At 34.7% G+C, this 57,671-nt stretch carries 58 protein-coding genes, 3 pseudogenes and 1 riboswitch (1 of these 62 running past the window's edge); of the genes and pseudogenes, 58 read left to right on the plus strand and 3 right to left on the minus strand.

What is annotated here, in order from left to right:
• A partial coding sequence (locus tag LN736_RS14190; protein ID WP_229981789.1) for a transposase occupies positions 1-322 on the minus strand: 322 nt, incomplete at its 3' end.
• 425 nt (positions 323-747) lie between these two features.
• On the opposite strand from LN736_RS14190, the gene LN736_RS14195 reads away from it, so the two are divergent.
• The 45 genes and pseudogenes from LN736_RS14195 to LN736_RS14420 form a co-directional block, all read left to right on the plus strand.
• Positions 748-1,965 (plus strand): RNA-guided endonuclease InsQ/TnpB family protein, encoded by a 1,218-nt coding sequence (locus LN736_RS14195; RefSeq protein ID WP_378062163.1) that lies wholly within the window; start codon positions 748-750, stop codon positions 1,963-1,965.
• A gap of 540 nt (positions 1,966-2,505) precedes the next feature.
• Positions 2,506-3,165, plus strand: coding sequence for a sigma-70 family RNA polymerase sigma factor (locus LN736_RS14200; protein ID WP_150356833.1), 660 nt, complete (start codon positions 2,506-2,508; stop codon positions 3,163-3,165).
• Positions 3,166-3,170: 5 nt separating this feature from the next.
• Complete coding sequence (locus LN736_RS14205; protein WP_150356834.1) at positions 3,171-3,506, plus strand: hypothetical protein; 336 nt, start codon at positions 3,171-3,173, stop codon at positions 3,504-3,506.
• Positions 3,507-3,544: 38 nt separating this feature from the next.
• Positions 3,545-3,925: a hypothetical protein gene (locus LN736_RS14210; protein WP_179977683.1), complete on the plus strand. Its 381-nt coding sequence runs from the start codon at positions 3,545-3,547 to the stop codon at positions 3,923-3,925.
• 65 nt (positions 3,926-3,990) lie between these two features.
• Positions 3,991-4,326 (plus strand): PrgI family protein, encoded by a 336-nt coding sequence (locus LN736_RS14215; protein ID WP_179977682.1) that lies wholly within the window; start codon positions 3,991-3,993, stop codon positions 4,324-4,326.
• Positions 4,327-4,361: 35 nt separating this feature from the next.
• Positions 4,362-5,198 (plus strand): hypothetical protein, encoded by an 837-nt coding sequence (locus LN736_RS14220; protein ID WP_150356837.1) that lies wholly within the window; start codon positions 4,362-4,364, stop codon positions 5,196-5,198.
• Positions 5,146-7,011 (plus strand): VirB4 family type IV secretion system protein, encoded by a 1,866-nt coding sequence (locus tag LN736_RS14225; protein WP_229981790.1) that lies wholly within the window; start codon positions 5,146-5,148, stop codon positions 7,009-7,011. Before LN736_RS14220 ends, LN736_RS14225 begins: the two co-directional genes overlap by 53 nt.
• 25 nt (positions 7,012-7,036) lie before the next feature.
• The gene (locus LN736_RS14230; RefSeq protein WP_179977680.1) at positions 7,037-9,370 is read left to right on the plus strand and encodes a hypothetical protein; all 2,334 of its coding nucleotides are present in this window, start codon (positions 7,037-7,039) and stop codon (positions 9,368-9,370) included.
• A 15-nt stretch (positions 9,371-9,385) separates the two neighbouring features.
• Positions 9,386-11,830, plus strand: coding sequence for an NlpC/P60 family protein (locus tag LN736_RS19235; protein ID WP_407647176.1), 2,445 nt, complete (start codon positions 9,386-9,388; stop codon positions 11,828-11,830).
• 15 nt (positions 11,831-11,845) lie between these two features.
• The gene (locus tag LN736_RS14245) at positions 11,846-12,520 is read left to right on the plus strand and encodes a hypothetical protein (RefSeq protein ID WP_229981791.1); all 675 of its coding nucleotides are present in this window, start codon (positions 11,846-11,848) and stop codon (positions 12,518-12,520) included.
• Between the two features lie 183 nt (positions 12,521-12,703).
• A complete protein-coding gene (locus LN736_RS14250) occupies positions 12,704-17,437 on the plus strand; it encodes an OmpL47-type beta-barrel domain-containing protein (RefSeq protein ID WP_229981792.1) in 4,734 nt (1,577 codons plus the stop codon).
• 343 nt (positions 17,438-17,780) lie between these two features.
• A complete protein-coding gene (locus LN736_RS14255; RefSeq protein ID WP_229981793.1) occupies positions 17,781-21,335 on the plus strand; it encodes a cell wall-binding repeat-containing protein in 3,555 nt (1,184 codons plus the stop codon).
• A 203-nt stretch (positions 21,336-21,538) separates the two neighbouring features.
• Complete coding sequence (locus LN736_RS14260; RefSeq protein ID WP_179977676.1) at positions 21,539-22,990, plus strand: P-loop NTPase family protein; 1,452 nt, start codon at positions 21,539-21,541, stop codon at positions 22,988-22,990.
• A 6-nt stretch (positions 22,991-22,996) separates the two neighbouring features.
• Entirely contained in the window at positions 22,997-24,325 is a 1,329-nt protein-coding gene (locus tag LN736_RS14265; RefSeq protein WP_179977675.1) for an ATPase, T2SS/T4P/T4SS family, read from the plus strand.
• Positions 24,318-25,265 carry a type II secretion system F family protein gene (locus tag LN736_RS14270; RefSeq protein WP_179977674.1) on the plus strand — a complete coding sequence of 316 codons (948 nt, stop codon included), beginning with the start codon at positions 24,318-24,320 and terminating at the stop codon, positions 25,263-25,265. Before LN736_RS14265 ends, LN736_RS14270 begins: the two co-directional genes overlap by 8 nt.
• Positions 25,266-25,276: 11 nt before the next feature.
• Entirely contained in the window at positions 25,277-26,125 is an 849-nt protein-coding gene (locus LN736_RS14275) for a hypothetical protein (RefSeq protein WP_179977673.1), read from the plus strand.
• 270 nt (positions 26,126-26,395) lie between these two features.
• Complete coding sequence (locus tag LN736_RS14280; RefSeq protein ID WP_150358898.1) at positions 26,396-26,605, plus strand: hypothetical protein; 210 nt, start codon at positions 26,396-26,398, stop codon at positions 26,603-26,605.
• A gap of 22 nt (positions 26,606-26,627) precedes the next feature.
• Positions 26,628-27,116 carry a hypothetical protein gene (locus LN736_RS14285; protein ID WP_179977671.1) on the plus strand — a complete coding sequence of 163 codons (489 nt, stop codon included), beginning with the start codon at positions 26,628-26,630 and terminating at the stop codon, positions 27,114-27,116.
• 18 nt (positions 27,117-27,134) lie between these two features.
• Positions 27,135-27,722: a hypothetical protein gene (locus LN736_RS14290; protein ID WP_229981794.1), complete on the plus strand. Its 588-nt coding sequence runs from the start codon at positions 27,135-27,137 to the stop codon at positions 27,720-27,722.
• A gap of 78 nt (positions 27,723-27,800) precedes the next feature.
• Positions 27,801-28,457 carry an SAF domain-containing protein gene (locus tag LN736_RS14295; protein WP_229981795.1) on the plus strand — a complete coding sequence of 219 codons (657 nt, stop codon included), beginning with the start codon at positions 27,801-27,803 and terminating at the stop codon, positions 28,455-28,457.
• Positions 28,458-28,497: 40 nt separating this feature from the next.
• Positions 28,498-29,085, plus strand: coding sequence for a metal-dependent hydrolase (locus LN736_RS14300; RefSeq protein ID WP_229981796.1), 588 nt, complete (start codon positions 28,498-28,500; stop codon positions 29,083-29,085).
• Positions 29,086-29,128: 43 nt separating this feature from the next.
• Positions 29,129-29,974: a S1 RNA-binding domain-containing protein gene (locus LN736_RS14305; protein ID WP_229981797.1), complete on the plus strand. Its 846-nt coding sequence runs from the start codon at positions 29,129-29,131 to the stop codon at positions 29,972-29,974.
• A 61-nt stretch (positions 29,975-30,035) separates the two neighbouring features.
• On the plus strand, positions 30,036-31,475 hold the full coding sequence (locus LN736_RS14310) for an ATPase, T2SS/T4P/T4SS family (RefSeq protein ID WP_179977666.1): 1,440 nt from the start codon (positions 30,036-30,038) through the stop codon (positions 31,473-31,475).
• A 97-nt stretch (positions 31,476-31,572) separates the two neighbouring features.
• Positions 31,573-32,574: a C40 family peptidase gene (locus tag LN736_RS14315; RefSeq protein ID WP_179977665.1), complete on the plus strand. Its 1,002-nt coding sequence runs from the start codon at positions 31,573-31,575 to the stop codon at positions 32,572-32,574.
• Positions 32,575-32,592: 18 nt separating this feature from the next.
• A complete protein-coding gene (locus LN736_RS14320; RefSeq protein ID WP_150358961.1) occupies positions 32,593-33,012 on the plus strand; it encodes a single-stranded DNA-binding protein in 420 nt (139 codons plus the stop codon).
• Positions 33,013-33,176: 164 nt separating this feature from the next.
• The gene (locus tag LN736_RS14325) at positions 33,177-33,881 is read left to right on the plus strand and encodes a hypothetical protein (RefSeq protein WP_229981798.1); all 705 of its coding nucleotides are present in this window, start codon (positions 33,177-33,179) and stop codon (positions 33,879-33,881) included.
• 122 nt (positions 33,882-34,003) lie between these two features.
• Entirely contained in the window at positions 34,004-34,429 is a 426-nt protein-coding gene (locus tag LN736_RS14330) for a VOC family protein (RefSeq protein WP_179977664.1), read from the plus strand.
• Between the two features lie 286 nt (positions 34,430-34,715).
• Complete coding sequence (locus LN736_RS14335; RefSeq protein ID WP_179977663.1) at positions 34,716-34,985, plus strand: hypothetical protein; 270 nt, start codon at positions 34,716-34,718, stop codon at positions 34,983-34,985.
• Between the two features lie 23 nt (positions 34,986-35,008).
• Positions 35,009-35,257, plus strand: coding sequence for a hypothetical protein (locus LN736_RS14340; RefSeq protein ID WP_229981799.1), 249 nt, complete (start codon positions 35,009-35,011; stop codon positions 35,255-35,257).
• Positions 35,258-35,368: 111 nt separating this feature from the next.
• Positions 35,369-36,949: an LPD1 domain-containing protein gene (locus LN736_RS14345; RefSeq protein ID WP_179977661.1), complete on the plus strand. Its 1,581-nt coding sequence runs from the start codon at positions 35,369-35,371 to the stop codon at positions 36,947-36,949.
• A gap of 140 nt (positions 36,950-37,089) precedes the next feature.
• Entirely contained in the window at positions 37,090-37,494 is a 405-nt protein-coding gene (locus LN736_RS14350; protein ID WP_179977660.1) for a hypothetical protein, read from the plus strand.
• A 132-nt stretch (positions 37,495-37,626) separates the two neighbouring features.
• On the plus strand, positions 37,627-37,992 hold the full coding sequence (locus LN736_RS14355; protein WP_179977659.1) for a DUF3232 domain-containing protein: 366 nt from the start codon (positions 37,627-37,629) through the stop codon (positions 37,990-37,992).
• A 2-nt stretch (positions 37,993-37,994) separates the two neighbouring features.
• Positions 37,995-38,156, plus strand: a complete 162-nt coding sequence (locus tag LN736_RS14360) for a hypothetical protein (RefSeq protein WP_179977658.1) — start codon at positions 37,995-37,997, stop codon at positions 38,154-38,156.
• A 17-nt stretch (positions 38,157-38,173) separates the two neighbouring features.
• Entirely contained in the window at positions 38,174-38,569 is a 396-nt protein-coding gene (locus LN736_RS14365; protein ID WP_150358384.1) for a single-stranded DNA-binding protein, read from the plus strand.
• A 40-nt stretch (positions 38,570-38,609) separates the two neighbouring features.
• Positions 38,610-38,774: a hypothetical protein gene (locus LN736_RS14370; RefSeq protein ID WP_179977656.1), complete on the plus strand. Its 165-nt coding sequence runs from the start codon at positions 38,610-38,612 to the stop codon at positions 38,772-38,774.
• Positions 38,775-38,855: 81 nt separating this feature from the next.
• Positions 38,856-39,953 carry a DUF3854 domain-containing protein gene (locus LN736_RS14375; protein WP_179977655.1) on the plus strand — a complete coding sequence of 366 codons (1,098 nt, stop codon included), beginning with the start codon at positions 38,856-38,858 and terminating at the stop codon, positions 39,951-39,953.
• 193 nt (positions 39,954-40,146) lie between these two features.
• Positions 40,147-40,410, plus strand: a complete 264-nt coding sequence (locus LN736_RS14380) for a hypothetical protein (RefSeq protein WP_150358386.1) — start codon at positions 40,147-40,149, stop codon at positions 40,408-40,410.
• 74 nt (positions 40,411-40,484) lie between these two features.
• Positions 40,485-41,603, plus strand: a complete 1,119-nt coding sequence (gene dnaN, locus LN736_RS14385) for a DNA polymerase III subunit beta (protein WP_179977654.1) — start codon at positions 40,485-40,487, stop codon at positions 41,601-41,603.
• 167 nt (positions 41,604-41,770) lie between these two features.
• Complete coding sequence (locus LN736_RS14390) at positions 41,771-42,118, plus strand: type II toxin-antitoxin system RelE/ParE family toxin (RefSeq protein ID WP_179977653.1); 348 nt, start codon at positions 41,771-41,773, stop codon at positions 42,116-42,118.
• A gap of 15 nt (positions 42,119-42,133) precedes the next feature.
• The gene (locus LN736_RS14395; RefSeq protein WP_179977652.1) at positions 42,134-42,457 is read left to right on the plus strand and encodes a helix-turn-helix domain-containing protein; all 324 of its coding nucleotides are present in this window, start codon (positions 42,134-42,136) and stop codon (positions 42,455-42,457) included.
• 213 nt (positions 42,458-42,670) lie between these two features.
• The gene (locus LN736_RS14400; protein WP_179977651.1) at positions 42,671-42,934 is read left to right on the plus strand and encodes a hypothetical protein; all 264 of its coding nucleotides are present in this window, start codon (positions 42,671-42,673) and stop codon (positions 42,932-42,934) included.
• A 73-nt stretch (positions 42,935-43,007) separates the two neighbouring features.
• Entirely contained in the window at positions 43,008-44,387 is a 1,380-nt protein-coding gene (gene dnaX, locus LN736_RS14405; protein ID WP_179977650.1) for a DNA polymerase III subunit gamma/tau, read from the plus strand.
• The gene (gene holA / locus LN736_RS14410; protein WP_179977649.1) at positions 44,387-45,331 is read left to right on the plus strand and encodes a DNA polymerase III subunit delta; all 945 of its coding nucleotides are present in this window, start codon (positions 44,387-44,389) and stop codon (positions 45,329-45,331) included. The genes dnaX and holA overlap by 1 nt, the downstream gene beginning before the upstream one ends.
• Positions 45,332-45,785: 454 nt before the next feature.
• Positions 45,786-46,535 carry a hypothetical protein gene (locus LN736_RS14415; RefSeq protein ID WP_229981800.1) on the plus strand — a complete coding sequence of 250 codons (750 nt, stop codon included), beginning with the start codon at positions 45,786-45,788 and terminating at the stop codon, positions 46,533-46,535.
• Positions 46,528-46,716: pseudogene (locus LN736_RS14420) on the plus strand (QueT transporter family protein); the annotation flags it as partial. The gene LN736_RS14415 and the pseudogene LN736_RS14420, both read left to right, overlap by 8 nt.
• Positions 46,717-46,725: 9 nt before the next feature.
• Here the strand turns inward: LN736_RS14420 and LN736_RS14425 are convergent.
• Positions 46,726-46,953, minus strand: a pseudogene (locus tag LN736_RS14425) (CrcB family protein); the annotation flags it as partial.
• Between the two features lie 140 nt (positions 46,954-47,093).
• Positions 47,094-47,417 carry a fluoride efflux transporter FluC gene (locus LN736_RS14430; RefSeq protein ID WP_229981801.1) on the minus strand — a complete coding sequence of 108 codons (324 nt, stop codon included), beginning with the start codon at positions 47,415-47,417 and terminating at the stop codon, positions 47,094-47,096.
• Between the two features lie 89 nt (positions 47,418-47,506).
• Positions 47,507-47,566: riboswitch (Fluoride riboswitch) on the minus strand.
• Positions 47,567-47,729: 163 nt separating this feature from the next.
• Here LN736_RS14430 and LN736_RS14435 point away from each other — a divergent pair.
• From LN736_RS14435 to preA, 13 genes and pseudogenes are all read left to right on the plus strand, one after another.
• On the plus strand, positions 47,730-48,596 hold the full coding sequence (locus tag LN736_RS14435; protein ID WP_119972337.1) for a DMT family transporter: 867 nt from the start codon (positions 47,730-47,732) through the stop codon (positions 48,594-48,596).
• A gap of 247 nt (positions 48,597-48,843) precedes the next feature.
• Positions 48,844-49,983 carry an acyl-CoA dehydrogenase family protein gene (locus tag LN736_RS14440; RefSeq protein WP_119972334.1) on the plus strand — a complete coding sequence of 380 codons (1,140 nt, stop codon included), beginning with the start codon at positions 48,844-48,846 and terminating at the stop codon, positions 49,981-49,983.
• Between the two features lie 25 nt (positions 49,984-50,008).
• Positions 50,009-50,431, plus strand: coding sequence for a hotdog fold domain-containing protein (locus LN736_RS14445; protein ID WP_119972331.1), 423 nt, complete (start codon positions 50,009-50,011; stop codon positions 50,429-50,431).
• A 218-nt stretch (positions 50,432-50,649) separates the two neighbouring features.
• The gene (locus LN736_RS14450) at positions 50,650-51,099 is read left to right on the plus strand and encodes a beta-alanyl-CoA:ammonia lyase (protein ID WP_229981802.1); all 450 of its coding nucleotides are present in this window, start codon (positions 50,650-50,652) and stop codon (positions 51,097-51,099) included.
• A gap of 36 nt (positions 51,100-51,135) precedes the next feature.
• Complete coding sequence (locus tag LN736_RS14455; RefSeq protein ID WP_229981803.1) at positions 51,136-51,516, plus strand: acyl-CoA hydrolase; 381 nt, start codon at positions 51,136-51,138, stop codon at positions 51,514-51,516.
• A gap of 25 nt (positions 51,517-51,541) precedes the next feature.
• Entirely contained in the window at positions 51,542-51,712 is a 171-nt protein-coding gene (locus LN736_RS14460; RefSeq protein ID WP_162920280.1) for a hypothetical protein, read from the plus strand.
• Between the two features lie 182 nt (positions 51,713-51,894).
• A pseudogene (locus LN736_RS14465) lies at positions 51,895-52,327 on the plus strand (sigma 54-interacting transcriptional regulator).
• 13 nt (positions 52,328-52,340) lie between these two features.
• Positions 52,341-52,553, plus strand: a complete 213-nt coding sequence (locus tag LN736_RS19295; RefSeq protein WP_456064440.1) for an AAA-type ATPase lid domain-containing protein — start codon at positions 52,341-52,343, stop codon at positions 52,551-52,553.
• 34 nt (positions 52,554-52,587) lie between these two features.
• A complete protein-coding gene (locus tag LN736_RS19240) occupies positions 52,588-52,728 on the plus strand; it encodes a helix-turn-helix domain-containing protein (RefSeq protein WP_407647181.1) in 141 nt (46 codons plus the stop codon).
• 40 nt (positions 52,729-52,768) lie between these two features.
• Positions 52,769-53,989 carry a Zn-dependent hydrolase gene (locus tag LN736_RS14470; RefSeq protein WP_119972313.1) on the plus strand — a complete coding sequence of 407 codons (1,221 nt, stop codon included), beginning with the start codon at positions 52,769-52,771 and terminating at the stop codon, positions 53,987-53,989.
• A gap of 27 nt (positions 53,990-54,016) precedes the next feature.
• Positions 54,017-55,402, plus strand: coding sequence for a dihydropyrimidinase (gene hydA, locus LN736_RS14475; RefSeq protein WP_229981804.1), 1,386 nt, complete (start codon positions 54,017-54,019; stop codon positions 55,400-55,402).
• 33 nt (positions 55,403-55,435) lie between these two features.
• Entirely contained in the window at positions 55,436-56,668 is a 1,233-nt protein-coding gene (locus LN736_RS14480) for an FAD-dependent oxidoreductase (protein ID WP_229981805.1), read from the plus strand.
• A protein-coding gene (preA, locus tag LN736_RS14485) for an NAD-dependent dihydropyrimidine dehydrogenase subunit PreA (protein WP_407647182.1) crosses the window boundary here: on the plus strand, positions 56,668-57,671 show its 5' portion. Its footprint extends 244 nt past the window's final position; 1,004 of the gene's 1,248 nt are visible here — the first part of the coding sequence; it begins with the start codon at positions 56,668-56,670; its stop codon lies off the right edge, out of view. Before LN736_RS14480 ends, preA begins: the two co-directional genes overlap by 1 nt.

Raw genomic sequence — 57,671 nt, forward strand, 5'->3', positions numbered from 1 at the left:
AGTCGATGATTGCCACCAGGTAAAGCCAGCTTTTGTGTATTGGAACGTAGGTAATATCAATGCTCCACACTTGATCAGGATACATTATTACAAGGTTTTTGAGCAGGTAAGGATAAATAGTATTGGCTGGTTCTGGCTGCTTTGTTTTAGATGCTTCTTTTTCAAAAAGCTGTGAAAAATTCTTTACAGCTTCTGTTTTCCATCTTGTGAGCATATTGGGATGGACTTGATTTTCAGAAGCTATTTCGCTTAAAGTACGTTCTCCACGAAGTACTTCCAGTACTAATCTTGCTTTGAATTCGGAGCTGTAAATTTTCCTCATGTGATTCACCATCCTTAATAAAAATATTATGGAGAACCTAACTAAAAAGCAAGCATTTTTTTGTCTGAATTCTTGGGTCCATTATAATCTACAGCTAAAGATTTTTCAAAAGGATGTATAGAAACTGCTGATCAGCTGATTAATAATCGTAAATTTGACTTATTTAGTTTAGTTAACTTTGAAAAATTTTGTAATATGCTAGGTGTGGTAAAAAAAGATTCATTTAAGCCATGGATAAAGCTTGTTAAAGAAAAATAAAGGCTTAATAATACGGCATTATTCAGAGATAGATTTGTGATATTTCTATATTTAAAATACTATGTAATACAAGGGTATGGAGAAAAGATACGTCAAAGATAGTATAATAACCTCAGAAAGCGAGGTGAAATACCATGTACTTAACAGTCAAACAACAGGTAAAACATTTGTCCAGGGAAGAATACCTGAATATCCGTAAGCTGGCCCATGCGGCAAAGAATCTTACCAATGAAGCCATCTACAATATACGCCAGTATTATTTCCGTGAGGGTGAGTACCTGAACTACCAGAAGAACTATACCCTTTTGAAGGACAGCCCTAACTATAAGACACTTAACTCAAATATGGCACAGCAGATCCTTAGGGAAGTGGACGGCTCGTTTAAATCATTCTTCGGTCTCATCAAACTGGCCGGACAGGGGCGATATAATTTCCGGGACGTTGTACTCCCGCACTACTTACCGAAACATGGATTCACCACACTTGTCATCGGTTTTGTCCGCCTGAAAGGCAATAAACTTGTATTGCCATACTCAAACCAGTTCAAGAAAAAACACGCCAAAGTTGAGATTGCAATCCCGCCTATTCTCCTGGACAAGAAGATTAAGGAGATACGCATAATACCTAAGGCAAAAGCCAGGTTCTTTGAAATTCAGTACACTTATGAAGTGAAAGAAGAACAAAGAAACTTAGATAAAAACAAAGCACTGGCAGTTGACTTTGGAATTAACAACCTGGCTACCTGTGTGACTTCTGCCGGCGAGAGTTTCATCATAGACGGACGCAGGCTCAAATCTGTCAACCAGTGGTACAACAAGCAGAATGCACGGCTGCAGAGCATCAAGGACAAGCAGAAATTTGGAAAATGCACCACAAATCGCCAGAAGTCAATAGCCCGCAGACGCAACAACAAAGTTAACGACTATATGGCGAAGACTGCCCGTATCATCATAAATTACTGTCTGAAAAGTAAAATTGGTACACTTGTAGTAGGATACAATAAGACATTCCAGACAAGCAGCAGAATAGGGAAAGCCAACAACCAAAACTTCGTGAACATTCCATTTGGCAAGCTGCGGGACAAACTTGAATATCTCTGCCAGCTTTACGGCATCAAATACCTGAAACAGGAGGAAAGCTACACATCAAAAGCGAGCTTTTTTGACAGGGATATTGTTCCTGTCTACAATGCTGACAATCCGGACGTGTACAAGTTCTCGGGCAGGCGTGTAAAGCGCGGACTGTACCGGACAAAGGCAGGTTCTTACATCAATGCAGACGTAAACGGTGCATTGAACATCCTCAGTAAAAGTAGCGTTGTGTCCCTTGAGGGGCTATACAATAGGGGCGAAGTGGACACGCCCGTAAGAATAAGGGTTGCCTAGCAGCCAAACTTCTTAAATTGAGTCGTTAGACTCATCAAAGCTTCCATTTCAACCGTTAACAGCCGTAAGGCTCAGGTAAGTGGTGAGTAGTTCACTTTACGGAATGTATCAGCATTGATACTTATGACAGAATAAAGGAAGCAGAAAAATGGCTATATAATTATAGAGTATAAAGGACAGTATTATAAATAGGATAATTCAGCTAAAGTAGGGAAGTCTCTTATTTCAACAAGTGGGATATGAACATCCTTTATTTTTTTGTGTTAATATCAAAAATTTTAAATTTATATACCAATTATTACTCCAAAAACGGATAAGAAATGGCCAAATTTATAATTAAAAATATGTTGTACCATTTAATTAAGGTCGATTTAACTTTAAAATCCAAGTAAACTTACCCTGACAATTCTAATGTAAGGTAGTTTACTAGGAGGGAAAAACAGAATTGATGAACATCATGATTAAATTGAAGGATGCCAGCTATAAGGCAGTAAAAAAGAAAGTAGCAACATTAGGAAAAACAAATATAGAAGAGTCTCCATGGATAATACACTCATAAAAAAAGCCCAGCAAGGGGATAAAAAAGCTGTTTCAACTCTTTTAAATAAAAATATAAATTACATTTACTGGATAGCACATAAATTAAGCATTTCAAATACAAATTTCGAGGACCTGGTATCTGAGGGCAAAATAGGCTTTTTGAAAGCGCTTGGAAACTATAATCTTGAAAGCAATTCCGAATTTCTAGCTTACGCTTATCCATATATCAAAGGGGAAATATGGAAATATATGAGCAATAATACGTTTTATGTACATCTTCCGGATTATAAAATCAGAAGTTATATGAGATCGAAAAGGCAATCCAAAGATCCAGAAAAGTTTAAAAAATTCAAATCTGAAAGTTTGTTATCACTGGATGAAATAACGAATTTACATGCCAAAAGTGAATTCAATGAGTTCAAAAATGTAGAAAATCATATATTCTTAACCCAGCTTTTCAGATATTGTAAATTATCCAAATTGGAAATATTTATATTGAAAAGATTTTATTTTGATCAGATGCAGCTCAAGGAAATCTCAGCTCTTTTAAATTTAGAGAAATCTCAGGTCTATAAAATCAAAAAAAATTCCATTAGAAAATTACGATTTGAGCTGTTCAACCAGGATGATGAAAAAATCTGTGCTACAGATGGGAGGTGATTTACTTGAATCTAATGTTTTTTACTGTCCTTGCAGCAGAAAATATAGACTCAGGAGCCGTTCAGGCCGTGTCTTCTTCCGATTTTTCACACAGTATAAATGCTGTAATACAGTTTATCTACAATTCCTTGGATCCAATTGTATTTCCAATCGCAAAACTTGTACTTTTGATATCTGCGCTGGTTTTACTCCTTGGAGGAATATTAATGTCAAAAAATATTAAAAAAGCTGGATGGTGTGGTATTGCTACTACCATTGCAGTTTTGTTTTTGTTTTATCTTGCCCCGCTCATTCTGGGTCTTATAATCACAGCGGCAAAAACCGCGGGTGCAGGTAAGTAAAGAGAAATGAGATGCAGAAGAAAGGAGGTGGTGTATTCATGCTGAAAAAATTGAGAAACCTTTTAACAAATGGCAGGAAAGTTGTTATGGATGCCTTTTTTACATTATCTGCAATCATTGTGGTAAACTGCCCGGTACTTGCAGACAGCATAGATCAGGCTATCAGCACTCAATCATCAAAAGCTGTGGAAAGCAGATTGTTTGGTTCTACAAAGACAGTACTTATGGCTGTAGGTGGTGGAGCCATAGCTATAGCCATGGGAATTGTCGGACTTACAATGATACTCGCACATAAAAGACAGGAAACCCGTACTGAAGCCCTTGCATCAATTGGATGGATAGTTGGTGGGGCTGTATTAATTGGTGCTATTGCAATTTTCGTAGGTTTCTTTTGGGGTACTTTTGGGCTCAAAGGATAGGAACAAAAACAAATGCAGCAGTGGATCTTCTGCTGCTGTTTATATAAAAAAGAGGGGTGATATATGTGACATATTTTACTGTACCTTACAACATAGACAGTGAAGACAAGATTATTGGCGGGTACCTTTCACTTAGACAGTTTGCATGGATTGTGCTTGCAGTTTTTATCATATTGCTACTTTTCATATTGAACACAGGCTATATGTCAAGGACAACCGTAGGTGGTGCTATTTCATTTAATTTTTTGTCTTTCGCAGTTAGAATTGTAGTTTCATTACCGTTTTCAATATTTTGTATTATTATGGCTTTCATTAAGAAAGACGGTATAAATATTGATAAATATTTATTTAAATGCGTCATGTACAAGTTGAGAAATCATGTTATAAAAAACCAACCATAGTTGTGTTATGGCTTGTCTGGAAAGAAGGGATTTATTTGCTTATAGCAGTTGTTCTTGTACTTATAGGGCTTTCATTTCCAATTGGGGCCTATATCTATACAAGAATAGATGATGAGAATAAAAAGAGTGGTAAGTATTTAGATAAGGACATTAAAACTTCCAATAAAAATAAAGATGTCAAAACAAAGTCTCTGCCTGAAATAAAGAAACTGATAGGTATGAATGACATAAAAAACAATAAAATTCAGCTCCTAAGTGGTAAAAGGAGAATCATACTCAGCGTATCCTCACCTGATATTCCGCTTCTTACTGATGATGAAATAGAAGTTATGGAATTGAAACTTCTCCAGTTTGCACTTTCTCTAAATGATTCAATTCAATTTTTTACAACACCAACAAGAATAGAAACAAAAGAGCCGGCAGAACTTGTTTTAAAAACAGTAGAATCTGCTGATGAAAATATCCCGGAGGGGCTAAGGCAGTATTCTGACAAACTGTATAACTCATATAAGGAAATTGAAAACAGCAGGGGAGTATATGTACTTAGAAGTTTCTGCATTATTGGCACTGATATAAAAGATGAGGAAAGGGCAAAAAATGACCTCAGGTATAAATGCAACCTGGTAATGTCCAAGCTTATTGGGGCAAAAATGAGGGTATCCATACTGAATTCATACCAAATTGCCCAGCTTTTTGCTGATATATTGCAGCGTGGTGACAACATACTGATAGAAAAACTTATCAAAAATGGTGCAATGGAGCTTTATACAGAGGGTATAGGCCAGGAGATCTATTCGGGAAAGGAGGACAAAAAAGAAGATGAATATGATATTGAAAGGGAAGAAATTCAAAAAGAAACCAGGCAAAAGTAATAAAAAAACAGGTGATATATTTGATAAAACATCAAATATCATGGATTTAATTTACCCCGATGTTTTCAGTGAAAACAATGATTATATATACCTGGGACCGAATAAATATGTTCGTGTTTATGCTATAACAAATTACCCGAGGCAGATGTATATAGGTTTTCTAAATGATCTGTTTACGTTGGGAAACATAGATATTTCAACTTATGTAGAGCCAATTCCTGATGCTGAGATAATAAATCGGCTCACCTCCAAATATTCTGAGCTTAAGTCTAATCTGAACCTTCAGGTAAAGCATGGATATGCTGTGGATTATGGAGTGGCACATGCGGCGGATGATCTTGATGCACTGCGAGAACTCATCCAGACAAACAAAGAAAGGATGTTCTTTGCACAGCCAATTATTTTTATATGGGGCAGAGATACCAGGGATCTTGATGATAGATCCAATTCTTTGAATGATTTATGCAGTAGAAAAGCTGTAAAGATCAGGTGTCTTACTTATGATCAAAGCAAAAGTTTTATTTCAGGACTTCCGACGCTCAATCTATCATACTCTTCCTATCTTAGAAATATGACAACAGGGGCTATAGCAAGTCTTATTCCATTGGGAAATACACAGCTTTCACACAGGGGAGGGATACTGCTTGGGAGAAACCTGAATACGAAGTCCTATATATTTTACAACAATTTTATAGGTGCTCCGGAACTTACCAATCCACATACTTTTATCTGTGGAACAACAGGTGCCGGAAAATCCGTTTTAATGCATGTAAAATCTGCCAGAGGAACTGCAGCTGGCAGATGGTCGGTAATAATGGATCCCAAAGGTGAATATCGCAAGCAGGCTGAAATTCTTGGAGGACAATTTATAGAACTCAAACCTGGAGTCAAAAGCGGTATAAACCCTTTTGATCTTGAGATAGAGGAAGACGAACATGGAAAGAGAAAAATCAATCTCTACGGAAAAAGAACTGAAATAGTGAATATGATTTCTATTTTTGCTGAAAGGTTCAGGGGGAAACCGCTTAGAGGACAGGAGATTACAGCTGTTGACGGTGTGGTAAGTAAATTGTACTCCGATTGCAAGATAACGGAAAATGCAGACAGCCTTTATATAGAAGCTGAAAAAGCAGTAGAGGGTAAGTTTTATACCGGCAAGGTAAAAAAGAGACTTCCTACACTTTCAAATTTGAGGGACGGTCTTGTGGAATACAACAGGAGCGCCCAGCTTGCAAATCTCACTGAACTTACTGAAATTATGAAGATGATAACTGGAGATGGTCCAATGGCCATTTTTGACTGCCAAAGTACTGTGGATTTGAAAAGCAGGCTTATTGTTATAAGTTTCAAAAACCTGGCCGATGATTTTTCTAAGTTTTTTGCAACTATAAACACCATGTCATGGATATGGGCCAAATTTTCAAACTGGAAACTTAAAAATATATTGAAGGATGTATATGTAGACGAGGGATCGCTGTTTACCAAGTTCGAAAGAGCACTTGATTTTATAGACAATATAGCAAGGTTTGGAAGGGCTTTCAACATAGCACTTACACTTGCTACACAATTTATTGAGGATTTTATAGCTACCCAGCAGGGAAGGGCTATAGTATCACTCTGTGCTACCAAAATAATACTTAAACTTGAACCTAGTGTAGCCAGGGAAACAGCAAAGTATTTCAATCTGTCGGCAAATTGTCGTGAGTATATTTCAAGCTTCTCGAGCGGACAAGCTATCCTGCGTACAGAGCAGGATCTTGTGCTTATGGAAGTCGTACCCAAGGAATTTGAATGGGAATTTGCAGAACCGTGATAAAGGCTAGAAAGGAGTTGGTTTTATGTCTAAAAAGCATAGATATCTGTTAGATTTTTTTGTATTACTGGTGTTTTTCCTGGCATTTTCCTTTTCAGTAACTAAACCTATAAAAGCAGCACCATCTTACGAAAGCTACGGAAAAGAATTTGCTGTTACTGCTACTACTACAAAAACTGTAAGTTTTGACATGAATGGTGCAGATACTAAAAAAGCCCAGCACACTATTTCATATTATATCTACTTGTTTGGAGGCACTATTGTAGCTTTTTCCATGGGACTTGCAGCTATGAGAATGATACTTGTAAAAAACAGCCAAACCAAAAGAGAAGAGACCATGACGGCTTTCGGAAAGATAATTCTCGGGTGCAGTATTTTGGGATCCTGTATTTTACTCAGTGGTTTTCTAATAGGGGTGGCCAACCATCTAGGATCTGCAATTACAGATGGGAATTCCAGTTTGATAAATGTGCCGACCACAACCATAACTGATGATGACGGTAATTTCGTAGTTAAAGCCTTTGGAAATATTTTTCTTTCCGTTGAAAAATGTATATTTAATTTGTTTGACAAGTATTTCGGATTTTTACCTTTGGATAAACTCATATTCAATTCCAGTGCCAATGCCTTCGGTGTAACTGGAACCATAACAGTTCCACCATTTACTAATGCAGAATGGTCAAATCTAAACTATATGTATTTGCTTGTCTCTTCTATATGTGCACCACTTGTACTTTTGATGGTGGCCAAGACTGGAATTTCTCTCATAATGTCTGCGAACAGACCTGCCCAGAGATCGCAGCTACAGGAGGATGTCTGCAGATGGCTGTTCTCATTGGCACTTATAGCTTTAGGGCCACTTCTTCTTAAAGGGTTATTCCTTCTGTCAAGTGATATGACAAATGCCGTTGTATCCATATTCAATGCATCGCTTGGAAAAGACAACTATGTGACTGATATTTCCATGGTAGACAGCATCAAAACCGGATCTTTTCTTACAAGTGCCATTGTAAAGTGTCTGTTTGCATGGAAGTTTTTCCAGATAAACATGCTGTTCATGGTAAGAAAAATAATACTTACTGCCATGTATGCATTTACACCGCTTGCTGCACTTTTCTGGGGTATAGACAACAGGACACAGGCCATACAGATATGGTTTGGTGAGATGATAACCAATGCGACTATGCAGTTCTTTTATGCATTTACCTTTAGCATAATGATTATAAGTCTCTCCGGATCTTCATGGAAAAATTGGTTTTATGCCCTTGTCTGGGTATTTGCTCTTGTCAAACTGGCAGAAGTTTTCAGAAATTCACTTCAGGGATTGTTTACCAAGCTTGCAGGTGTTGATGAAATGTCCATAGCAGGCAGATCTTTTGGCCCTGTATCGAAGCTTGCTATAGGTGCTGCTGGTGCCATGGCAAGAACGTTTAAGGTAGGAAATCCCTCAAAACTTTCAAATGGGCTAAATATAGGTGGGTTAAGGAATTCCGCTCTTGGCTCGGCTGTATTTGGAGCTGGTGGTAAAAAGCCGCAGGGAAGTTCTCAAGGTGCAAAAGATGCCGCAGGAAAGACAGCGGCAGCTGCCAGTGCAACTGAAAATTTCAGACAGTCCAGCAGTACTGATCAAGGTGAAATGTCAAGTAATCCCCAGGCGGCACAAAATAGAGGTAATCAAAATCATAATAAAAAGCCAAATGAATATGAAGAAAGCCTTTTAAATTATATGGATAGTGAAAACGGAACAGGTGCTGGCGGTTATGCGTCAGATAATGTAAAAAATTCAGAGACAGATCCTATAATAAACCCTGAAAATTTTAATGGATTAGACTCGCTAAAGCCAATAACCGATTCAGAAGGAAATGTGAATATGAACAATTTAAAAGCGGCAGGTTCGAGGCATATGCTGTATTCATCAATGCTGAATGACAACTTGAAAAAATTTGCAGCAGAAAAGCCTATGGGTGCCAAAGTACTTGGCGGGGTTTCAAGGGCAATGAATCATAAAAATACTGGAATGGCAAACAGGGTAATAGCCGGCAAGGCCATAAACGCCACAATAGAACAGATGCAGTCCCTTGCAGGTGGAGAAAACAAACTTAGTAAACAGGATGCACTTACACAGCTCTTTGGCGGTGAAACTAAAAGCATAAATAAAAATGTAGATGGCCATAAATTTGAGATTACTCACAATAGGAATGCACAGAAATTCAAATCAGCTTTGGAACATGGTGATATAGGAAGAGCTTCTCAAGTAATAACAAATGCCAATCCAATAAATGGTCTTTCTCTTAAACAGCAAAGCGCAGTTATCGCCAGAACAAGTCCATACACGAATATTGACGGATTCAGGTGGTAAGGTGGTGATGGTACTGTGAATAACAACAATAGGGAGAATTTCTTTAAAAGATTTGCTAAGAATAAATTTAAGTCATTTGCCAGACAGTTTGTTTTAAAGAACCCTCTTGTAATAGGAGTAATAATACTTCTTGTCATTGCCTTTGTAATTTTTGGAGCACTTGCAGCCGACATAGGAGACATGGGGGACAATACTGTAAGTTCATCACTTTCAACTAATGACAACAAAGATATACTGGAAGACCTGCAAGAGTATCTGGATGATAAAATAAATGTTGGGGTACCTGATTATGTGAAATATGGAGATAATTATTCAGGTAGTGGAGGTGACTCAGTAAGTATACCTGAAGATTTCAAGAGCACAAGCGACGTTGTAAATTACGCATTGAAGTTTTTAGGTGTTCCCTATTTATGGGGAGGTACAAGCCCGAAGGGTTTTGACTGTTCGGGACTTGTACAGTATTGTTACGGGCATTTCAATATAAATCTTCCAAGAACATCCCAGGAACAGTTCAAAGTTGGAACTTCTGTAGACAGGTCAGCTCTGAAACCCGGGGATTTAGTATTCTTTGAAGGTAATCAACCGGCACATGTAGGTATGTATATAGGTGAAGGGAAATACATTCAAGCTCCAAGGACAGGTGATGTAGTAAAGGTTTCTCTGCTTAGTGCAAGAAATGACTATGCAGGTGCAAGGAGAATAGCCGATGTTTCAGGGGATTCTGGCAGCAGTTCAGATAATAGTGATACTACATCCGATAGTATATCTGAAAATGAAATTGACTATACAGATGCTTACAATATAATAAGAAAGTTTTATTTAAGTCCCGGGAATGTATTTGGATATATGAAATACATGGAAATGTCACTGGGTATAAAACCGGAGGATTTCTTTAGCGGCAGTTTCGGAAATGATACAGAAGATAATGGTGATTCAGATTCTCAGGGCAATCCCGTAACCGATATTATCAACCAGAAAATCATAAAAGAGAAGATAGAAAAAAATGATCATAAAATAGCGGATGAACTGAAACCGGAATTTACAATTTCAAATGAAACTACTACTGATGTTGTAACTTACGAAAAAGAAGAAACTATTCTTGGAATTGATACAGGTAAGAAAGTCACTGTAACTAAAAAACATACAGGTTCCATAGCAGTTGTGACACATATAAGCAGCATATGGGGAGAAGTGGATTTGCAGTACAATCAGGTTACTTCATCTTATACTGATTCCGAGGGTACTCACACTGTAACAAAACCTGTGTATGATGGGTACAAGCTTCAGGGTGAATTGTTCTCCAGGTTAAGGTCTATAATAAAGCACGATTTTCCTGAAGAAAAGGATGTGGATGATGCAATATACTTCATAATAGAATCCGGGTTTAACTTTGACAGGAAGGAGCAAAATGGTGACTGGATAAACGGCAAACTTAGTGATCTGACACTGGATTCGCTTCTGGCGGATCTTGGAGGTTCAAACACCGGAATTTCTGCAGGAATGATTCCCACTTTTTATCAATGGGACAGCAGATGGGGAAGTAATTCATATGCAGGATCCACAATAGATAAATTGGGATCTGCGCCTGCGAGTCTTGCCATGGTAGTCAGCGGCCTTGAAGGGAAGCTTGGCGGATATGATAAAAACAGCGACGGTATTCTGGAGCCCAATGAAGCGGCGAATTATTTGAATGATATCGGAGTTCACAAAGATACTGATGTAAATGATGATTTTTCCAAGGCAGCATCATTTTTCGGACTTACGATGAAACATTATGGGAGATCCGATTATATGAGCATTGCAAATGAACTTAAACAGGGACATCCTGTCATAGCAAATGTACATGGTACTGATGGAATAGCATATGGAAGCCCGGGTTCGACTTTTACCCAGGGAAATCACTACATTGTGCTTGTAGATATAGACAGTAATAACAAAGTAATCGTTCATGATCCTTATAATAAGAAGAATCAAAACAGCCGCACATGGGATTTGTCAAGTATAATAGCTGCAGAAAGTTCTGACTATTACGCATTTAATAATCCAAATATAGTTTATAAAAGCGGTGTTGCAACAGCTTATACGGGAGATAATATAGGATTAAATGGCGGCACTCATGCAGCCTGGAACGGTATGGACGTGTCAAATAAAAACTTAGGTAACCATCTTATAGCTGCAGATAAGAGCATACCTTTTGGTACACTTGTAATTGTCAAAGTTCCAGAAAGCAAAAGGTACTGGAAAATGGCAAATGGGCAGAAAGTTGATGCCAATGGTGCCTATGTGGTTGTAGACAGGGGCGGTGCCATAACAGGCACACATATAGATGTTTATTTTGGGAGTGGAGCATATTACAATACCGGTTCCGGAGGCGGAATAGCCAACCAATTTGGAAGAGTCAATATAAAGCTCAGGGTAACCAAGAGCAAAATCAGCTATAATGATGCACTGAAGCATTGAATGGGGGAATAAAATGTGGATTCAACTAAAAAGAAGATGATATTGCTTGCTTCGGCTACAATAGCTATAGTTTTTATAAGTTGTGCATTGATTTATGAAATCAACTCAAGGCATTTCAATACCTCAAATGAATATCTGAAACAAGGCCACAGTTTGTCCGAAAAGAAGAGATTTGATGAAAATATGGAATATGCGGACAAATACAATACACGTATAAAAAATATGGATGAACTTGCTACACCAGCTGAAGGTTCAAGTGTCCCCGATGTTTCAAAAGTGTCAGGGGCGGAAAAATCAAATTCTACTGTATCTCTCTATTTTTTATTTAGCAAGAAGCTATTGAATACGGATCAGTATATAAATGCTGAAGACAAGTTGAATGCCGGTATAAAAGAGATAGCAAATATAGAAAACAGCAGGGATTTGAATGAGTATTTCAATACAAATAAAGACAACCTGAAAAATGTATATGGGATATCAAATTATAATGAGCTTGCAAGTCTTAAAAGTAAATTCCAGAAGTTAAATGGCAGTACGGTAAGTATAACTGTGGATCAGAATTTTACTAAAACAGAGGACGGTAAAATATCTTTTAATGTGATATTTAGAGGTAGCGGAAATGCTGTAAACCAAAATGTTATGCTGAGCTATGCAAGTGATGTTGAAATGAATGTATTATGGGAAATGTGATTTATGATTTGGCAAAAAAGGCTTTGTCCATAAAGGATACAGTCTTTTTCATTTTATCCAAATTTATACCCGAATTTTCACCATGAAAATAGACAAGAAATAAATAAGTTTTGAGGACGGGAACGTGCTGTACCATTAAATCGAGGTTGATCTGACCTCTAATTAAAAAATGGAGGTAATGCAATGAATTTAAAAGAGTTAAACTTTCTAAATCCAAAAACTCGAAGAAAAATTGCAGCTGGTGCAATTAGTGTCGCAATGGGATTTTCTATAGTTGCACCAAACATAGCTACTGTTGCCAATGTTGCTGGTATTCAAGTTTCTACTGTTAAAGCTTTTGCCGACGAGGTTAGTCAACAGGGTATTAAGAAAACTGTTTCAGGTGATGATGCGATGTTCTTTGTACTAAATGATGATTCTGTTATGGTATTAGGATCTAATAAATACGGCCAGATTGGCATTGGAGATACGACCTACACAAATACTGCTATAAAATTAGGGCTATCGGATGTAGAAACTGTTACTTCAAAATATTATGCAACATATTTTGTAACAAAAGATGGCTCGATATACGTTTGTGGAAAAAATGATTATGGGCAACTTGGAACAGGAGATACTAAAAATGTAAGTACACCTGTAAAAATCGGGTTAAGTGGTGTAAAGGATGTTTTTACTAATGGATACTCTACATTTTTTACAATGAAAGACGGTTCTACTTATGCGTGTGGCTTAAATGCTAAAGGGCAACTTGGTATTGGTGATACGACAAATAGAACTACACCAGTAGAAATTAATATAAGAAACGTTAAAAATGTGGTATTGAGTTCGTCATTTCCAAATTATAGGTTAGTACCTAGTACATCAGTATTCTTTCAGACTGAGGATGGATCTGTATATGTATGTGGATGCAATAATGATGGTCAACTTGGAATAGGTGATAAAGTCGATAAAAGTATACCTGTTAAATTAGATATGACAGGTATTAAAGATATTATTTCAACAAGAGACGGTAGTTATTCGTATTTTACTATGCAAGATGGAACTGTTATGCAGACTTCAGCAACATCTTCACCGGTTAAATTAGATATCAATAATGTGAAAAAGCTTGTGTATAGTAATATAGTTTATAAAACCAGTTCTAATCAGGGCTTTACGTATGATCTAGTTGTTAATTCACGTATATATGCAATACTTAATGATGGTTCTGTATATGCGATTGGCTTCGGTGGATTAGGTACCGGCGATGGAAAGAGTAAATCAATATTTACAAAAATCAATTTAAGCAATGTTAAAGATGTTATTTCATGCGATATCTATTCTGATACATTCTTTTTAACTGAAGATGGCACTGTTTATAAATTAGTTGGAGATGTACCTACAGAGTACGTAACTGGTATTAAAAGTTTAGTCCCTGGATACAAGGTACAAGATCTTTATTATCAACATAATACTAGCTCTGGTAAAATATATTATACTGCATACTCGTATATTCCATATTTTGTAGACAATAATGGAAATATTATTACTGAAAATGGTAACATTCCAAATGAAGAAAAAACTTCAGTTAGTACTCTTTTTTCTGCAACTTCTGTTATTATGAATGCCTCTACTTATACCATAGACAAAATATATAATGCAGATGATCAATCCAAGTATGGTTCCTGGTTTACGGGCTTTTATTCGAAATCGCTATATGATAATAATGACCTCATGCAGTTTATATTGAACAATACTGATGGCACTGCAACTTTAAGTAATGGTGGAATTATTCAGGATGAAAGCCAGATAAAAAACAAATACTTCCTTTCAGACGGATCCATGATACTTGTGGACAACTATGGTATGGTTCAATACTATAAAGGTTTAACCACAACATCTCCTTCTACACTTCCTATCGACGGCAGCGGCATTATCGGGGCTGATACCCTGGTATTTGGCACTGGCACTTCAGCTGTAAAGCATCCGGTATTATATTTTGGAAGTTCATCAAAATATATAGATACCGACGGAAGCCTCAAGACATTTACCCTGAAGAACACTGATATTAAAAAGATGTTTGCATACAAGTATGCAAAAGGTGTATCCCAATATATGCTGATTCAGAAATCAGATGGTTCTTTAGTTTATTTGGATGCAGATGGACATCAGCAGGATTTCGGCCTGAACATGAATGATGTTTCTTATATCATGCCGGCAACAGGTGTAAACAAAGATATCTTTGTCATGAAAGACGGTACTTTAAGGGACGACCAAGGAGTTATAGTGGTTCCTGATGGTGTGACATTGAGTAAAATATGGTCAAACAGGATTTTTGAGATGTCGGACGGTTTTCTTTACACCTTCCAGAATGGTACATTCAAAAATACCAATACCCTTGATTCTTTTGCAAAACTTGCCCAGAACAATGCGCTTTTACTTAAGAATGGGAACTTCCAGCTTGCAGATACTTCAGGTAACCTAACCAATGACCTTGATGTAAGCGGGAATGATGTGAAATACATGTCACAGCTAGATTCAACGAATATGTATCTTATCTTAAATGACGGCACAACCTATGGCGTGGGAGACAAAGTACAGGGTGACAGTCTTGAAAATCATGGTATAAATATAAATGACGTGTCAGCTTTCCTTTCAAATGGTTCCGACAATGTAGTAAGGGCACTTGTTACAAAGGACGGTACCGTGTATACCAATCCCGGCTCATGGGCAAAAAATACCCTTGTACATTTTTCATCTGATGCTGTAAATTCAGCACATGATACCAATCCGGTCTACACCAACCCGGGAGATGCAGCTGGATCAGGTGATCCAAACAAGCTTCCTGGTGGTACAGATGAGAAAGGCAACGGTATAAATCCTATTATCGCGGAAGATACTACAGGTCCTACAATCAATATCACTGGAAGCCCAACTGACTGGACCAATGGAGATGTAACACTATCCTACAGTGCTTCAGATGAAGAAGGCGGCAGTGGATTCTCAAAAGTAGTACTCCCGGATAATACCGAAGTAACCAGCACGACAGGAACTTTCAAGGTAACGGAGAATGGTACTTATATGTTCAAAGCTGTGGATAATGACGGGAATGAAACTACCCAAACCGTGACAGTAAGCAAAATAGACAAGATAGCTCCCACAGTCCCGTCAATCAGCAATGATAATGGTACTGTGACGATAGCTGCAGGTACAGACGAAGATAGTGGTGTAAAAGAAACGGACTATAGTATAGATGGCGGCGCATACCAGAAGTATGGTTCGGCATTTACATTAGAACCAGGAATCCATACTGTGAAAGCTAAAGATATAGACAATGCAGGGAACGAAAGCAGCGAAGTAACCCAGAATGTAACGGTGGAAGATACTGCATTTGAAAATGCAACACAGGCTGTAGAAAATGCGGAGAGCACAAAAAGCCAGGGAGATGTTGATACCGCAAGAGACCTCGTGGATGCACTTCCAGAGAGTCCGGAAAAGCAGGCACTTGAAGACAGGCTGGATACCGTACAGGATGAAATAGACCAGGCAAAACAGGATGAGCAGAATCTTAAGGATGCATCTGACGCGGTAGACCATGCTGAAGATACAGAGAACCAGGATGATCTGGATCATGCAAAGGATCTGGTGGACAACCTTCCTGACGGGCCGGGCAAGGACAACCTCGAGGACAGGATAGATGATATACAGGACGAAATAGACCAGAACAGCCAGGAAGCGCAGGATCTGGCTGATGCAACTGCAGCAGTGGAGAAAGCAGAACAGACAAAGACAAAAGGTGATTATGATACAGCTTTAAGCAAAGTATCCGCTCTTAAAGACGGTGCTGACAAAACTGGCTTACAGGGAAGGCTCGACAATGTAAAATCAGATGTAGATGAACTCATAGCCGATGCAGACAGCAAGGTTACCAATGCTGAAAACTCAAAGACACAGGAAGATATAGATACTGCCCAGGCTGCCATAGACAAAGTACCTGACGGATGGGATGTATCAGACCTTCAGGAAAGACTCGACAATATAAAGAAAGAAGTTGGAGATCAAAACCTCGCAGCAGCAGAGGCGGCCGTAGAGAAGGCAGAAAGTACCCAGCTGCAGGAAGATGTTTACAGTGCAAGAGTGCTTGTAAATAAACTCCCTTCTAGCCAGGACAAAACGGATTTAAACAGGAGGCTTGATGCAGTGCAGAATATTATAGACCTCTACAAGAATGTAGAGCAGAGAGTACAGACAGCCGAAAAGCTGAAGACACAATCATCAGTTTCCAGTGCAAGATCCTTAGTTTCGACACTGCCCGCAGGAGATAAGAAAGACAGCTTCAACAGCAGGCTTGATGCAGTGGAAGCAGAGATAGCACTTAGCAATACGATAAAGGCCATAGACAGGGACATAACCGCTCTTGAGAAAGACGTGGACAGCCACATAAAGTACAATTCAAATATAGATATAGACAGCTATAAGAACAAAGTTACGGCACTCAGAGACAGGGTAAATGCCCTTCCTGACAGTGTATCTGGTACCAAGTTAGCGTTTAATGAAAGGCTGGATACAGTAGATTCAAAACTTACGAAACAAAAAGGTGTCCAGGATGCGGTAAGCAAAGTAGTTGATGCAATTGACAAAGCCGGGCAGACACTTGATAACAAAGACATACAGGATGCCCAGGATGCCATAGACAACCTGCCCGATGGAGTAGATAGGTCTCAGTATCAGAGTGAACTCAATACGATAAAGCAGAAGAAACAGGCGAAGGTGGCAAAGGACACGACAGATGCAAACAAGGCAGTAACCACAGCTTCAAGGACAAGGCTCCAGTCTGATATAGATGCAGCCAGGGTACTTGTAAATGCACTCCCTGATGGAAACAATAAGACACAGTTATCCAAGCAGCTTGATTTGATTCAGAAATATGTAAAAAAGTAAAAATGAATATAAAAATAAGGAATTGCTTAGAAGAGAGTAGTTCCTTATTTTTGTGTTTTAGAATACCACATATTAAATATGAGAAATATTTTAGTAAATGTCCCTTATGGGGGCGACAATTGGTTTCGGTCGTGAGACTAACAAATAATGAAAGGTGGGAGGAATATGAAAAATATTAAGAACAGAAAGATTAAGAAGTCTATAATAACCTGACACATATAAAGTTTGTGAAAAATACCACGAGTAATGATATTAGAAAAAATATATAAGAGAGGATAATATATCCAAAATATTGTAAATTTTGTGTGAATAATTTAAATATATAAAAATGGAGATGAATGTGGTGAATATCAAGAATTTATTTGCAAGTGCGGGGCTTATATCATTAGTTATCATTACAGCACTTATTACGGATTCAGCAAAAGTATCCGCAAGCTCCATAACAAGAGTAGGGGGAGAAAACAGATACGCAACAGCCTCCCAGGTTGCCAAAACAAATTGGACAAGTGGAAGTGAGAATGCAGTTCTGGTATCAGGTGAAGGTTATGCAGATTCAGTTAGTGCTTCTGTATTAGCCAAGAAATTGGGTGCACCAATACTTTTGACTCAATCAGCTTCACTTAGTGCAGATGCAAAGAGTGCACTTGAAACATTGAAACCAAAGAATGTATATGTTATTGGTGGAACTGCATCAATATCAAGTTCAATTGAAAGTGCATTAAAATTAGACTACAATGTTACAAGACTTGGTGGAAATGACAGATATGCTACGAATCTGGCAGTAGTAAACAAGCTTGTAGATTTGGGAGTAAGCAAGGACAACATAATAGTAGTAGCAGGAACTGGATTCTCAGATGCATTGTCTGTAGCACCAGTTGCAGCAGCTAAAGATGAAATATTGATTCTTACAGATAATAATGTAGATTCTATAAAATCAACTATTAATTTTGCAAAGGATTCGAATGTTACTGTAGTCGGAACTACAAACGTAGTAAGCGATGCAGTATACAAAGCATTAAAAGCAGACAATAGAATAAATGGTGGAGCAGACAGGTTTGCTACAAACCTTGCTGTATTGAAAGCATTTGATGGAGATTTTAATGCAGGCAAGATTTATGTGGCAAATGCTACAGGGCAGGGCTATGCAGATGCGTTGGTTGCTTCTGCATTAGCAGGTAAGTATTCAGTTCCATTGATACTTACAGATACTGAAGAATCTACTGCAACCAATAAAGCGGTAGATTATATCAAGATAAAAATTAAAAAAAATACTGACCTGCAGGTAGTTGGTGGTACCGGAGTTGTTCCTCAATCTGTTGAAGATAAAATAAATTCTTTATTTGAAAATAATAAAGACAGTAACTCAAATGATAATGATGATAATGATTCGTCGGACAGCAGCGATAAGTCATCAAATAAATTAACAAATGCAACAAATGCAGTCGTTAAGGCTGAAAACTCAAAATTACAGGCAGATGTAGATAGTGCAAAAGCGTTGGTAGATGCTTTGGAAGGCAGTTCGGACAAGACTTCTTTACTTAACAGATTACAAACTGTTCAGGATGAAATAAATCAAGCTAATGCAGGGAAAGAAGCGTTGGATAAAGCCACTGCCGCAGTAACTAAAGCCGAAAGCTCAAAACTGCAGGCTGACGTAAGTAGTGCAAAGATATTAGTTGATGCTTTGGAAGACGGTTCAGACAAAACTTCTTTGATTAACAGGTTAAAAGTTGTTCAAAATGAAATAGATCAGTTGATTTCTCAAGGACAGAAACAGGAACTAAAGGATGCAATTTCAGCAGTGTCAAAGGCAGAAAGCAGTAAGCTTCAAAATGATGTAAATTTTGCCAAAACGTTGGTAGATGCCTTGTCTGATGAAGATACTAAGACTAGTCTTGAAAATAGACTAGAAATTGTACAAAATGAGATAAATCAAATTAATAATCAACAGCAGGCTCTAACAAAGGCTAATGATGCAATAAGCAAAGCAGAGAGCTCTAAGTCACAAGTAGATGTTGACTCAGCTAAAGCTCTGATAATGGCATTGCCAGATAGCACATATAAGACAAGTTTGCAAAACAGGTTAAATGTAGTACAAAATGTAATAGATGCAACATTAGCAGTACAGGAAGCAGAACAGAATAATGGTAATTATGCCCCCTACAATACAGCAAAAGAACTGGTAGATGCATTGCCGGATAGTTTGGATAAAACAGCACTAGAAACACGTTTGTCTAACTTGAAGATACTTATAGATGCAGTTGATGCAGTATTTAATGCAGAGGGTTCATCTACTACGGAAGACTATAATAAAGCTAAAGTATTAGTTGATGCACTACCTAGTAGTTCAGATAAAACATCTCTTGAAAATAGATTGAATACTGTAGATATAATAATAAAATCGAAGGAATACTTAGCTACTGCCCAATCTACATTAATTCAGGAAGATTTGGATAAAGCAATACAGGAGATTGATAAGCTTGACGATAATGTAATTCGAGATGGTTTATTGGAGCAAGCAGAAGATATTCAGAATCAAATTGACACTATGGATGATGAGCAAAAGTTACAGCAGGCAACAGATGCCGTTACACATGTAGAGAGCACTATGACACAGGAAGATTACACTACTGCAATAACGTTAGTGACAGCACTCCCTGATAGTCCAGACAAAAATGGTTTATTAAGCAGGCTAGATGAAGTTCAGTATGAGATAAGCCAAATTAGTATTAATAAGCAAAAATTAGACACTGCCACGGCAGCGGTTATTGAGGCAGAAAATTCCAAGGTGCAAGCGGATGTAGATAATGCAAAGTCACTGGTAGCTGTTCTCAAGGACAGCACGGATAAGGAAGCTCTGCAAGCAAGGTTGCAGGCTGTTCAGGATGAGATAAACCAGGCTGGCACAGGTCAGGAAGCATTAGACACGGCTACTCAGGCCGTCGTAAAGGCTGAAAGTACAGAATTTAAAGTTGATGTTGATAGTGCTAAAGCTCTAGTTACTGCATTGCCAGACAATGGAGATAAGACCTCATTATTAAATAGGCTTCAAGTCATACAGCCAATATTAACAACCCATCAAGAATTTTACGACACAATAAAGAACTCACTACAAAATTTTGATGAGTTACTGGACATATATGTAGATGAAGATGATGCTTACGAGTCTTCAGATAAATATTATTTCTTAACGACAATAGATGAAATTAAAAGGGATAATCCAGATTTGAATGCAGAACTTTTAAGGTATTCCTATCCAACGTCATCGTTGCCAAAAATAACTCAACTAAATGGAATAACAAAATATAAACTTAATATAACTTTCAATTATACTGGCACCAAGGAAAATATGATATCAAAAAGGGAAACTGTAGCATCAAAAGTAAATGAAATAGTCAATTCTGTAACTAATGCAACTATGACAGATTATCAAAAAGAGCTTGCCCTCCATGATTACTTGGTCAATAATTGTCATTACAATTATGACGTTGCTGAAGGAATTGATGTAAAAAAGGAAAATAATCCTGATATCTATACTGCTTACGGTGTCTTGATAAATGGGGATGCCGTTTGTGAGGGATATGCAGACGCAATGTACAGGTTGTTGAAGGCTGTAGGAATTGATAGTATGATGGTAGTAGGAACTGTTTCAAGTGATGGCGGGGTAAGTTATGGAGACCACGCATGGAATATAGTTAAGATAGGTGGTCAGTATTATCAAATGGATCCTACCTGGGATGATCCTACTTATTTTTCCGGACCTAATGAACCAATTCCTGGTTATAATGATCCGACACATGATTACTTCAATGTAACAGATGATTTTCTATCCCGGGATCATACATGGGACAAAAGTAAATATCCTGTATGCAATAGCATAGAGTATTCATACAAATAAAAGATACAAGCAAAAAAATAATTTGTAATGGACAGAGAAGGTTCCTTGATTGTGGGGGCCTTCTTTTTTTTATCCCCAATTTTTGCTGGAGAAAATATTAAATTTTAGCCCAATTATAAGCAAGAAATCGCCATAATTTCTTATCATCGTATTCATTTATACTGAGTGTATACTGAATTTCTACAGAAAGGAGATATAGGCTTTTGATATTGATAGCGACGGGAATAAGTGATTTTGATGAGCAGATAAAAGAAGCAATTGATAGAGAAAATACCCACGGTACAAAAATTGTAGGGTATAGAGAATATCTTACGGGCGATAATGTAAGTTCGGATATTATAATTCTATCTAAAAGACTTCCTGGGGATATACCATTAAGACAGCTTCTGTTTGAACTTAAAAGAGGGAGCAAAACTCAAAGAATTATTTATCTTACAAATCAGGAAGACATAAAAGGTATAGAAGCATGTTTTGAATTTGCCATATATGATTTTCTATTTGATCCAGTAACAGTAGATAATATATTGGATTGTATAAAAAATCCCAGGACATTTACAGATGTGAGTTCCATCTATTTGAATTTTCAAGAAAAAATAGCCAAACATCCCGAAAATGATATTGATAAACCTCTTGTTGATACCAAAAAAAATACCAAAGTAGAAAAACCTATAAGGACAAAAGAAAAAATAAAAGAGGTTGAAAAAATAAGGGTAATCGAGAAAAAAGTGGTAGAAACAAGATTATACAAGCAAAATGTCATATCATTTTATTCTGCTGACAATAATATTCTTGCCAGCTTTGTTCTGGCTAATTCGGCTGTAGCTTTCAGCAGAAAATCCGAAAACAGGATACTTGTTATAGATAATAATACTGTACCCTGCCTTGATCATATGTTTGGAGTAAACAAAGAAATTATGGTAAAGGACAATTTTAATTCTAATTCAATTGATACAGGACTTTCAGCCTGCTATACATCCATAGAAAACTTTACTTTCAATGCGGAATTACTTAAAAAATTTGTTATACCGATCAAATACAGTAAAATAGACGTTCTGACAGGTATATATGACAATAGTGTTTTAAAACAGATGGAAGGCAAGCATTACAAAAGCATTATTGATACGGCCAGGGAAATATATGATGTGATCCTAATATCGGTCAACCCTTTCAAGGCAGCGGCAGGAACAATATATTCCCTGCTAAACAGCGACAAAATAGTGACCGTGGTGGAAGCAAATTATCTTTCGGCAAGAAATACGGTGAATGCTCTTAAAACTCTTGAAGGTACTGGAATTTATAAAGATAAATTTGGAATAGCAGTTGTGGAGGATAATGGAGCTCTGGATATTGGAGTCATGGATAAGATTTTCGAGAGTTATAAGGTTATATCTCAGATACCATTAAGCAAAAATTACAACAAGTCCATAAATACTAAAAAACCTTTGATTGGTTCACTGTATTCTTCAAGAACTGATAAAAATTCCTATGGCAGAATAGTTACTTTTATAGGTCTTTCAAATTCAATTGTGGTAAAGAACAAAACTGAAAATAAAGAGTATGAAAATGATAAAAAAACGAATGTATCTCCCACAAAAGGCATCGGTTTCTGGCTCCTAGGGGATATGAAGAAATTAGCGAGAAGGGGAAGGAGGTAATATACTTTGCCTTTAATAGTAGATTTGGATGATCTTAACTATTTACACCAGGTTTCAAATATGCCGAAGAAAAATTTAAATGAGACTATAGATAATATAGTAGACTATCTTGTTAAAAACTGTGCACTTCTTATAAATGACATAGAAAAAAATAAGAAACCTGTAACCTTAATAAATGATGAAATCCTAAAATATATAAAAAGCAATAAAATTTCAGTAGTATCCCAAAACAATCTTAATATGCTGCTGACATCCATAAACAATTATATCTGGGGATATGGCCCAATTCAATCATTTATCAACGATAGAGATATTTCAGATGTTTATATTTTCAACAAAAATTGTGTGGCCATAAAAAAATATGGGAAACTGCAATTTACAGATATAAAGTTTCCAACTGACAAGTCACTTCTGAATTTCTGCTATAACCTCGCCATAAAAAATGGGGGAAGCCTTTCAGATATAAATGCAAAACAAATTTTATCCGATTCAAAATCACAGAAAGATGCAATCCTTAGAATTGACATAGTTATAGATCCAATTACTTATACAGGCTCGCAGGTTGAAATAAGGAGACTTCCGAAAAAGAAAAAGTCATTTAATGATCTTATAAAAGAGGGAATGCTAAATGCAGAGATACAGAAATATTTAATAACTGCTGTTAAATCGGGACTTAATATAGTTTGGACAGGCCGTGGCGGTAGCGGTAAAACCACACTTATAAATGCATGTCTCGATTATGTTCCGAAACAGGATGTACAGCTTATAATGCAGGAATCCGAGGAACTTTTTACCTCACATAAGGCTACCTTCATGCAAAAAGTTAAAAAGAAACAGGGTGAAAGTGATGTGGAATATACCCTAAAGGATCTCACTATAAATGCACTTCTCATGAGCCTTGACAGGATGGTAATAGGCGAGATCAAAGATGAGGAAGCCATGGAATTTTTTAATGCCGTATACAGCGGCCACATAGGCTGGACCAGTGTCCATTCCCCATCGTCTGAAGAGTGTATGAATAAAATCGTACACCTCATGAAGTATTCAAAGACCGACCTTCCCAGAGAAGATCTTATGGAAATGCTCACGGAGATAGACCTCATCATATACATGGAAGACTACAAATGCTGTGAACTGACTGAAGTTGCAGGGTGGAACGAAGCTAAAAAGAAGCCTCTATTCAACCCGGTTTTCAAATATACCGTAAAAGATAAATCTGATGGCAGCTACAGGGGCGAATTCATAAGGATTGGCGACAGTTGTGAAAAAGTAATGAAAAAAGTAAAAAAGGCCGTTGTTTCAGGAAAACTGAAGGGAGATGGTGACATTGTATAACTGGCTTATTGTTATACTTGAAATTGTAACGATGGTTTTACTGTACAACCTCATTTATATCACTATTTCACATGTCAGAGATGTTAAATTCAGAAAAAAAGTAGAAAATGGATTAAACAGACTTAATTCCAGTGACCTTAGAAAAGACATCCAATATGTATCCAAGAAGAAAAGGTCCCGATACTTACAGGACTTGTCACTATTAATACAGCAGTCAGGATTAAACATCAAGTACAAATTTATAACTCCGGTTTTCGTGATAGTCATATCTTGTGCCATATCAATAATATTTTTCATATTGTCTCAGAAATTTATAAATATACTGGTACCTTCAATTTTCATGGCGCTGATAGGATATAAAGTGCCTTCTGTTTTACTCAATATACTGGTGGGAATAAACTCAAATAAAATAACAAAGAGGATTATAGATTTTATAAACCTTCTTAAAAATTTCTGCATGGTGAAAAATAATATTTCATATGCTATTGCTTCAACAGGAAAGTATATGAAGGAGCCTCTGCAAAGTATATGTGAAAGTTTTAAATATGAGGTCAAGCATGGGATTCCACCTTATACAGCACTTGAAAATATAAAATATAGAGTTGATAGTAATCAATACAGCCTTCTTATAAAGAACCTGCAGATATGTTCAAAGCACTCGAACCAATATCTTGAAGTTCTTAAAAAATCAGAGAAACTTATGATGAGTTTCGCAAAAGAGCAAACTTTGAGAAAAAAAGAGATAAGTCGTGGTGTAATTGGCGTAGCCGCTCTGGTGGGGATGTCAGCTCTTATATTTTTAATGCTTATTTATATGAACCCAGGTTTAATCGAGCAGCTTCAGACTTCTACAATAGGACAAATTATTGTTTCAATCAATGTTTTTGCATATCTGGTAGGAATACTTGTAGTAGAAAAACTTGCCAGGTTTGATTTCTAGGAGGTGCTAATTTGCTTTTTATATTGAAATTGATTTTTTTGGTGGCTTTGTTTTTCATAATATATTTTGAAGCCGATTATCTGTATTTTAAAAACAATAAAAGTGTATTGGAGGCAAAAGGTGAATACAAGAAAAAGTATTACGCCTTCCAGGGGCTGAAGGCAGGCATTGAAAAAAATGAAAGGTTGAAGAACATTATTGAGAAGAAAGATGAAAAGCTTAAGAAAATGGGTAATCCCTTAAAAGTAAACGGGTTTACTTATTATTTGTACAAGTTTGTAATTCTTATCCTGTTTACAATACTTCTCTTGATGAAGGATATGAATAGTTCACTGGTATTTGCACTAGTGCTTGCGGCATTTCTTCCCGATTTTATGATCAATTCTGTGTACAAAAAAGAGAAGTTTCAGATACTTGGAGATTTGCCAAACATAAATGATGTTCTGAACATACAATCGGGGGCGGCAGGAATGGATCTGGGAAGTGCACTTGTTGAAGTATTTGATGTGGCGAAATGCAAAAGACTTAAAAATAAGCTCATAGAACTTTCCATTGAAATATCACTTACAAAAAATATACCAGACGCACTAGACAAGTTTGCAAAAAACTTTGATATAACTGAAATAGACAGCTTTATACTGGCTCTAAAACAAGCCATCACGACAGGACGTTCCAAAGAACTGCTTGACAGCCAGAGTGAACTTTTGAAAGATGCTTCAATTGCCAGAATATCTGCCAAAACCAAAGAAATAAGCATGTGGGTCGGTTTGGTAGGAGGATTTATTTTTATAGGACTTGCCAGCATTATACTTTATAGCTTCGGGGTACAGATTTTCTCAAGCTTTAAAGATATATTTTAATGTAACTGGCAAGAAATCACCCACCTCTCTACATGTGGTGTGATGAATAATAGTCTTTTGGTTTGATTTATACTTATAATCATTCTACGACGGGAACCGCAGGAACTGCGGGATAGCATGAAAAATAAGAGAAACCGCTGTTAGTAAAGAAATATGCTAATAAGTATGCTCTTTTCCCATTAAGCTCTGACTTCAAGCGAAGCTAAGTTGGGGTAGTTCACAGATATATTTTAATAAAAATATTTTTATAAAAAAGGAGGAAATAATCGGATGATTATGCTAAAGGAATTGGTGAAAACACCACTAAGAAAAAGGAAGAAGGGTGATATAACTCATGTACTTGGAATTGTTGCTGTTACTGTTATTATGATTGCAATAGTTATGGCTGTCAAGGGACTTACATGGGCTGACTTGGTAACGCTTATAGATGATTTTGTAACCGGGCCATTATGGAAACATGTTACTGATCCATTCAACTAAATTTATGGAAGGGGGAAGATAAATGTTAAGAAAAGTATTCCCCAAAAGGAAAAAGGGATTTGTAGAAACTATGCTCGGTTCCCTGATAGCTATCTTTGTACTGCTGGTAGTAACATTTACAGCAATAGTCGATATCAAGCCTTTTTATATAAACCTGCAGCTTCACCAGGTGGACAGGCAGGTATCCTTACGTATGGAAACAGATGGAGGGCTGACCGATGATACCAGACAGTACATTGTTGATTCCCTGAGCAAAATGAATGGGTTTGATGCCAGTAAGTTGGAAATCAAGGCTTCAAATACGGCTGAAAACCATTCTCCTAATCCAACCGATGATACCAATTTTGCAAATTATGGCGAGCCTATAAGTCTCACTTTAACTTATAACTATACTCCCAAAAAGCATCATCTGGTAGGATGGACACAGGTAACTACAGAAAATGGCAATGTTATACCCATAACTGTTCACTGGGACACGACAAGTAAAAGAATAAGAACAATAACCCATTAAAAGGAGGGACTAAAAATAATGATAAAAATAGCCAAAAAAAAAGGATCTGTCCAATTAGTCCCTTTATTCTTTATATTACTTATGCTTGTAGGAATATTTTCCTTATTCTTATATGAAAATGTAATTGCAAATGACAAATATTCCAGATTCAAAAACCAGCTAGAAGCTTCAAACCTTGCTGTTGTCAGGAACATAAATCAAAGGCAGCTCAAAGAAACTGGTAAAATAACTTTTAAAGAAACAGATCTAGTTCCGGCTTTTAACACTTTTAAAGAATATCTAATTAAAAATTATAGCCTTGGTTCAAATCTCAATAGCCTTCCTGGAAATACATCGGTTATAGGAAAAGTTTCCATAAAGGATTTAAGAATATACAGTGTTGAAAATGGGGAGCTCAATGAATGGGATTATACAGGCGAGGTATTTAACCATATATCAAATCCTACAGGTAAAACTCCAAATGGCAAACCAGTGGAGCAAACATCGATCTATTCAAAAATAAACTTAAACACATATACAGTACTTAGAGCCGAAAATTCAGGAACCAGCAATTTAAAAAGCTTGGATATAGAAGCATATGATGATTTTGTAACACCTAAAGAATAAGAAGATGGTTGTATGATATTTACAATCATATGTATTTTTTCATTGTTGAATTGTAAAAGGAAAGGATGTGTTTTACAGTTGAAAGACAAAAAAATAGTGGCAATAAGTATAATAGCTGCTGCAGTTATAGGGATCTCTATCTTTTATATTGAAAAGAAAGCCGTACAATATAAACCTACTACTAATGTTTATATAGCAACAAAGAAGATAAATGCAGGCAGTCCGCTTGACAAATCTAATTGTAAGGTCGAAGCCATACAGGTGTCCATGATATCAGCAGGAAGTAATCTAACTCCTAAAGATAATGCTTTAGATGGTAAAAAAATTGCAAAAGAAAATATATATAAAGGTGAAATAGTTAATAAAAACAGAGTGATAAATAAAGAAGATCCACAGGCGGCAGCAATAACATTGAAAAAAGGTGAAGTTGAATTTTCAATCAATGCACAGCTGCTTGACAATTACGCTGGAACTTATAGGGAAGGTGATATGGTAACTATAATTTATACGCCAAATGCAACCAATAAAAATCCAAATCCCAAGTCAAAAGTTTTAATTCCCAAAATAAAGGTTTTAGGCGCAATAGATAGTCAAGGAAAGTTCTTAAAGCCGGGTGATAAGGATGCTCTTGCTGCAGGGCTTAGTTTTTCTGGGACTAATCAAGATATGAAAGCTGTTGCACAAGCTCAATCTTCAGGGATTTTTAAAATAGGAAGATTGAATCCTAATAACTAAAAAATTTTGTCATAAAGTTTGTAAAGGGGTGGTGCCGTGCGTGACAGGTAGAACTCATGCGGCAGTGGGAATTGCTTCTGCTGCCGCTTTAAGTTTAATCTTAAATGTAAAATGTAGTTATGTGTTTTTTATCGGAGCCGCTATTGGCTCATTGACCCCGGATATAGATCTTAATAATAGTACAATCTCAAAATATTTAAATAAAGTAATTATAGCCATGTCTGTTATTTTATCTATTGTCCTATGTGTACACCTTAAACCTGGTATTTATAATCTACAAAATCATTTCATTTCTTCAGGCCTTTTTATAATTTCTATGGCGTCTTTAATTTCAAGACTTACCGGACATAGAATGTTCTCACATAGTTTACTTGGGTTTGGTGCATTTTCTTATGGAATATATATTTTGTACAGACCGATATTTGCAGGTTTTGTTGTTGGATATGCAAGTCATATTCTAATTGATCTTTTAAATTATCAAGGGGAAGCACTCGTCTTTCCATTCAAGGGAAGTTACTCATTTAGGTTATGCAAGGCAGGTGGAATCATGGATAAAAGTATGCTTGTTATAAGTATAGTTGTTCTTATTACTCTTATGGAGAAAGCAAAATGGTCTTTACAGTGGTGATAAATTACGGGAAATAAAAATTATAAGAGAAAGGGTGATTTACATGGTGGATCAGTTTTTACAGGATGTATATGCAAGCCGTCAGAGTAATAAAATCCTGACGGGAGAATTATCTGCTATTGAAATTATAAAGAAGAAAAAAGTTACAGAAGATGGTGAAAAGATAATAGAAATTCCATGTGGAGTTGTTTTCTATGGAAATTTCAAAGTTCTCATACCTTCCAGAGAAATGAATATCAAGCGTGAAGATCAGATGGAAATTTATAATATAATGAAAACTATGATAGGAGCTCCAATTGATTTCATAGTGGTCGAGCTTGATGCCGAAAGAAAAATTGCCGTTGCATCGAGAAAGAAAGCAATGGATTTGAGGTCAAAGCTGGAATTTCCCAAACATGCTGAGGGAGATAAAATTCCAGTCAGAATTGTGGGTATAGGCCGTACTACGGCATATGTCGAAGCTTACGGGGTGGAAGTCAGAATACCAAAAGAGGAAATAGACTGGGGCTATATATCAGATCTTAGAAATGTTATCCAGATAGGAGATGTAAAGACGGCTGTTATCCAGGAAATTGACATGGAAAAAGGCATTTTAAAACTTTCCATAAAGAGAGCTACAGATGATCCGTATTTTGAAAATATCAAGAAAGTTACCAAGAACAGCTGCTATGAAGCTGTGGTAACAGGAGTAGAGTCTTTTGGAATATTTTTTGAGCTGAAACATTTAAAACACGTGAGTGCACTTTGTCCATACCCTCACTGGGAAGGTTTCAATCCAGAGCCGGGTGACACATGCGTCATAAAAATAAAAAGGATTTTCCAATCTGAAGAGCTTAAAATGCGGAAAATAGATGCCAATCTTGTGAGACTTATAAGAAGGGTAAGGTAGGAAATTTTGTAGGGTGGTTAAAAACTAACTGCCCTACAAATATATATGGGAGTGATGATAGATGGCACTTTATAAAATAGATACTCTTGATAGATTGTTAAGATTTATCAGTGATATGGTAGATGATAACCGTCAAAATGTTAAAAATTTGAGTTCATTAAAGGAGATGGCGGGTTTTGGCGATCCCAACAGTAAAGATATTTTAAAAGGTGTAATTATAAATTATATAAACAAGTCGGTGGATACTCAAAATATAAACTTACTTATAGAACAATACCATGTAAATTATTTCGAAAAAGTATATACAGGGGACAATAAAGATTTTGGCATGATAATAAACAGTTTGTGTATTCACAGGGATGACAACCTCAACGTAAAGATTGGGCTTCTGGCACAGATAATATTTCAGGAGCTGTATGGACTTTCAGTGATAGATATATACAGTTACAATGATGTAGATGGTCTGAATGAAATAAACTTAAATACCAAGGATTTCGTGAGCTTTCAGATAAAAGGAAGAAAAGAAAGGGTAAAAAAACTGTATTTTAAGGATGAAGTTTCCTATGAAGATACAATAAGAAGAAGTGTGTCATTTTCCAAACTGGACAATTTTCATCCTCTTGACTTTAATAATCCGGAAGTGAAATGTGAAAGAATTTGTGGTGCCAGGGTAACTGCAGTAATGCCGCCGTACAGCAGGTATTATTCACTCAACTTGAGGTATACGGGGGCCACTTTCTTTTCAAAAGAGTTTTTCATAGCTTCCAGGACTTCAAATTTATATATGGAGGACTTCATAGATCTCATAATGAAAGGCAGGCCTAATATTTTTGTACTTGGCGGACAGGGTACGGGCAAAACAACATATCTTCTAAGGCTCATATCTTCTATTGCAGAGAATGTATCAATTCTTACAATAGAATCCACATTGGAACTTAATATACTTAAATATTTCCCGGATAAGGATGTCAAAAACTTAAAATTCTTCAAGTTGAAATCTCCAGAAGATTGTTTTAAGACAGGCCTTAGGATGAACCGTGATATAATCATAGACGGTGAAGTACTGACCCCTGAAGAGGCCTATATAACCCTGGAGGCAATGACAAGGCAGAATAGGGGAAGTATGGGAAGTTTCCACACTTCCTCTAACCAGGATTTCATATATGACTACAAAAATATGCTTTTACGCGGAGGAATATATAAGACTGAGGAATCCGCACTATATGACATAGCAAGGGCGGTTAATATTCTTATATTCATTTCGATAAACAGGCAGACAGGTAAGAGATATATAAAGGAAGTATCGGAAATGATATTCAAGCCTGAAGATTATCACAGGCCATATGAATTAAGCACATTATTTAAGTATGATAGGAAAAAGGATGAACTTTTTCCGGCAAATCGAATATCCGAAGCTTTTCTTGACAGGGCTATGGATTATGAGTTTACAGAGAGTGATCGCGTTAAATTATATAATTTATATAAAAAAATAAAAATATAAAAAGTAACCCAATTTTAACCGAATTATAAACAAATTTTCAAGTCTGATTTCTGCTGTATAATTGTTACGAAAATATATGAGAAAGAGGTGTGATTTTTTGTTTAGGAAAAGTATATTGGCTACGGCCGTAATGTTAAGTTTAAGTATGCCTTTTCAAGTTTGTGCAAGCCCTTCAAGTCTTTCCTCCGGCATATCTTCAGATACAAACACCCAAGAGTATAAAAATTGGAACGACAATGTGGAAAAACAGATAGAAATTATGGATAACCAAATAGAAGGGAATATTGCTGCTTTGGAAAAATACAATCAAACTCTTAAAAATCTAAACGATGGCATTTCAAAGAATGCAAAGGAGCTGTCCTCTATAAACAAAAGCATAAAAGACACCAGTGATATTGCTCAAAAAAGAATCAGGGAAATGTACGTCACAGGTTTAAGACAAAACTACATTAATATCCTTTTGTCTTCTAAAAATTTCAATGATCTGATTTCAAAATCAATAATTATAAAAACACTAATGGATTTTGATGACCATAATATAAAAAAGCTTGAAAACGACAAAAAATCAAGGGAAAGCATTGTGAAAAAATTGAAACAGAATAAGGATAAAACTGAAAAATTGAAAAGTGATATTTTAAGGAAAATAGATATACTGAATAAACAAAAACAAAACCAGAAAAAGCTTTTGTCAGTTTTAAACAGCAGCGATCCATCAGAATGTGCTGATTTTGAGAATTCACTGTCAAGAGGAAGCTTTACTTCTACAAATGATGTGGTAAATTATGCACTGTCTTTTCTGGGCGTTCCTTATGTATGGGGAGGTACAAGCCCTGAAGGATTTGACTGCTCGGGATTCGTACAATATGTATATGCACATTTTGGTGTTAATATTCCGAGGGTTTCACAGGAACAGCAGAATTTCGGCATACCCGTACAAAGAGGTGAACTCCAACCTGGAGATTTAGTATTTTTTGGTACACCTGCATATCATGTTGGAATGTATATAGGAAACGGTAAATTCATAGAAGCGCCGCATACCGGAGATGTAGTAAAAATAGCAAATTTGGGAAACTACACATCTGCAATGAGGGTTAGATAAAAAATAGGGGTGATATAGATGAATAAAGTTGTTTTGATCGGGAGATTGACCAAGGATCCTGAGCTAAAATTTATACAAAATACTGGTACTGCTGTTGCAACGTTCAATCTGGCCGTAAATAGAAGATTTAAAAAAGAAGGTCAGCAGGAAGCAGATTTTATTCCAATTGTTGTATGGGGAAAACAGGGTGAATCTGTAGCAAACTATATGAACAAGGGAAAGCTTATAGGTGTCAGTGGCAGAATCCAGACAAGGAGTTATGAAGCCAAGGACGGCAGTAGGAGATTTGTAACTGAAGTTGTTTCAGAGGAAATTCAGTTTCTAGAATGGGGAGACAAAAATAAGGCAAAATCAAATACAGGTACAAGTAATGATTTGGCAGATGATTATGACTACTCGGGTATAACACCAGTCGACGATGGAGATATCCCATTTTGATTTTCAGAAAATCAATTGATTATCTGCAGAGGTGATGATATTATGTAAGTACATAATACATTTCAACTTTTTGGTTTTCCAGGATACCTACCACCTTTGGCATCCTGGAATTTTATTTTTTGTGAGTTTCAAATTCCATATCAAAGAAAGGTTCTGAAATAAAAATGAATAAAATTTTGAAAAGCAGGTTGCTTTTAATCATCCTGTTTATACTGGTCAAATCTTTGAATTTCATGCTTGTTGTTATAGATAAATATTGTTTTCCCATTATAGTTACAAGCCTTGTTTTATATAAAATCCCTATATCCTTTTATATATTTCTTGTAACTGCAGTCATGAAAATAGTAATTAAATCAGAAAACCCTGTCAACAATGTCCTGTGTATCAACAATTTCACCCATTCTATAAATATGAATACTGCTGTAAATATAAAAAATATGAAAAACCATAGTACTATGTATGTGCTGAACAAAATTGTAGATGGATTTATAGAAGGATTTGAAATAGCAGCTCTTGATACAAGAAAATTTAAAATTAAAGAGGGGATAGTTTATAAGTTCAGAACCCATGGTGCCGTATATATGCTATTTCAAAAAAAGATGATAAGATCACATGATGAAATTATTGATTGCGGCATGGATTCAATATCTGTGAGAAAGGTCATTGAAGATACCAGGCTAAAAGCATTTAAATCTACCAAGCTGAGTTTTAGTGATAAAATTACGTTTTTAGTTGAACGAATGCTGGTACAATACTCTTTTACAGAGATGTTGAAATTTTTTGAACGTATATACTTTGAGGATATACAGGTGCATGATTTTGAAGCGGTATTCACAGATAAAAAGGTATATATAAAAATAAAAGATTAAGCATAATTGCTTTCCCATATGATATGTTATAATAATTGTTAAGATTTAATTTGAAGGCAAATAGTAATTTGTGGGGCTGTTTTGAACTGCGGATTATTTATATTATTGGAGGTGCTAGTATTATGAGTGATGAACTAAAAATCAAAATGTACGCATTAACGTTGGACTGTAAAGATCCGCATAAATTAGCAAAATTCTATGCAGCGCTGCTCAAATGGGAGATAGCATTTCATGATGAAGAATATACATGCATAGGCGCTCCAGGGACAAATCAGGGAGAGTACCCTGGTATAACGTTTCAGCGGAACCCTGAGTATAAACCGCCTGTGTGGCCGGAAGATCCTGAAGCTCAGCAGCAAATGGCGCATATCGACTTCGCAGTTAATGATTTGGAAAAAGCGGTTCAATACGCAATCCATTGTGGGGCAACAATCGCAGATAAACAATTTTCTGACAGTTGGACCGTTATGTTTGACCCCGCCGGACACCCTTTTTGCTTATGTCAAATAAAACATATTTTTGAAAGTCCCCATTTTACGTTGCTATAGAAAGTTACGAGACTGAATAGTATGAGCAGAATGGGAAGTTGACAAATTTCAAATTTATAGAGATGAAGTCAAAAATAACTTCATAGAAAAACTCAAAAACTAAAATATTAAAAATGGATCATTAATAAGGTCTGTCTAGTGTGGCAGACCTTATTTTTTATTTTATATTTTTTATACTTTAAAATACCACATATTAAATATATAAAGGAAATTGGTAAATGCCTTATATAAGGTAACAATTGGCTTCAGCTATAAAGCTAACAAATAAATGGAGTGTGAAATGTGTATGGGTGTAATTTGCAAAGCAGATTATGTAATCAAAAATAGTAGTAAAAATTATTATGTCAAAAGAGGCTCAAAAGGTATTGTAAGTATAGTAAATGGAAAAATATATGTAAAGTTGCTTAAAACTGAAAAGGGTATAGAAATTAATAAAAGCTCATTTGTTCAAAGAGATTTTCTAGATATTAAAGATTTCAGAGCTAAATGGAAAATTGTTAAAAAAAATAGTATAGTTATATTGATTTACAATCAAACATTAAGAAAGTCAAATTAGTGAAGCAAGGAGGGTTTTATTAAATGGTAGGAGAGAAATTAGAAGAGTATGTGTTAGCAGCAAATAAAGAATTTAGTAAGGATACTATAGAAATGTGTAAAACTCTATTTAATGAATTACCAGAAAAAATTAAAAATGATATTATTGTTGAAGGAGTAATAAACACTTTGAATTTTAATTTTCAAGACAACGAAAAAATAAAAAAATTTATAAATCGAATTTTACTTAAAAATGAAAGGCCATTAATCAAGAAATTTATTAGATATGACTAATATCATATTATGTAAAAATTTTATTGAAAAAAATATAATAATAAAAATTTAGGAGAATTTTCAATTTTGAGGATTCTCTTTTTATTTATTTTAGAAAAGGTGGAGTGCATTATGAAAATTAATGATTTTGGAGAAAAAATAGGTGGAGCAAAAAAGGATATCTGGAAAGAAAGGAACTTTCTGATTTCAGATCTGGATTCTTTATCTGACAGGGAAGCTTTTGAATTCTGTGTCAAAGACCAGATATGGAAGAAACCGGACTACAGAGAAATGTGCAATGACAATCCAAAGCTAGTGGTTTTCTGTATAAAAAAACTAAGAGATGCGTTGCCTGCAAAGGTGAAGCCTACACCTGATGAAGGGAAAAATAAGAACAACAGAAAATTGTTTGTTGAATTTGTGTCCATAGTAAGGGATGTAGCAATGAATTTAAAATCGGAAGAGGACTTAAAGAATGTATTTTACGAGATTTTTGTACGTAATGGATATTATAGACAAAGCTGGACAGGCAAAGTTTATAAGAATCCAAACATAAAAAATAAATTTACAACTGTTGTCTATAAAGTATCTCAATATCCGGAGGATTTTAGAAAAGAACTTTCGCGTATAGGGTTTCCGGATTCCTTGTCACAGAAAAACCCCCTAATAGTTAAGGAACAAAAGGGAAAGTTTTTCATATGCAAGAGCAGTAAATATTATTACAAAATTGTTTGTAAAAGCTCATTTGAAACAAGAGAAGAAGCAGAACTGTATATTGAAAACATGAATAAAAAAGGAAGTTCAATTTTCAAATTTCAGAGGCCAGTATTAAAAGGTATAGAAAGAAGGGGGCCTGCAAAAAGGAAATTTGAGGTATCAACGGATGAATTCCTTGAAATATTCGGCTTCAGAGGAGGAGAGTTCGGGAATTATGCCACTGACAGCGAAAGGCAGATGCATATAAATTATTGCTTCGACGCTTTTGTAGATCTAGCATACATCCTAAATGTGGCACCAAATTTTATATCACTTAAAAGAAAGGGAGAAGGCAGCCTTGGAATAGCTTTTGGTGCAAGGGGCAGTGGAAATGCCTCGGCACATTATGAAAGCTGCAGAAGAGTCATAAATATAACAAAGATCAGGGGAGCAGGTTCACTGTCACATGAGTGGCTTCATGCACTTGACGATTTTATAGGCAGTATATGTGAGAATGAGGTAAGTTATCCATATGCTAGTTTTAATATTAATAACAGTAACAAACTGTCTCCTGAATTATTAAAAGTATTCAAGGACCTGATATATTCTTTGAAGTACAAGAATGAATCCGGAAATATAAAGCAGTCTGACTTTTTGATTGAATCCAGGAAATTGGATGAAGGAAGGAAAAAAGATTATTTCAGTACTATCCAGGAGATGTTTGCAAGAGCTTTTGAGGCATATGCACAAGACTCCCTAAGGGAAAAAGGTTTTATAAGTCAATACCTGGTTCATGGTGTTAACAACAAATATTATTTCAGCAATAAACCTTACCCTGAAAGAGAGGAAAGGAAAGAATTCAATAAAAAATTCAAGGCTCTTTTTATAGAGTTGAAAAATTACCTGGACATCCCTGACTTTGAGATTCCTGAAGTGTATAACAATCGGGCAGTCCACTCTACAATTATGGATACCTCAAAGGAAATTATCAGTGGAAAGCAGCTCAGCCTGTTTTAGAATATGAAAAATAATTTTTAATTTTAACCTTTTGTATTTAAAATATCGCATATTAGTATTAGAGATTAATTTAGTTAATACCCTGTAGGGTGACATTTGGTTTTGGCCATAAAGCTAAAAATTGAAAGGTGGAATATATTATGTTGAATTTATTATCAAAATTCACGAACAAAAGTATAGCAGCAAAAAAGGAATTTGCTTCACAAAGAAAAATAGAAGATTTGGAACATGAAAAGATTATGCTGGAGAATTCTAAGAATGAACTTAAAACAAAATTAGAGGAGAAGCAGGAATATTATGATGCTATAATGTATATTCTGACCTGCAATAATGAAGATAAAATTAAACATACACTAAACTTGCATGGATTTAAGGAAAGTGATTTGTTTTCAATCAATTCTTCAGAAAATGGGAAATATGATGTAACATTGGGGTTTAATACATTCGGTGAAGATGTATGTTCGAGAGATATGGACACGCACTTGGATGCACTTAAATTTTCAGCAGTCAGAACATTGCTTGGATATGATATAAAAAGTTATTAAGAAGTACGGGAAACAATTTCTATTATGACAATAATTATAAAAATTTTTAGAAGAACTTTCAGACATTGAGAGTTCTTCTTTTATTATCAAAAATTATAAAAAATTATAAAAAATGAAAAGGTGGAGTGTGTTATGTACAAGGAAAGAATCGGAAAATTAGCAGCAAAAATAAAGGATAATGAAACTCTTGAAAATTTGAGATTTGTTGAAAAAGATTTCAGCGAATATGTAAGGACGGTTGCTGATACAGAGAACATATTGACTATTGCACGTTTTAAATACCAGGGAGAAGAATTCAGAGAGTATGTTGCCGGCCAGATGCTTTTAAGGAAAAGGGCAATGGCTTGTGCCGTATACAGTATAAAAATTCTCAACAAAATATGTCTTTTGTACGATGAACCTGTGATTTATACAGAAGATATCAGAAATACGGAGCAAATTGCATGCTTCTGTAAAAGTGTTGTAGATGAACTTTTTGAAAGCAGAAAGGCGGCTTAGCCATGACATATATGGGAGCAATGATTTTGAAAGTTATTTCTATAGTTGCTTTGTCAATTATGTTCTGCAGAAATATTTTCAAGTTTGCCAAGTCAGGAGACAAGGGTTGTGAAGCATCGTTGGCATTCTTAATAATAATATTTTTGTATGTCATAAATAAATAAAAAAGGTGGAATGTATTGTGAATAAAGTTGTATTAATTGGAAGGTTGACTAAAGACGTTGATTTGAAATTTACTCCGGGAAGCAATATACCGGTTGTCATATTTAATCTGGCTGTTGACAGGAAAGTAAAAAAAGAAGGACATCAGCAGGCAGATTTCATTCCTGTTGTTTTATGGGGGAAAATTGCCGAAGCTGCTGCACAAAATACATGTAAAGGGAAACTTATAGCAGTGAGCGGCAGAATTCAGACCAGAAGTTATAAAGCCAAAGATGGCAGTATGAGGTTTGTTACTGAAGTTATTGCGGAGGAAACCAAGTATCTTTCTCCAAAGTCTTATACAAGCCATTCTACAGGAAATTCTAACTATATTCCTGAGTCGGACATGAGTTTGGTTGGTGATGTACCTTTCTAAAAATTAAATTAATGATATAGAGGTAAGGGGGCTCTGGTATATGAAAACAAAAAAGAAGATATTGAAAAGAAAAATGGAAAATAAACTGGATGATTTGAATGAATTAAGGTCACTGAGCAAATCGGGATTAAAGATAAGAAAAGAAGAATTAAAAATGATTACCAGGGAGATTTATATTTTGGGCGAAAAACTTTCTAAATTGTAACATAAAAAGCTGTCATTTAATATGGCAGCTTTTAAATTACCACATATTAAAAATATAAGGGAATATAAGGAGGTGCTTTTGATGGAAATAGATTATGATACTGATCCTAGATTAAGCATATTAAATGTTGCTTACATGTGTGGATTGACAGACATAAAAGAAGAAGGATACAGATTCACAGCAACGTGTCCTTTCTGTGGTGCAAAACCCGGACATTTCTACCTGACACCAACGGATAGAAGAAATCCAAACTATAAAAATGTGTATAGATGTGTAAAATGCGGAGCTGCGGGTTCAAATATAAAATTGTATGCTGAACTTCATAGTTGTTCAACTAAAGAGGCATTTAAGGAAATCATGGGGTTTGACGTAAAAATCAGTGTTGTGAAAAAAATTAAGAAAATGGAAAAGAAGTTAAACAAGCCTGTAATTCCAATGGCTGATATAGATACAAGAGATAAGGTTTATAGAAAACTTATATCATTGCTTTACGTAAGTGATAAACATTTGGAAAACCTTGTTTTGAGAGGTCTCACTGAAAAAGATATCCGTAAAAATGGGTATGCAACTCTACCAGAAAGTAAATATCTGAAAAGAAAAATATGTATAGAAATTCAGAAATGCGGTTTTTCCCTTAAAGGAATTCCAGGGTTTTATCCGAGCAAATATAAAAATTGGACATTCTGGACTCCAAAAGAAGGGGGATTTCTTGTACCTGTAAGAGATATGTATGGCAGAATACAGGGATGTCAGATAAGAAAAAACGGCGAAAAAATCAAGAAGAAATATCCATGGTTTTCATCAGGCTACATGGACAGGGGATGTTCTGCTCAAGGTTTTTTCCACGTTTATTGGAATTCAAAACATTCCGGCAAAAAAGTGGCTATTACCGAGGGAGCATTAAAGGCAACAGTAGCTGGAATTCTATCAGATACAACATTTCTGGCAGTTCCAGGAGTAAACTCTTATAATGGTTGTGCGGAAATTTTAAAGAAAATGAAAGCAGAACGGATTTTTGTAGCTTATGATATGGATAGGTTTGATAATTCACAAGTCATGGAAAATCAGGTAAAGCTGATACAATATCTGAAATCAGAAGGATTCAGTGATATAAGAGTATGTACGTGGAATCCTTCGTATAAAGGCATAGATGATTATCTTAAGCATATTGTAGGTTAGAAAGTATGTGTATTGAATTATAAAAGTTCTGGAGATGATTAGGTGTGTCTCCGGAATTTTTTATACAAATAAGTTGAAACTCTAGTTTTTACCACATATTAAATATATAAAGGAAATTTGCAAATGCTCTTATATGGGTAACGTTTGGTTTTGACTATACAAGGTTAAAAAATAATGAAAGGTGGAGTGTATTGTGGATATAAACTCATTACTGCTTATAAAAGAGCCATCTCTTACGAAGGAAGGAAGAATATCTCAAATAGTATTGTGCAGTTATATTGATGGATACCTTGATGGTGTCAATGAACTGGACAAATATATATTGAAATTATTCAGATCAGCAGATAGATTGGATAGGCTAAGAGCTCATATGCTGTATACAATAACTAGAGAACTGAGAGAAACTACTTCAAAGGAATATAATAAACTTTGCGAAAATCTAAATAAGAAAATATAAAAGTATTCAACAAAAGCAGCTGATAAAATTTTGGCTGTTTTTTGTTTATAAAAAAATGAAAGGTGGAATGTATTATGTTATTTAGGACGACAAAAGGAATTTTTCAAGATGCGTTGGAAAAGGTTGTTAGAGCTTGTACAAAGACAAATTTGAATGAAAATCTGGATGGAGTTCTATTAGAAGTAAAAGATGGCAAAGTAACGCTTATGTGTACAGATCTTATAACTACAATTAAAGCAGCTTTTACATGCATGGATTTTGAAAATGGAGCCATTTTGGTAAATTCAAAATTCTTATTATCGTATGTAAAAGCCCTCCCAAACCAGGAATTGCTTATAAAATCAGAAGAAAAAGATAACTCGGTGTCCATAGTTTCAGGAAAGTCTCAATCCAATATTGTATCTATGGATATAAATGCTTTTCCTGTTATAAAGCCAATTAAAAGTAAAGTAGAGGTAAACGTAATATCAGAGGAATTCAAAAAAGCCTTAAAAGAGGTCATTTTTGCAGTTGCACATGATGAAACAAGACCTGTACTTACCGGAGTATTTTTTGAAGTTAAAAATGGGAAATTGACTCTTGTTGCTCTGGATGGATATAGGATGTGCGTAAGTAGTCTCCCTGTAGATTGTGATGAAAATGTATCTTTTATAGTTCCACAGAAGTCAGCATTAGAACTTCAGAGGATACTGGAAAATGACGAGCAGAATGTTAATGTAAAAATTTCAAAAGGCATAATTGAATTTGCATTTAATGAAGTTTTTATAAGCAGTGTTCCATTGGAAGGCAGCTATATAAAGTGGGAAAAAATAATTCCTGAAAATAGCGATACTGTGTGCACAATAGACAGAATGGATCTGGCATCTGTTTTGAGCAGGGCTGCAGCTATACTTACGGGAGAAAACAAGCTTGTAAAATTGTCATTTACAAAAGATGGTAATCTTGATTTGTTGGCCAAATCTTCCATTGGAAGAGTAGAGGAAGAGATTAAAGTGAAAGACTTTCAGGGCTCAGAGCTAAAAATTGCATTCAATTCAAAATATATTTCTGATGTGTTATTATCCCAGGAAGATGATGAACTGGAATTTGACTTTTCAAACAATGTATCTCCAGTAGTTATAAAGAAGAAAGACAGTGATAATTATACAGGGATTGTATTACCAGTAAGATTGATAAATGTAAATAAAATGTAAGCCATTATAACTTAGCTTAAATAATGGGAAATTTTAAAAATCAGTTATAAGATCTATATAAAAGGTAAAAGATTATTTAAAATACAACAAAAATGGTGTATAATCATATTATAAAATACAATATTTTTGTTGTATATATGCCTTACAAGAAGGGAATAATACTAAACATGAATGTATGGGACTATGAAACAAATGGAGGAAAAGATCTAATAAATGAATACTTGGATAATTTACCTTGCGATGAAAGTGCAGAAGGATACAGAATAAAACAGCTACTTGAAGATGAAGGACTAAGTGCTCTCAATTTATTAATCACACGGCAGCTTAAAAACAAACTTTGGGAAATAAAATTTAATTATAAAGATAGATTTATGTATGTTATAGCTGATAAAGATAATTTTTATATACTTCATGCCTGTAAAAAACAAAAAGGGAAAGCTGAAAAAGTTGAACTTAATAGAGCAATAAAAAGAGCTAAAGAACTGGGCAGATATCTCAATAAAAAATTTGTGTAATAGGAGGTGTTAAATATGCCATTTAAAAAAGTAAATGTAAGAGAAGAAATAAAAAAGAGAATGGAAGAGGATAAAGATTTTAAAAATGCCTATATCCAAGCAGATCGGGAGTTTAAACTTATAAAAGAAGTAGTACAAAAAAGAAAAGAGATGGGAATATCTCAAAACAAAATTGCCGAACGATCAGGGTTAAAGCAACAGGTAATATCTAGAATTGAGAAAGATGGTAATTCCCCAACTTTAAGAAACTTTCTTAAATATTTGGATGCTGCAGATCTTACAATTAAAATTGAGAAGAAAAATGCAGATGATTCAGCAAATAAGTATACTACAGTATAAACAGACTAATAAACTTTTTCTAAAATTGAACTTGAAATGAAAAATTCTGGCGGTACTAATTGTATTGCCGGAATTCTTTATTTTTTATAAAAAACAATTTATGCTTTAGTTTTTACCACATATTAAAAGTGAGAAATAATTTGGTCAATACCTTTGAGGTAACAATTTGTTTGGGCCATATAAGGCTAAAAATAAAGAAAGGTGGAATGAAATATGAATATTAACTCTTTACTTATTATAAAGGAACCATATCCTGCTAATGAAGAAAACATATCAAAAATAGCATTGTGTAGCTATATTAACGGATATCTTGATGGTGTCCAAGAACTGGACAAATATATATTGGAATTATTCAGATCAGCAGATAGATTGGATAGGCTAAGAGCTCATATGCTTTATACAATAACTAGAGAACTGAGAGAAACTACTTCAAAGGAATATAATAAACTTTGCGAAAATCTAAATAAGAAAATATAAAAGTATTCAACAAAAGCAGCTGATAAAATTTTGGCTGTTTTTTGTTTATAAAAAAGGAAAGGTGGAATGTATTATGTTATACAATGAATTTAGGCCCAAAAGATTTAGTGATATAGTAGGACAGGGGCATATAACTGAAATAATAAGGAACCAGGTTGTAAAAAAGAATGTTTCACATGCATATCTTTTTTCTGGCACCAGGGGTACGGGAAAAACTACTACAGCCAAAGTTCTGGCCAAAGCTGTAAATTGTTTGAATCCTAAAGATGGTGAACCTTGTGGTACATGTGAAATGTGCAAAAAAATAGAGGATGGAAACTGTATTGATGTAATTGAGATGGATGCGGCTTCTAAAAGAAGAATAGAGGACATGAGAAATATCATATCTTCACTTAATTATCCAACTACGGAAGCAAAATTTAGAGTTATTATCCTGGACGAGGTACACATGCTAACACAGGAGGCTGTCAATGCCTTTTTAAAGACTCTTGAGGAACCTCCCCAAAATACAATATTCATACTGGCAACTACAGATCCGCAAAAGCTCCCTGCTACTATTTTATCGAGATGCCAGAGGTTTAATTTTAGAAGGGTAAGTATAGAAGATATTTATAAAAGGCTTAAATATATTTCGGAAAAGTCATCTATAAAGGTAGATGATAAAAGTTTAGTATTGATTTCTAAAGTATCTGACGGAGGAATGAGAGATGCAGTAAGTATTTTAGATCAGGTCAAGGATTTAAATAATGTGTCTTATAAAGAGGTATCCGAGTTATTGGGTGTTTCAGGTAATGAAAATATGTTCAAGCTTTCTTCGTATATTTTTCAAAGAAATATCCCTGCAAGTCTTGAGCTGATAAATTATTTAGATAATCAAGGTATTGATTTCAATGTATTTATCAAAGATTTTATGAGGTTTCTCAGGCATATTCTAATGAGTAAGGTTATGGGCAGTGAAGCCAATTCTGTTATTCCCATGACTGACACTGATATTACAAGGCTGTCTAATTTGAAAGTTACTAAAGGGGAAGTTATTAATACTATAGAGCTTTTTCAAAAAATAGATTCGAAGGATAGAACTTCACTTGAACTAGCGGTTATAAAGGCAGGTAGTTTTGTTGGAAAACCTGCTGAAGGAAAATCTAATAAAGGTGTGGAGAATACTAATTACAATGAAGTGGATTTTGAAGAAAAGGTTAAAAAAATTACTTTTGCGAAAAAACAGATGGTAGAAAATTTCAAGAAGTTACCACAGTATAAGGCATTGGGAGATACGTTTGAAAAGTCCAAGATGTTTATAAATAAAGTTATGGAAATAAAAATTGTACCTGCCACTTTGAAAGAAAAAAACATACTTGAAGAAGGATATACATGGCTCGAAAAAGGATATAAACAGTTTTCAGGAATAAGCGATTTAAAGATTATTATATGTGACAATGGAGGGAAATGTTAATGGACAACAAAATTATACTGTATTCAAAATCCGAATACAGTATTTTAAAGAAGTTGAATTCTGTCAAAAAGGGAGTGGAACCACTAAATATTTCAGAAATAGATATTAAATCCTTGGTAAAACCTGAAGAAATAATATCAAAGTGCGAGACACTGCCTTTGATGGGCAAAAAAAGGGTAATCGTTATAAAAGCGGATTTCCTCTATGATGATTACAAAGACAAGCTGGGTATATTTAAATGTTTAAAGAAATATGTCAAGAGCCTTCCTAATTTTACAATCTTAGTTTTGTATGTCTACAAGAGGGACAAAAGAGAAAAAATCAGCAGAAGGATGAAGGAACTGCAGAAACAGGGTATGGAACTTATCATGGATTCAGATGATACTCTGGAAAAGAAGAAAATATTAAAATCGTTTTGTAAGGACAATAAATTGAATATAAATAATAAGATAATTGACTTCATGATAAATAGCAGTTCAAATCTGGATATGTTTATCAATGATCTGGATAAGCTTAAGTTTATGGATACTATATCTATAGAAAAAGTGAAAGATGTTTTTTGTTCACTGGATGATGATGATATTCTGGATCTTTTAAATGCCGTATCGGAAAACAGAAAAATTGATGAACTGCGCATTATAAATGTTTTACTCGATAGCGGGTTGCAGCCTGTTCAGATTATAAGAAGTATTGAGAAACAATATAACAGGCTAATATACTGTAAATCAGGGATGATGGCTAATAAAAATTATAGTGATATAGCAAAAGAGTACAAGTTGAACCAATATTTTTGTAAGAGACTCTGTAGTATTGCAAAGAAATATCAAATTCAAGATCTTGCTTATAATTTGGAGATTTGCAATGATCTGGATAAAAAAATTATAAATACAGGAGGACTTGACGTTAATACAGAGATGGAAATGATGATTATAAAGATAAGATAGATTAATATTATATGATAAAAGCTCCAACCTAAATTTAAGTTGGAGTTTTTATTTTTATAACATATTATTGTATAAACTTGCATATATGTTTCAATTTAAAGTATAATTTGCAAACATATTTGCAAACATAAAATACAATTTTTAATAACATTTCATAGTATTTAATAATAAATGAAAAAACGATAATCCTCAAGAAACCTTGATTTTGTGGACTTTATAATATATAATAATACATAAAAGTACATAGAAGACAGTTCGAAACCATCCTGTCTATAAATAAAACTATGGATTGACTATGAAAATAGTCTATTTTGTAATTCAAAGGTGGTAATTTTACTGCCTTTTTATTTTGTGTTAAAAATCTATTTTACATATCAGGGTAGTTCCATGTCTTGTTTTATATATTTTATATTGATGTATTTTAAAATTTAATCATACAATATCGGGAGGAAATATGGAGAATTTACCTAAATTAAAGAGATATGGAGAAGTGATTAAGAGGCTGCCAAGAGAAGTGGTGCTTCTCAGAGGAAGCGGGTGTTGTTGGGGAAGGTGTGTGTTTTGTGATTATCATCTAGATCGAGATGTAAGTGCATTTCGAAATCATAAATTGAATCATGAAATACTTTCAAAGGTTACTGGAAAATATGGAGTTCTTCAAGTGATGAACTCTGGAAGTGCAAGTGAATTAGATGTTGCAACTATATTTGAACTCATAAAATTATGTAGGAATAAAAACATAAAACAACTTATTATGGAAAGCCATGTAAAGTATGAAAATGATATAAATTTATTTAGAAAATATTTTGCACCTACAGATTTGAAATTTATAGTTGGGGCTGAGAGCTTTAATATAAAATATAGGGAGAACGTATTGAATAAAGGCATTGGAAATAGAAGAGCATGCAACTTTGAAAATTTTGATTGGGTAAACTTATTATTTGGTATGGAAAATCAAACTGTAGAAGGACTTAGAAAGGATTTATATTTAGCATTGGATTATTTTGAACGTGTTACAATAAATATATTCTGCGAAAATACTACAAAAGTAAAGAGAAATAATTCCCTTATAGAAAAGTTTTATGAAAGTGAACTTTTCAAATTAATTCAAACAAGTTATTACGATAGAGTTGAAGTATTAGATGATATAGATATAAGATGTGATTCAGATTTAGATGGAGTTGGAGGCAAATTAAGTGAATAAGACTAGTAAACTTGTGAAAATATCTTTAGTTGCTGCACTATACATAGTTTCAACTATTGCACTGGGGCAATTTTCTTACTTTGGACCTATAGGATTTAGGATAAGTGAAATTTTAAACTTTTTAGCATTTGTAGATCCATTTTATATAATTTCACTTACACTTGGATGTGCGATTGCTAATTTCTATAGCTGTGGAAAAGGTTGTATATGCACCTAAAAATCCATCTCCCAGAAAGGAGTACATATTGGTTCCGAGGTGAGCAGAGGTCAAAATACCAAGTATAATGGCGCCGGTTATATTTATTATAAATGTTCCAAAAGGGAATTTAGTATTAGTGTGTCCGGATATTGCTTTCCCGAGTTGATATCTTGTAATACTTCCTAGTATGCCACCTGCGCCAACTAGTAAATAATTCATGTTATATCCCCCTAAAATTTAAATTATATCATCTATATCTTGAATATTTTTTTCATTATCTGATTTATTTTGAAATTTCTTCATTGCTGAATTAAATTTATTTGCAGCAAATATGCCAAGGTATACAGCAGTAAAACCAATTAATAGTGAGATAATAACATAAGATATTGCGGCGTAGTAGAATTATTAGTTATTAAGGCTACCATTTCTTTACATAATGTAGAAAATGTTGTATATGTTCCTACAAATCCTGTTGAAATTCCAAGCTGTATATTTTCATCGATTTTTAAGTATTTAATTACTGTTGTAAGGATAAAAGCTAACATAAAACTTCCACTAATATTTATAAATAATGTATCAAACGGTATTAGTGTGTTGTGATTTAAAATATTAGTATTTTTTATGAAACTTCTTAGTATTGCGCCAAAAAAACCACCCAATCCAATAAAAATGTACTTTCTCATTTATTTTTCTCCTTGATTATTATTTTAATTATTGTGTATAAACTTAAGATACAATTTATCAAAAAATAATTAAACTCCTGTCTTAATAATTTAAAACAGGAGTCATTAGCGCATCCGCAATTATGGTGAACTCCATCACCATTACTTTTATACACTAACATAAAATTTTTACCATGTCAAACAGATTTTATAAAGTAGTATTATATTGCATTTTGCACCTTATATTGAGAAAAACTATTGGAATTGATATTATATAACTATTAATATATTATAGCAGACTTTTTATTATGTAATAGACAAAGGAGCATAGAAATGAAAAATTTATCAATGAAGAAAAAATCTTTAATTGCAGATATTTCTCTGTTATTAGTTGCTGTTATATGGGGAGGAGGCTTTATAGCTGCCAAAATAGCTTTATCAAGTATTACCCCATTGTATCTATTATCGTTTAGATTTTTGTGTTCTGGATTACTTATTATGATAATATTTTTTAATAAAATAAGAAAGATAGGTAGAAAAACCATATCGGCGGGCGTTATTATCGGAATATTCTTGTACGTTGGACAAACACTTCAGACTGTGGGTCTTAAATATACTACAGCAGGAAAACAAGCATTTTTAATAGCCTCATATACTGTATTGGTCCCATTTATTTCATGGATATTAACTAAAAAAAAGCCGACTATTAATTCTATATTAGCAGGTTTTATGATGTTAATTGGAATTGGTTTTTTAAGTTTACAACAAGATTTTTCTATAGCTTATGGAGATGGTCTAACGTTATTATATGCTTTGGTGTTTGCCTTTCAAATAGTGTTTATAGGTATTTATGTTAAAGATATTGATCCAATACAATTGACTACCATTCAATTAGTAACTGCAGGATTACTTACGCTTATAAGTGCCTTAATATTTGAACCTAATATTGACGTGATAGATAATAAAGCTGTTATTGGAATATTATATCTTGTAATATTTAATACTACTATTGCATTTTCAATTCAAAATGTTGCACAAAAATATACTTCTGATACACATACATCAATACTCATATCACTGGAATCAGTATTTGGTCTGTTATTGTCTGTACTTTTATTAGGAGAAGTATTCACTAAAAAGATGATTATTGGATGTATAGTAATTTTTATATCAGTGGTCTTATCAAAAATTAATTTATAAATAAAACAATTCATTTATGACTTAAAAATTCAGTATTGGGTTGCATAAATAATTCAACATTGACTTATATAGATTAATATAACACTGCTTTCTAATAACTTTTTTATTTAAGGATAATTGCTATTATTGATTCTACATATAAAAGACTGTATTTGAATTACACAAAATTATGATTGGCACATAAGTTGCTCTAATATGTAGATGAACATATTTAAAAACAAAGAATTCTTAGAAAGGGGTGTTTTTAATGAACTTTGAATTAACGGCTCAGCAAAAGCAAGTCGTTGATACAGTTAAAAAACTAACAGAAGATTATTTGCTTCCAGGTGTTTTAGAAAGAGATGAAAATAGTGAATATCCTATAGAAGCATATAGAGAGTTAGGTAGGACAGGGTTAATTGGTTTGCCGTATGCTGAAGAATATGGTGGATCTGGTGCAGGATATATGGAATATGTGCTTGCTATTGAGGAAATATCTAAAGTTGATGCATCTATGGGAATTTCATATTCTGTATGTACATCCTTGTATGGAGGCTGTATAAATAATTTTGGCTCAGAAATGCAGAAGAAAAAATATCTACCTCTAGTTTTTTCAGGAAAGTCTCTAGGATCATTTGGTCTTACAGAGCCAAATGCAGGTTCGGATGCATCAGGAGTTATAACGAAGGCAAAAAGAGAAAATGATTATTACATTTTAAATGGATCAAAGTGTTTTACTACAAATGGGCCTTTAGCAGATTACTGTATTGTATTTGCCTCTACTAATCCGGAAGCTAAAACTAAGGGATTATCTGCATTTATTGTTGAAATGAATACGCCAGGAATAAGAATTGGAAGAATAGAGAATAAAATGGGTATACGTTCTGCAAAAGTTTCAGAGGTTTTCTTTGAAAACGTTAAGATACCAAAAGAGAATTTAATAGGAGAAGAAGGTAAAGGATTTAAAATAGCTATGAATGCTCTTGATGGAGGAAGAATGGGAGTCGCAGCCCAAGGAATAGGAATTGCAGAAGGAGCATTTGAAATTGCAAGAAAGTATTTAATGGAAAGAGAGCAGTTTGGCAAGCCTTTGTATAAAAATCAGTATCTGGGATTTAAAATGGCAGAATTAAAAATAAAAATTGAGCAAGCGAAACTGCTTTTATATAAAGCAGCTTATGAAAAGGATAATGGAAGATCATATACTGTTCCTGCTGCTATGGCAAAATATGCTTGTACGAATACTGCAATGGAAGTTACAACTGAAGCTGTACAGATGCTTGGTGGGAATGGATACATGAAAGGTTACAATGTGGAAAGAATGATGAGAGATGCAAAGATAACTCAGATTTATGAAGGAACTAATGAAATTCAACAACTGGTAGTAAGTGGAAGCATTTTTAAATAAAATTTATATTTAAGGGGGATTTAAAATGATAGGTAAAAAGGTAAGTTTAAAAGTTAGAATGTCTGCAGGAGAGGCACATTATGCAGGAGAATTAGTAAATGGATCACATATAGTGGATTTCTGGGGAGATGTAGGAACAGAATTGATGATAAGAAATGATGGAGATGAAAGCTTGTTTGCAGGTTATAAGGATATTGAATTTACAGCACCTGTTTATGCAGGAGATTTCATGGAATATGTAGGATGGATAGAGGAAGAAGGAAAAAGTTCCAGAACTTGTAAGTTTGAGGCATACAAATATATTGAACTTACAAGAGATGAAAACATGGCTATATCGGCAGCAAATGTGCTGGAAAAACCACTTCTTTGTGGTAGAGCAACAGGAACTCTGGTAGTTAAGAAAGAGTTTCAGAGAGGGGTTCAAGATAAAGCATTTAAAATAGACTAGTATTTATTAGAATTAGCTTGTGAGTGTGTAAATCCCGAATTTCTTATAATCGACCATGTATAAAATGAGGTTTAAAATGATGGGGAAATTCGGGAAACATGATTTTACAGTTTCTCTTTTAGGACAACATGACAATATGATGAGAAATTGTTTAATTTAAGTGAATAAGAATATGGATATGAGGAAGGAAGGTATATTTTAGATTTTTGGAGGTAATTATGAGAGAAACAGCTGTATTAAATAAAAAAATTTCAACTGAAGATTTTGCAAATGATCAGGGAATTATAAATGTCACCAGACAATTTGACTACTGGGGAGATGTAGAAACTGAAATTATGATTCTATGTTTTGGAGATGAATCCCTTTGTCTTGGATATCATAATGCTGAATTTTATGAGGATGTATATTTGGGAGATTACTTGGAATTCAAAGCTACATTAATTAAGTCCGGGAACACTTCAAGAACCATAAGACTTGAGACGTATAAAATTGCAACTCCTACATGGAGAATAAATAAGGGCAATGTGCCGAAAGAACTTATGACATATTTTGAGAAGCCTAAATTAATTGCTGAAGCCACAAGTATTTTAGTAGTGAAAAAAGAATTACAGAGGGGAGAACAACCTGATGGGATTATAAGGGACCCCTGGAGAGAAGTTAAACTGTAAAATATGCAGTCAATGTTTAATTAGGGAGGAAAAAACATGGAAAGTATTAAGACATACTCTTTTAGGTATAGAATGTCTTCAAAGGATGAATTCTATGGCGGCGGCATTGTAAATGGTTCCAGATCAATAACACTTATGGGAGATTTGGCTGATAGTATAGCTTCAAAAAAGTTTGGAAATATAGGAAGATGTAAGGCCGTACCGAATGTAAGACTGTTTTATCCTGTTCATGCGGGAGATTATATGGAATTTGTCGGAAGAATAATTGAAAGTAAAGAAAATGAAATAACTATTGAGTGTAGATCTTACATTGTAATTACTAAACCTGAAGACGCTCCTTTTGAAAGTTCTGTGGATGTTTTAGAAAATCCTATTTTATCTACAGTCGCTATATTTAAATATGAATCCAGAAAATAAAGTTACTTTTCTTGAAAGCATGTATATGGATCTGGAGAAATTGTATGTAACCGAATGTACAGATTATAAGATTTGTGTTATTATATTAGGTAAGAGAATAAATGGATTTCTTGAATATGTGCTGGAAAACTCCTTTGATGAAATCTTTATCACGGATGGAAAAGGAATTGCAATTTATTGCAATGGGGGCTTTTGAAGAACATTAATGAAAGCCATGAGGTTATATATGTAGTTGAAAATTGCAGAGATATAAGTGAAGCCACTCAACTAAAAAATACAATTCAATCAATAAATCGTAAAGTCAGAAAATTAAAAAAGAAGAATGGGTATTTCAATACCATAAACTCAGTAAATTCAGTAAAATTTAAAAGTAAAAAAATGAAAGAACTGCTGGTTAGTATAGGTAAGCTATCTATTAGAGACATAAATTTGCTGCTGCTTGGAGAATCAGGCACAGGAAAAACATTCCTGGCAAATAGGATATATGACTTAAGCTTAAGGAAGAACAAACCTTTCGTGACTATAAATTGTAGAACAGGCTAATTTAGGTACACCTTTTTTAGACGAAATTGGAGAACTTCCTTTTACATTACAGGCAAAATTGCTGCAGCTAGTTCAAGAAAAAACATATATTCCTGTAGGAGCAATCCATCCAAAAAAAATAGATATCAGAATAATTGCAGCTACAAATAAGGATTTGCTCCAATTAGTAAAGAAAGGCAGGTTCAGGGAAGACCTGTATTACAGATTGGCCCTTGGAGTAGTTAAAATTCCACCTCTTAGGGAGAGAAGACATAGACATACTGCTTAATTACTATTTAAACTTGTTTAACATTAAATACAATATCATGATAAATTTATCTGAATATTCAAAAACAATATTGAATAATTACTCTTGGCCTGGCAACATAAGAGAACTTGAATATCTTTTAGAGATTTTAGTTATAAGTGCACCTTTTCCCAATTATATAATTCCTAAGGAAGTTCTGACGGGAAGTATTACCGGACCTTTAAAAAGAATAACTTTGATATTATAGAACAGACTAATTCTATACACATGGAATATATGACTTGAATGAAATCATAGACAGGTATAAGGCGGAAATTGTGAGAAGGGCGAAAAAGGTATATAAGATTTTCTATGAAGTGGCTAAATATTTAAATATTTCACAGAGTACTGTCCACAGATTAATATCAAGATATTGTAAATAGATTGTTTATTAAATAAATATTATTTAAAGGAGAGATGATTATGTTTAAATGTAATGAAAAAAGGCTTGAGGAAAAAATTAAAACTTTTAGCACGTTTGGAGCTACTGGAAGAGGTGGAATTACAAGATTATCTTTGTCACCTGCTGCACTTGAAGCCAGAACTGAATTTTGCAATAGAATGAAAAAAATGGGTGCTCATATTGTAACTGATGATATGGCAAATATATATGCTACCATTCCTGGAGATGAGAAATTACCATGGATTATGACAGGATCTCATTTGGACTCAGTTATCCAGGGAGGTAACTATGATGGAGTACTTGGAGTTTTAACTGCTATGGAAGCTGTTGAAACAATAACTACTGAAAAAATACCTCACAGACATCCAATAACTGTAATAGTATGGACCAATGAGGAAGGAGCTCGTTTTGATCCTGCAATGATGTCATCAGGCGTTATAACAGGAAAATTTGAGAAAGAGAAAATGCTTCAATCTAAAGATACAAAAGGAACTGCATTTAAAGAGGCACTTGAGGCAAGTGGATATAAGGGTGACATTAAAAATAGAATGGATCCTAAAAATGTGAAGGCATTATTTGAATTGCATATAGAACAAGGACCAGTACTTGATGCAGAGAAGAAAGATATAGGTATAGTTGAAGGTGTATGTGGCATGGTAAATTATGAATTTTCATTTAAAGGGCAGGCAGACCATGCAGGTACAACTCCTATGAGTTACAGAAAGGATGCTCTATTTGCAGCTTCTAACGCTATAATATGGCTTCACAATGAGTTAGATAAATTGGATAGTAAATTGGTATACACTACCGGAAGAATAACTTGTTCGCCAAATATCCATACAATAATACCAGATGATGTGAAATTTACTTTGGATGCAAGACATCAGGATCCTAAGGTGATAAGTCAAGTAGTTGATATAATAAATAAAATTCCGAAAGAAATTAGCAAATGTGAGGTTTCTTATGAAGAACTTTGGGGTCGTAACACAGTGGTATTCAATAAAAACAATGTTGAAGCAGTTGCGAAGGCTGTAGACGATCTTGGATATTCGAGCAAGAGAATGTATAGTGGCCCAGGACATGATGCACAATACGCAGCAGATGTAGTGCCTACAAGTATGATATTTGTACCTAGTATTGATGGGCATAGTCATTGTGAAATCGAATACACTCCGGTTGAGAACTGTTTAAAGGGAGCTAATGTACTGCTTAATGCTATTTTAAATATAGATGCACAGTAAAACTTTATTAAAAGGGGAGATATGTAAATGGGAAAATTTGATACCTTAATTAAAAATGGGATTATAGTTACAGCTTCTGACAGATATAAAGGAGATATAGGAATAAAGGATGGCAAGATAGAAGAGATATCTTTAAAAATAGCAGATTCAGATGCGAAAAAGGTAATTGATGCAGAGGGAAAATATGTTTTCCCGGGAGGAATTGATGCACATACACATTTGGATATGCCTTTTGGAGGCACCTTCTCCAGTGATAATTTTTTAACAGGAACAAGGGCAGCTGCTGTAGGTGGAACAACTTCTGTTATAGATTATGCAATTCAGCCTATTGGAGATACCTTGGAAAATACAGCTAAGATATGGAGAGAAAAAGCTGATGGTAAAGCTTGCATTGATTATGGAATTCATATTGCAGTAACTGATACAAAAGGTAAAACTCTCGAAGAAATACCTAAAATGGTGCAGGCAGGATACAGTAGTTACAAGGTATTTATGGTATATGATAATATGAGGGTTGAAGATGATGATCTGATAAAAATACTTAAAACTGCATCTAATGAAGGAGCTATAATAGGAGTACACTGTGAGAACTATTATGTAATAAAATATTTGACGGAAAAATTCTTAAAAGAAGGGAAAATAGGACCGGAATATCATCCTCTTTCAAGACCTGCTGTAATTGAAGGAGAGGCAGCTAACAGGGCAATTGTTCTTTCAGAGATAGCAAAAGCTCCTCTCATGGTTGTTCATAGCAGCTGTAAAGAATCTGTAGAGGAAATCAGGGCAGCCAGAGCCAAAGGACTTCCGGTAATGGGAGAAACATGTCCACAGTATTTGCTCCTTTCTGAGGAATGTTACCATGAAGAGAATTTTGGAGGTTCAAAATATGTAATGTCACCACCTATTAGGAATAAATCCAATTGGAGTGAATTATGGAGGGCTGTTAGAGAAGGAGATCTGCAAACTGTATCAACAGACCACTGTCCATTCTTTATGAAACAGAAAGAATTGGGTATAAATGATTTCAGTAAAATACCAAATGGAGCTCCAGGAATAGAACTTAGAATGCCACTTATGTTAACATATGGTCCTAAAAATGGATTGAGTTTCGAAAAGATAGTTGAAGTCACAGCTTCAAATCCTGCAAAAATATATGGAATGTATCCTAAGAAGGGAACTATAGCTGTAGGATCAGATGCAGATATGTTTATTTATGATCCTGATAAAAAAATGAAGGTAACAGTTAACATGCTCCATGAAAATGTTGATTATACACCTTTTGAAGGATTTGAATTAAGCGGTTATCCAGTTATGACACTTTCAAGAGGAGAAGTTATTGCAGAAGACGGAGAATATACAGGAAAAGAAGGAAGAGGAGAGTTCTTAAGAAGAGGAAAATGCACTGTAATTTAAGAAAAGATATCTATTATAATTGGAGGGAAAAGTATGACTGAAGTGGTTAAATTAGATTATGAAGAACAGTACAAGAAAGAATATAATGTTAGGGCAGCTTTAGAAGAAGCGGGGAGGTGTATGCTCTGCGAGGATGCACCTTGCAGCAGAGAATGCCCGGCAAAAACGGATCCTGGTAAATTTATACGCTCCATACGATTTAAAAACTTCAAGGGTGCCGCTGAAACTATAAGAAAAAATAATATTTTAGGTGCCACCTGTGCCATGGTATGTCCCTATGATAAATTATGTGAAAGTGCCTGCAGTCGTACAGGAATAGACAAGCCTATACAAATAGGAGATCTGCAGAAATTTGCTATTGGATATGAGAAACTGTATGATATGAAAATTTTAGAACCCTGTAAGGCCTCCAGAAAGGAAAAAATTGTTTGTATAGGTTCCGGACCCGCATCAATAGCTTGTGCTGCAAAGATGGCGCTTGAAGGATACAATGTTACTATTCTTGAAGAAAAGAGTATACCTGGTGGTATGTTATCTCATGGGATAACTCCATCCAGACTTCCCCAGGAAGTTGTGAATCAGGATATTAAGTGCTTGACAGACCTGGGAGTAGAAATTGTATTTAATAGACATGTGGAACCTAAGGAAATAAATGAGCTTTCGAAAAAATTCGATGCTGTAGTTATAGGAATAGGTCTTTCTAAAACAAAGATCCCAGAAATTAAAGGAAGTAATCTTAAAGGAGTTAAAGGAGCACTAGAATTTTTAGAAGATGCCAGAATAAATAGAGGAAAAATAAAACTTGGAAATAATGTTGTAGTTATAGGGCTTGGAGATGTTTCACTGGATTGTGCTACAACTGCAAGGCAACTTACAGATGGAAAGGTGACTATAGTATACAGAAGAAGTATTGAGGAGGCACCAGCAGGCATTATTGAACTTAAGTATGCTCAAGATATGGGAATACCAATAATTACAGAATTTGCACCTGAAGAGATCCTCGGAAAAGATGGAAAAGTAGAGGCTCTAAAGTGTAAATCAAGAGATGGATATTCTGAAATGAAGATAAAAGCAGATGAGATTATATTTGCTATAGGCCAGACCTGTGAAAAGGGATTTAGAGAGACTAAGTTTGGGGGAAATGTTTTTATTGCAGGAGACTTTAAAAATGGCGGAGCTACTGTGGTGCAAGCTGTAAAAGAAGGAAAAGAGGCAGCAAATGAAATTATTGAATATTTCGACGTCTCTAAAAAGGAGGGAAGATAATCATGAAAAAAGATTTATCTATAAATTTCCTTGGAGTAAACTGTGAAAATCCATTTTTCCTATCTTCTTCACCCGTTGCAGGTAATTATGAAATGATTTCCAAAGCTTTTGAAGCAGGATGGGGAGGGGTATTCTTCAAAACTGTTGGTATTTTTATAGCAGATGAGTGTTCACCACGATTTGATATAAACGGAAATACTTCTGCATGGACAGGTTTTAAAAATATGGAGCAGATATCTGAAAAGTCTATGGAAGAAAATTGTGAGGATATAAGAAAACTCAAAAAAAAGTATCCTAATAAAATTATGGCAATTAGTATTATGGGGGAAAACAGCGATGAATGGAAAACGCTGGCTAAAAATGTTACAGATGCTGGAGCAGATCTAATAGAATGCAATTTTTCATGTCCACAAATGACTTCCCATTCTATGGGATCAGATGTAGGCACAAATCCTGATTTGGTATATAAATATACGAAGGCTGTAGTAGAGAGTACAAAAATTCCTGTTATAGCTAAAATGACACCTAATATAACCTCAATGGAGATACCTGCAAGGGCAGCAGTAAAAGCTGGGGCTAAAGGAATTTCTGCTATCAATACAGTGAAATCGATTACAAACATAGACCTTGAAAATTATACCGGAATGCCTGTAGTAGATGGAAAATCTTCTATATCCGGATATTCTGGTGCAGCTATAAAACCTATAGCTCTGAGATTTATAGCAAATCTAAAGCAGGATAGTGAAATAAGACATATAGCGGTATCGGGTATTGGAGGAATTGAAACTTGGAGAGATGCACTGGAGTTTATACTTTTGGGCTGTGAAAATGTACAGGTTACTACATCAGTAATGCAGTATGGTTACAGAATTGTTGAAGATATGATAAGCGGTCTTGGATATTTCATGGAGGAAAGAGGTATAAAGAGTCTTTCGGAATTAGTTGGAAATGCTATTCCAAAGATAATCCCTGCGGAAGAATTGGATCGTGATTTTCAGATAGT

Source organism: Clostridium aromativorans (assembly GCF_020908015.1).
GTDB lineage: Bacteria > Bacillota > Clostridia > Clostridiales > Clostridiaceae > Clostridium_B > Clostridium_B aromativorans.

Excerpts from the sequence above, each read along its gene's own strand:
- LN736_RS14200 (WP_150356833.1), top strand. The coding sequence starts at position 2,506 with ATGGATAATACACTCATAAAAAAAGCCCAGCAAGGGGATAAAAAAGCT.
- LN736_RS14210 (WP_179977683.1), top strand. The coding sequence starts at position 3,545 with ATGCTGAAAAAATTGAGAAACCTTTTAACAAATGGCAGGAAAGTTGTT.
- LN736_RS14225 (WP_229981790.1), top strand. The coding sequence starts at position 5,146 with ATGAATATGATATTGAAAGGGAAGAAATTCAAAAAGAAACCAGGCAAA.
- LN736_RS14230 (WP_179977680.1), top strand. The coding sequence starts at position 7,037 with ATGTCTAAAAAGCATAGATATCTGTTAGATTTTTTTGTATTACTGGTG.
- LN736_RS14250 (WP_229981792.1), top strand. The coding sequence starts at position 12,704 with ATGAATTTAAAAGAGTTAAACTTTCTAAATCCAAAAACTCGAAGAAAA.
- LN736_RS14280 (WP_150358898.1), top strand. The coding sequence starts at position 26,396 with ATGATTATGCTAAAGGAATTGGTGAAAACACCACTAAGAAAAAGGAAG.
- LN736_RS14285 (WP_179977671.1), top strand. The coding sequence starts at position 26,628 with ATGTTAAGAAAAGTATTCCCCAAAAGGAAAAAGGGATTTGTAGAAACT.
- LN736_RS14290 (WP_229981794.1), top strand. The coding sequence starts at position 27,135 with ATGATAAAAATAGCCAAAAAAAAAGGATCTGTCCAATTAGTCCCTTTA.
- LN736_RS14305 (WP_229981797.1), top strand. The coding sequence starts at position 29,129 with ATGGTGGATCAGTTTTTACAGGATGTATATGCAAGCCGTCAGAGTAAT.
- LN736_RS14310 (WP_179977666.1), top strand. The coding sequence starts at position 30,036 with ATGGCACTTTATAAAATAGATACTCTTGATAGATTGTTAAGATTTATC.
- LN736_RS14320 (WP_150358961.1), top strand. The coding sequence starts at position 32,593 with ATGAATAAAGTTGTTTTGATCGGGAGATTGACCAAGGATCCTGAGCTA.
- LN736_RS14325 (WP_229981798.1), top strand. The coding sequence starts at position 33,177 with ATGAATAAAATTTTGAAAAGCAGGTTGCTTTTAATCATCCTGTTTATA.
- LN736_RS14330 (WP_179977664.1), top strand. The coding sequence starts at position 34,004 with ATGAGTGATGAACTAAAAATCAAAATGTACGCATTAACGTTGGACTGT.
- LN736_RS14335 (WP_179977663.1), top strand. The coding sequence starts at position 34,716 with ATGGGTGTAATTTGCAAAGCAGATTATGTAATCAAAAATAGTAGTAAA.
- LN736_RS14340 (WP_229981799.1), top strand. The coding sequence starts at position 35,009 with ATGGTAGGAGAGAAATTAGAAGAGTATGTGTTAGCAGCAAATAAAGAA.
- LN736_RS14345 (WP_179977661.1), top strand. The coding sequence starts at position 35,369 with ATGAAAATTAATGATTTTGGAGAAAAAATAGGTGGAGCAAAAAAGGAT.
- LN736_RS14350 (WP_179977660.1), top strand. The coding sequence starts at position 37,090 with ATGTTGAATTTATTATCAAAATTCACGAACAAAAGTATAGCAGCAAAA.
- LN736_RS14355 (WP_179977659.1), top strand. The coding sequence starts at position 37,627 with ATGTACAAGGAAAGAATCGGAAAATTAGCAGCAAAAATAAAGGATAAT.
- LN736_RS14360 (WP_179977658.1), top strand. The coding sequence starts at position 37,995 with ATGACATATATGGGAGCAATGATTTTGAAAGTTATTTCTATAGTTGCT.
- LN736_RS14370 (WP_179977656.1), top strand. The coding sequence starts at position 38,610 with ATGAAAACAAAAAAGAAGATATTGAAAAGAAAAATGGAAAATAAACTG.
- LN736_RS14375 (WP_179977655.1), top strand. The coding sequence starts at position 38,856 with ATGGAAATAGATTATGATACTGATCCTAGATTAAGCATATTAAATGTT.
- dnaN (WP_179977654.1), top strand. The coding sequence starts at position 40,485 with ATGTTATTTAGGACGACAAAAGGAATTTTTCAAGATGCGTTGGAAAAG.
- LN736_RS14390 (WP_179977653.1), top strand. The coding sequence starts at position 41,771 with ATGAATGTATGGGACTATGAAACAAATGGAGGAAAAGATCTAATAAAT.
- LN736_RS14395 (WP_179977652.1), top strand. The coding sequence starts at position 42,134 with ATGCCATTTAAAAAAGTAAATGTAAGAGAAGAAATAAAAAAGAGAATG.
- LN736_RS14400 (WP_179977651.1), top strand. The coding sequence starts at position 42,671 with ATGAATATTAACTCTTTACTTATTATAAAGGAACCATATCCTGCTAAT.
- dnaX (WP_179977650.1), top strand. The coding sequence starts at position 43,008 with ATGTTATACAATGAATTTAGGCCCAAAAGATTTAGTGATATAGTAGGA.
- holA (WP_179977649.1), top strand. The coding sequence starts at position 44,387 with ATGGACAACAAAATTATACTGTATTCAAAATCCGAATACAGTATTTTA.
- LN736_RS14415 (WP_229981800.1), top strand. The coding sequence starts at position 45,786 with ATGGAGAATTTACCTAAATTAAAGAGATATGGAGAAGTGATTAAGAGG.
- LN736_RS14430 (WP_229981801.1), bottom strand. The coding sequence starts at position 47,417 with ATGAGAAAGTACATTTTTATTGGATTGGGTGGTTTTTTTGGCGCAATA.
- LN736_RS14435 (WP_119972337.1), top strand. The coding sequence starts at position 47,730 with ATGAAAAATTTATCAATGAAGAAAAAATCTTTAATTGCAGATATTTCT.
- LN736_RS14440 (WP_119972334.1), top strand. The coding sequence starts at position 48,844 with ATGAACTTTGAATTAACGGCTCAGCAAAAGCAAGTCGTTGATACAGTT.
- LN736_RS14445 (WP_119972331.1), top strand. The coding sequence starts at position 50,009 with ATGATAGGTAAAAAGGTAAGTTTAAAAGTTAGAATGTCTGCAGGAGAG.
- LN736_RS14450 (WP_229981802.1), top strand. The coding sequence starts at position 50,650 with ATGAGAGAAACAGCTGTATTAAATAAAAAAATTTCAACTGAAGATTTT.
- LN736_RS14455 (WP_229981803.1), top strand. The coding sequence starts at position 51,136 with ATGGAAAGTATTAAGACATACTCTTTTAGGTATAGAATGTCTTCAAAG.
- LN736_RS14460 (WP_162920280.1), top strand. The coding sequence starts at position 51,542 with ATGGATCTGGAGAAATTGTATGTAACCGAATGTACAGATTATAAGATT.
- LN736_RS14470 (WP_119972313.1), top strand. The coding sequence starts at position 52,769 with ATGTTTAAATGTAATGAAAAAAGGCTTGAGGAAAAAATTAAAACTTTT.
- hydA (WP_229981804.1), top strand. The coding sequence starts at position 54,017 with ATGGGAAAATTTGATACCTTAATTAAAAATGGGATTATAGTTACAGCT.
- LN736_RS14480 (WP_229981805.1), top strand. The coding sequence starts at position 55,436 with ATGACTGAAGTGGTTAAATTAGATTATGAAGAACAGTACAAGAAAGAA.